The organism is Chryseobacterium sp. II3a (assembly GCF_057815135.1).
In genome coordinates, this window is sequence record NZ_JBYPZJ010000007.1 from 173,015 (window position 1) to 230,685 (window position 57,671).

The window sequence follows — 57,671 nt, forward strand, 5'->3', positions numbered from 1 at the left end:
AGATGTTGATTCCAGATTTGTATATTGCAATGAAAATTTTGCAAAATTAGTGGGGAGTTCTGTCTTTGATATAGTAGGAACCATTGATGATAGAGCACAACACGTAAAGGATGATGAAGCGGTACGAAAGTCTGGTGTGCCTTTATTGAACCATCGTGAGGTAATAGAGTTACCAGACGGATCACAACAGCCTATCCTTACTCAAAAGGGTTTATGGCGATGCTCAACAAACAAATTTGAAATTTTGGGGACTACCGTTAACTTCGCATTGCAGAAAACTAAAGAAGCATGGATTAAAGATTTGAGATTAAAACGGGTAGATCGTGTCGGTTATTTTGGTATTGATCCTACTCACGAAGCAGACAAAGACATTACCTATTCCCTGAATTTTATTCTGATAGATAATAAGCCAAAGTTAAAACTCCATAAGCTTACGATGGACGAGCAATGGTTTTTTCATGATGGCTCGGCATTGGAAATTTATATTTTCGACTTGGAGAAAAAGACCGCAACTGTTAAAGTGATAGGCCGGAATATCCATAAAGGAGAAAATTTACAAGCTATTGTGCCCAAAAATACATGGTTTGGAGCCCAAGTCGTAAATGAAGATTTCAATCTGAGCAGCTGCAGTTTAGCACCAGGTTTTTACGAAGGCTGCAGTACCTCTTTACCCAGTGACGACAAGGAGTGCAAAGCTTTTTTAGATCACTTGAAACAAGTTTTTCCGGCACATACTGCTATAATCGACGAATTATCTTAATTTGATACATCGTGAAAGCTTATATTTTATCGAATACGTTTTTTAATTCTTTAAAAATATGCAGTTTATTGATTTAAAAATCATTGTAAAAAACGCGCCAAATTTATTGGCGCGTTTTTCATCTGTTACAATAAAATATTTTCCAGCTGTCTTAAAAAAGCAATCGTATTCAATCAACCCCTATTTCAAAATCAAAACAGGTAAATTGGTATTTTGATAAAGGCCTTCAGAAATGCTTCGGTTTGCTATATAGTAAAGGAAACTATGTCTGCCTGGTAAAGCAATAATAAGATTAGCATTGTTTGAAGCTGCAAAAGTCAAAATCCCGTTGATCACATTTTCATCATAAGAATAATGAATACTGCTTGGAATCTCTGTTAAATGCTGATGAATATAGTCTTCCAGTTCTTTCTTTTTATCAGGGTTGATATCCGTTTTTTCTTTGGTATTGATATTCAGGAATGATAAGTGTCGATCCTGTTTCTGAATAGTAGATTTGTGCTGAAACAGCCTTTCAAGTTTTTTAACTCCATTGATATCGCAAGGAATCACAATATTTTTAATACTGCTGTATTGATAACTATTGGGAATAATCAAGGTCTTAACCGGACTTGTTCTTGCAATACTGATAATATTATCGGACACAAAGCTTTCATTGGAGGAAGTAAAATCATCACTTCCCAAAATGATCATTTCGATGGACGGCTGGTTTTTCAATACTTCATTGATGCTTCTTGTCAGTGCCCAGTCACTTAAAAGCCTGGAGACTTTTACTTCTGGTGAAATCTCTGCAACAATCTTACTTAGCTGATCAAATCGTAATTCTGTCCTTTCTAAAAGACTATTGACACTTTCTTCATTAACGAATGAATGGCCTTCTGCAATATGCAGATAATCAAATTCAGATTCTCCGGCAATTTTTAAAAGAATAATGTTTTGGTAATCATAATTTTTTGCCCATTCTGCGGCAACTTTTACTGCATTTTCTGTAGTAGATGTAAAGTCAATAGGGACGAGGATTGTTTTCATGTTGTATATTTTAATCCTGATTATTCTAAATTAGCAGTCATTTTTTTTACTAAAAGAAGAGCATTGTTGATTTCGTCTTCATGAAGATTACCTGCAGCTTTTTTATAGAGCTCCAGTGCCCATGGATACACTTTTTCTACAAGCTTTTTTCCTTTTGAAGTAAGAAAGATCTGCTTGTTTCTTCGATCATTTTTATAAGCGACACGTTCTACCAGTTCTCGTTTTACGAGAGCATTGATAAGATAGGTGATGCTTGATTTATCTTTACTTACTTTATTGGCTATTTCCTGTTGATTAATCCCATCATTGCGGGATAGAAGCCCAAGAATTTCAACCAGTTCAACGGAAAGATCCGGATCATACTTATTAACGCACGTCTGAATTTTTTGCCGTAAGCGGCTTTTCATTTCAGTCATTGCCCAACCCAGTTCTAAGGCCAATTCGGACAGGTTATTTTGTTTTTCAGACATAAAACTCTATGTTGATGCTTCCTAACAAATGTACGGAAAATTAGTTTTAATTTCAACTAATTAAATATAAAATATTAGTGAACAAGTTTTTATATCTGAAGAAGAGGGTTTATAAAATTGTTTGTGGGTGGCCAATCAGGTTATTATTGAAAAGAAAGAAAGGAACAGTTATGCCAGCGGTGGTGGCTGTTCAAAAAATGATTGATAGTAAAAGTAAAGAAATAGAGTAAAGGATTCCAAGAAATAAAACCTTGAGATAATCAACAAAGGAGCTCTGAAAAGAGCTCTTTTGTTGGGGTTAATATATCCTTAATGAATTGATTGAAAATTTGGTTGTTATTGAAATATTCTCCGCCATTTGGTCATCGTATTTCTGCTTAGTCCAAAGTGTTCGGCTACCTGAAGATTATTCATTCTATTATTTTTTTGATAATTAAGTATACTCATAATATCGGATTCATTATAGGAACGAAGTTTTTGATTTATCTTTTTCAGATTTTGGTCCCTACTGCCAAAAATCCTGTTATTCAGTTCCATGATATCAATAGCAGAAAGTATCTTTTTTTCTAATAGCCTTTTGCATTCTGCTTTTTTATGGGGATATTTTTGTTCAATGATATCTGAATATATTCGTTTATAATTGGGTTGACTCTTTTTTTTCATTCTGATTTCTGATTTGATGCTGTCATTTATTATGTTTTGCAATCCACTTGCATAAGGTGGTATAAGGAATTCCATACTCATCCGTCACCTGGCGTTTGGTCTTTTTTTGTTGTTCTATCAGTTCTAAAATGAACCCTATCATTTCCCGGGTATAGATGTTTTTTCTGAAACGGGGAAGTTTTGAAGAATGAGATTCCCGAATGGAGGCCGAAGGAGGAGCATAGAGGATCAGGTGCTGGGAATAGATTCTGAAGAAATCATATTCAAGCAGCTTGCTCCATCTCAATAATAGGTTTGTAGGGATGCTTTCTTGTTCATACATCTTATTTATTTCACTCTCGGTACATTTCATGAAGTTGCAAATACGAGGTAAGTCAATCTTACTTTCCTTAACCCGCATATGTATAAGCTCTCCAATATTAATATCTCTAAAATTTGTAATCATTTTTTTTATTATTTAAGAAACAGCCTTGTTGAAAAACTTTAACAAGGCTGTTAATTTTAAAAACCTTCACGAGAAAGGTATTGTTGATAATTTAGTCCGGACAGGTTTGTGTAGAAATGCAATGCCATGCCATGGAGGAGTCTCCCTCTTTAAGGGTATACATCTTCAAACATTTGTTCGTTGCATCATATACCATCATTCCTTCCACAAAATTAGCAGCCGGAATGCCTACCGGATTTCCTGATGTATCAAATGCAACTCTGTTCGGAACAAAACCTTTGGTTTTTGCCTCCAGAGCCAGCCAGCCACCTTTTCTTACCATAGGCCAGTTATCAGCTCCGGTTCCAGCTCTACCCAGTGCCGTGATTCCTACTTTGGTATCCAATGTGATTCCAGTCGTGATACCAGGTTTGTAACAGAATGGAGGGATACAGGTTGAAACGGAAGCGTTTTGTGAACTTCCAATTGCCTGTCCTGCATTGGCAATTGTAGGTATTCCATTAGTATTGACCGTATTGCCAAGGTTTTTGATAACCGGACCTGCTGTTCCGTTGTACCCACTTCCTGTATTACCGCCCGGAAGTGAAGAATCTACAAGATTGGCGATAGTGAAGCCTCCTGTTCCCTCCAGGGCATCAGGGCATCCATCTCCATCAGAATCCAGATCAAGGTGATTAGGAATTCCATCCCCATCGGTATCACATGATTTGTGGGCAAACAGGTTGTAGGCGACTAGATCACCTGCTCCAAAATTATTACTGGTCAGTGTAATAGAAGTAACCAGGCTATTTCCTTCTCCTCTCAAAAGAATCCACTGATCATTTATAGAACCTATTGAAGAAATAGTTCCCGTTACCGGATCATAGTTCATTACGGCAGAAGGAATGCTTGCCATATAGTTGGTTGTCATATCTTTCACCAATAAGCCATTTACATTTCCACCATTGATTTTTAAAGAATAGCTGGCAGCTGAAGAACCGTTTGAAAGACCGTCCAAATCCTCGATATAGAAAGCCAGTTCACTGGCAGGAATACCTGGTGAAAAGCTATATGTTAAACTTACAGAATTATTATTATGAGATTTGAAAATTCTTTTGGTAGCTCCATTGCTGTCTGTATAGAAATGGTTCAGGTTATCATTAAAACCAGAGGCTGTTTGTAAGGCGGTATTTGGCGCTGTCACAGTTAGATTGGAAACTGTATCTCCCTTCCACACACCAGTTTCATTATCTGAGTAATATCCTCCGCAGTTTTCATTGAGGTCAGATATACCGTCATTATCATTGTCTAAATCGCACATGTCTGCAACACCATCTCCGTCAGTATCAGGGCCATAACAAGGGATTTTCGCAAATGTAATGAACTTACCATCAGCGATGTTCTGTTGATAGATCCATTTTGTGGCGTTGCTTGAAGTAGGGTTCACTACTGTAACATTGGTTGTGAAAGCTGCATCATCAGCTACCAGCATGGCGATCATACCAGATCCCGTATTAAATGTACTACTATTATAAGCTGTAAGATCCGCTTCAAAGAACAAAGCGCCTGCATCAGCATTTTTCTCCTGAGCCAACCAGGTTCGTGGGATTCTTTTATAGATAGTACTACCTACTGTAAGGTCTACAGGTGCTAGTGTAACATTAGCATTATCACCTAAAAGAAAATAGGTTTTATCATTCGCAAATCCTGTTCGTGCTGCATTTTGGTTCGGATTAATAAAATCATTAATGGTGGCAACAGTAAGAATCGTTCCTGCATTCACACTTTTGGAGACTTTCTGTTCGAGAATTTCAATATCATCTCTGCTCACTCCAAATACATTATTATTGTATGTTGTATTAGCTGCACCGTTCCACACTATATTTCCGTCTGTATCCAGATAATGATCCGTATCTACTTGCTCTAGTGTAATCCCGTATTTGATGGCAAGATAAGAATCTACTTTTCTACGTTCCGTGGCAGATATTGTTCCGGCACCATAAATAATGGTTTCCCCTATATGGCCTATAAATCCGGCATCGTCACCTCCCGTCAGAGTACCTGAATTACGGCCAAATATGTGCCCTCCAGTTACTGCTCCGATCATACTATGGTTTGAAGATGGACCAAGTAGTGGACTTCCATTAACCCCTCTCTTAAGATTAACATCTGTGAAAGTACTGTAAGAGATACTTGGTATTCCGGTAACATAAGGATTTCCTGGATTCGCCCAATAAATAGGACCACTGCCGGCATTGTTTCTCCTAACTATATTTCCTCCTGGTTCGAAAGCTGGAGAATCCCAGTTATCGCCACCGAAGGTAGTATTATTTCGGCCTATGTTTAAGATTCTTGCCCCGCTCATTCCCTCTTTCGTAAAAGTAAAAATATCATAATTAAGAGAGGTTAGCGTCTGTACAGAGATATTACCTAGTGATTGAGTATTGGCTGTAAAATTAATTCCTGGGTTAAAGTTGAAGTAATTGGTTGTGCCTTCTACATATTTCGGTAAAAGATTGGCTCCCATCTGTCCAACTGTGGTTCCATTCCATACATCCGTCCATTCGGTTACCTCTGTAGCCGATCCCGTATTGGTTGCATTCTTATCAGCCCTGTACCAATAAGAAAGACCGGTTGTTACACCTCCCGGTGCGTTTCCGAAACCTGCAAAGGTGAAAAACTGCCCGTTTCCTAATATTACATTTGCGGTTTTATACACAACACCATTTACAGTAATTTCTGTGACCATTGGAGTAAAGGTATCTGTTCCGTCAAAAACTTCATCTGGTGATTGTACCAAATACAGATTTTTTATGCTTTTTGGCCAAGCGACTGTTACTACTCCTACGCTTCCTGAATTCTGTACTTTCCAGATAGATTCAAAACGGTAATTTGTTTCTCCGTTAGTACCTGCTGTATAATTTAAAGGTATTGTAAGACTTTGTTTCAGACCGTTATCTCCTGTCATTAAGAATTGGAGATCATTAACAAGTCCTGTACTGTTGGCAACATTGTTGTCGGCAAATCCGGTTGTGGAAATCACGAGCTTTTGTCCTGCGTTTACACTACCAGACTGCTTCTGATGTAGTAATGTAATATTATCTCTTGCAATACCGAAAATATTGTTGTTGTAACTTGTATTCATGGCTCTGTCCCATACGATATTACTGTCGGTAGAAAGATAATTTTCGTTTAACGTAGTACCATTCTTTACCGCAAGATAAGAGTTTACTCTTGATTGTTCATTAGTTGTAAGTGCTCTTTTGTACCATATGATTTCCATGATATCCCCAGGAAAAGCACCTGGTGAATCCCAACCAGCATAACCTATTTTTAAGTGCTTTCCAAGAACATTAAAGGTATTTGTTGTACTCCCCAAATTAAAGATTTCGTAAATTCCGTCTAACCCAAGCCTTCTTTCTCCTCTTCCTGAATTAAGTGCTTGATCTTGAATTGCAGAGAATACTGAACTTTTATTCGTCATAAATGTATTAGTAGCACTCATCGTGTTACTATTTGCTTGAGCTCCGCCATTTCCAAAGTATTTGTATATATGAGGTATTCCTGAGTTAATAGAAATACCTGGTTCAGATGCATTCGTATCGTCATCAATTCCTGTAATACGACCTGTTCCATTATTAGATGTCGGTCTTACTACTGAGAAAACAGATACAGAACTTCTCATGGATAAGTCCAAATAATTATTAGTCGTATTTAGTTTACTATTTGTATTATAAAAGAATTTCGAAGCAGAATATCCCGTCGTATAAGGATGGAAGTTGTGTGCTCTGTCTGCGGGAGACAGCGCTATTCCTCCTATATTCGGAATATCATCTGCGTTGATAGAATGGTCTTTCCACGCTGTTACAATAGCTCCCGCATCGTCAGATTTTACCCAAAAATCTGCACCCGCTACACCTCCTGCCACGGCATTTATCACGTTTACTGTCAAGTCACTTGTAGTGGAACAAGAACCTGTTGTCACCGTCCATCTGAACGTATACGTACCGGGAGAATTAAACCCTGTTACATTGGTATTGTATAATGAAGGGGTTACAATTACAGGATCCGTAGCTCCCAATGGTTTAGATAATAACGTCCATACGCCGGTAGCCACTCCTGGATTGTTAGCATTAAAACTTGTTTGAGAGGCACCTATCAATGTTTGGAAAGATCCGGCATTAGCTCCTACCTGTGCCGATACAAATACCGAGAAAGTGCTTTCCAAAGAAGTTCCTGAACAGGAATATTCCTTATTTAAAAACATCCCCACATCTGGATTATATGGATCTGCTTTTATCTTAAATATATACTCTCCCTGCATATTCAGATTGGAAATTGTAGTCGAAGTATTAGTAAAGAGAGTATTATTAAAAGGTTCGAATACAGGATCTGCAGCCCCAGCAGGTTTTGAAACAAGTGTTAATCTGTAACGTCCGTCAAAATCTTGAAAATAACTGGTATTTACAATACCTTTGTACACTGCAGGCAGCGGAATTGTAGCCGTCACGACGCCACTACCTGGGTAACATACCGTAGTAGTAGGTACTGCTACATTCGGACGGTTGCCATCTGAGATATGAATATAATAAGTTTGGGTAGCTGAACAGGCCCCCGCATTACTTCTTGTTATCGTAAATCTATACGTTCCTAACCTCCAACCACCTGCTGGGGGTGTTACGGTAGCTGATCTTATTGCTGTACCTGCACCCCCGTTTGTCACAGTAGGTGCTCCTCCCGGAGGAATAATCCCTGAGGAAGCTGCACTTGTAATGATTGTAGCAGGATTATCAGCAGTATCAATAGTATAATAAAATGTAATGGGTGTAGACTGTCCTGCATAACCACAATGAACTTCTCCCCCCGAACTTCCACTATTATAAATCATCATCTGCTCCGGTCTGGAAGATGTAAGAAAATTTACTGGATTAGGCTGTGTTCCATTAAAGGTATATGTGATTTCCGGTGTGGTGAAAGTGCCACTGCTATTAGTTACAGTTAAAGTAAACTTGTAAACACCAGTAACATTGACACCGGTAAAAAATATATTATCATCATAAATATTCAAATAGGCGATATTCCCCCCAACCGGTTGACTGATGACATTCATGGTAACAGTTGTACCAAAATTTCCCGAAGAACCCGGTGAGCTGGGAAATCCCTTAGAAAATTTAGGAGATATACTCTGAAGTGCAACGTAATGACTTCCACCGCTGGAAACACATTTGGTAGTCGACACTGTAGGCAGTATTTGCGGATTTGGAATAAAACGTACAATAGCCGTGTCTTCGTACCAGCAGCTTGGATTATTGATAGAGGTTATACGTAGGGTAACTACATAAGCCGGATCAATATCATGATTTGCTTTATTGATAAGGCTGAACGTTGTTGTTGCTGATGTTGTAGAGCTAAACTGTGAGTTTTGGTTAGTTTTTATACTACTGCGTTCCCATTTGTAAATATTATAGGCACTCCATGATGCGGTATATCCGGCAGGCACAACACCATTTAATGTAACTGTACCCGTTGTCGCGTTAATATTGGTAATATCAGGTCCTGCTGTAAAAGCTGCTACATTTCCTGATGCAGTAATGGTCACTTGGGAAGTTGAAGTTCCGATATTGCAGGGTTGCGATATCTCAAATACATAATTTCCCGGATAGGTCATTCCTGTGACACTGGTATTGTAACCCGCAGGGTTTGTAATAACCGGATCCGGTGCTCCGGAAGGTTTGGATACCAGAGTCCATAATGGAGTTCCAGATGCGCTTCCTCCGGGGCTTCCCGATAGATTGGCAGAGGTGCCGCAAATGACGGCGTTGGCTCCTGCATTAATGTTGCAGTTCTGTGCCAAAATCAACATATTGCCCATAAGAAGGAATATGAAGAAAAAGAGGGTTTGTTTTTTCATAACTAAATAGTTTTTAGCCGGATTTCCGGCATGTGCGTTTTTTAATGAAATTTTTTATAAATAGGGCTATGGATCTTATGAATTGGCTTGGTGAAAAATCAATAAGAAGTTTTTTTCATGTTGCCAGGGTTCATATCATTATTTAACTCATACTTTTTAAAGGATCAATACTATTTGAAGACTGGGTATTAATATGTACTTGAGTAGAATTGGCCATATTTATAAAGAATAGGACTAATAAAAGTGTATTTCTTTCATGTTCTATTCATTTAAGGTTTCCAGAAAGTCCAGACTTTGCCGTTGTAGATGGCAAGCTGTCGTTTAACCGTATCATAAGCCATCATTCCAGGGGCAGGATCGAGGATGTTGAGGTGTGGGCTGGCTACTTTGGGTAATATCATCGCCTTGTTGGCATCAGATAAAACCAATATCCCCGGAGTGGTGTCTGTGGCAGCAGCAGATCCGATCACTGATTTTGCTGTTGCAGATTCCGTTTTGCCGGTCTGAGGCAAAAGATTGGCTGTTCCGGTGTTGTCAACACTCAAGTCAGTCCAGGTTCCTGTATCTTTCAGGTATTTTACTTTGTAATCGGTAGTATCATAAATGAGGGTACCATTGTTTGTAATGCCTGTTTTCGTTTCTACATAGGGGAGTATCAATCCCCGGTTTTCTGTGTCTGCAAATTCCAGGGAGACCGAAGTATTGGTTATGGTCGGTTTCCCTATGGCAATCTGAGACTTTACAGTGCCCGTTACAGCAAGAAAAATTGCGATGGGCAAGAGTTGTTTTTTCATGATTTTTTAAATAGGTTTTTATAAATGAAATGTTTTCTTTCATAATGTGGTCTCCTTTCCAAAAAGAACCGTTTAGCCTGAAAAAATAAATCATGAAGGATACCTTTAAAGTTTTGCCAGACATCCTTCATGATTTTATGGATTTACATTTAATGTCAATCCGGTACAGCTTTTTCCTCCTGCAATGATGTTCAAAGACATGGCTCCGGAAGTGGCAGGTGTCCCATTAATTGTATACACCAGATTTCCGTTTCCTATACTGAAATTTCCAGCTGTAAGGGTGAACGTCAATCCATTCTGAGTAAAGCTCTGTACAGGATAAGTTCCTCCATTGCCACCTGTGTAGGGAATGGTGAGTGTACCGTTATATGTTGCTCCCTGAGTAGCTGTTGGGGTGAATGATGCGGAACCACAAGTAAATCCTGAAACAACGCCGGATACTGAATCCATACAACCTGACCATTTTGGAGGATTATCCTGATAGGCTTTTATACACTGTTCAGATACATCATAAATCATCATGCCTGGTTGCGGATCGTTAATGGAAGCCGTATTGGCTATTCTGTTCAGATAAAGCGCCTTGTCTGTAGCGCCTAAATCAAGATCGGAGCTTGTATGTGGGGTAGGAGTGCCTATGCCAACTTGAGAGAAAGCAAAATTCCCTATCATAATGAGCATAAGCGTTATATATTTATTCATAATTGTTTTTTGTTTTAAAAGAAGGCTGAAACCATCTGCTTTTACAACAGATGGTTTTATAGAATTGATTACTCCTGAATGCAACGTACAGATTTAGCTTTATCTATCTCAGTATTACCTGTGCCAGGGCCATAAATAACACTATTCATCAAAGTATTTGTGGCATTGTAAGTAGCATTATAACCATCTGCTGCCGAATAGACGGGAACGGTTGGATTAAATAAATTCCCGCCCGTAACCTCCGAGGCATAGGTTAATTTTAATTTTTTTGTCGTTGCATATATTCCGTTACTGCCACTTGCTGTCATCACTGCCTGCCATTCTGCTTTCACAGGTACCTTGAAGCCCTGAGGGCATGGATTGTTAGGAGAAGATGCCAACCATCTGTCACCTTTTGGAGGAGTTGTCAGTGAGGTCCATTCAGCGGGAACCTGATTAGGTGTTGAATATATTGTATAGGGAGTAGTAGGGTTCCAGGTTGCCGCCTGTCCATATATAGCTCCATATTTCAAGGTTCCATTTTGGTAACTATTACCATAAGTATCAGTCCAGATATATCTATCTACAAGCTCATGTCCATCCGCTTTTCTGCCCCATTGCAAGAGAGATCCCATCGCATTGATATCTGTTTGGCTCGTTGCCTGTTGGGTAAGATTAAATGCTGGGTGATCCAGGTTTGCATAATTGGCCCCAAGATTATTGTTCAGCCATATTTTGCCATCCTCTGCCTGTATCGGCAAGTAAAGGAAATTATGCTCATATCTATTAGCATTGTCTATCTGTCCAAACATTCTGTCCGGTATTCCAGGGATATCGCGCAGCTGATAAGTGGTAAGTGTACCTGCTGCGTTGTACGGATATTGGAAAGTTCCTAATAATAATCCTAAATAATCATTTCCTATCCCTGCATTGATGTCCAGTTTCTTGGCAAGCAGATCATTTCCAACGGCTTTTATGGTAGCCACAAGAGAAGTATTGCTGGCCGTGAGAGTCTGTGCTGCCCAGGATAAAGTTACCTGTGTTGCTACACCATTATGCGTGAGATTTGCCGGAATGGTAGTGGTGGCACTCCATGCTGCGACAGTTCCGCCGCTTCCTGTAACGGTAGCTGGGATATAAACTGTGATTCCTGTAGTGGAGATACTTCCCTGTACATCAACCAGAGTATCCGGTGTTCCATCTGCATTGATCACAGCTGTGCTGGCAGGCGCTGTAGGTTTGGTATAAGGCATATAATCGTTATCATATACTGAGGCTACCCAATATCGGCTGTTTTGTGCCAACGTAACGGTTCCAGGCAATACGCCACCAGGATTTCCTGTTGAGGGGTTCACTGTAAAGGATAGAGCATTGGCCCCGGAGCAGCTTTGTCCACCAATGCTGATGTTGACCGAAGTGCTTCCTGCTGTAGTAGGAGTTCCGGTAATAGTATACACTACATTGCCGTCTCCATTAGCAAAAACTCCTAAAGGGAGACTAAACGTAAGTCCGTTCACTGTAGTGGTTTGTGCCGGGTATATTCCGCCATTACCTCCAGTGTAAGGAACAGTAAGGGTTCCGGTATAAGCCTGTCCCACTGTTGCGAAGCTTGGAGTAAAATAAGCACCGGCACAGTTAAGATTGGTAACAGAGCCTGTAAGTCCTCCGTTTCCTGTGATGCATCCTGACCATCCTGCCGGATTGCCTTGATAGGCTTTTACACATTTATCAGTAAGATCATAGATGACCATTCCGGATTGCGGATTATTGATGGCTGTAGTACTGGCCACTCTGTTCAGGTAGAGCGCTTTATCTGTGGAAGCCAGTTCCAGAGAAGCGCTTGGATGGGGATTGGGGGTATTGATGCCTACTTGCCCAAAAAAGGTCGTGCTAATAAGGCAGGTCGTTAATAAGATTGTGTTTTTTTTCATTTTAAAAAGTTTTTTTCATTCAAAGGGTTTATGTAAGAGTTAGCTTGTTAGGCTAATTACTTTTGTTACTCCGTTAGGTTCTATCAGGTTGTTGTATGCTGAGATATTTCTATATAATATCTGATGATCTTAAGGGTGATCATTTCTAAGGATAATTTTGTTTTCCTAATTGCAACTTGTGATTTTGTAGTCAACCTCAGAATGAACCTACGATCAATGGCTCTTTTTCACGAAGTTGATGTTTGCCTTAATGAAAAGGACTCCCTGTTCGCGTTGGTTGAATCCGGCAAATAGGTATAAATCACAATGGATTTTTCATTGAGTAAAGGAGTTGCCTGATAATCTCAATTAAATGAGCATTACAGCAGTAGAGTGAGCCTTAGGGGGAGGTCGGTTGAAGTTTCGGGATAGACTCAGATACGAGAACCTACAGCTTTTATAGGGTTTATTCACATAAATATCCAGCAAATGATATAAAACAGCTGTTTTGCTTTCAGGCTTAAGCAGAAGGAATTTCATCATGTGTTGAGGCCTGATAATTTGCTTTTCATTCTCAGAAGCAATCAGTAATGATCCCTCCGATTGGGAACCCCTGCTGAAAATTAATACGGTTTTACTACTGCTTTTAACAGGTAGAGAAATGTTTTTCTCTTTCTCTTGCTTTCTTTTGCTGGATATGAAAGTATTTTTTCTTTTGGAAGCTTTTTTTGTTTTCTCTTTTTTAGGCTGGCAAATGTGTACTTGTTCCATCCCTGAAATTACAGTGCCTTCTGATATAAATAGGGTAGTTGATGGAGTAGCAGTATCTGGAGATGTAGAATCATCTTGCCTGCAAATAGACTGAGTCATCTGAAAGTTAACCAACAACATGAGTAAGAATAAAAATCTTCCCCCCCCAATAAAATGCAGAGAGAAGAGTTTGTTCATCATGTTATTTTCAGAATCGGTTTTCATTTTGGTGCAATATTATGACTCTCAGAAAGTCTCTACAAGACTGATATAGGAATAATTCGGAAAGTTTCATGTGCTGTTTGATGAGTTTTACAATTTTTCTATTCTGTAAATCAATGTGTTGAAAAATATCAACGTATTTGCTTAGAATTTAAAAAATCCCAAATAGGTATATGATTTTTTAGGATATTTATTTCATTAAATTTGTGCAAATGATAATTATGTAAGGTTTGTGATATGAAAAAATCCTTCTCATTTAATAAAGGATGACTAAACTTTCATTCTCTTTAGTTATTAGGTGTTACATTCACTGATAACAGCATATGATCAATGTTATTAGAAAAAAAACTAATCCTCCGGACTATGATGAAAAAACTCTACTTACTTTCTACTCTTTTTATCCTGTGTATAACATTTGCTCAAAATGCAGATATTTCAAAGAATCCACTTTCTATAACTGAAAAAATTGATGATGAAATTAAAAAATGGAAAGCTTCTGCAGCTTCGGATCCCGTAACAGCTACAAAAAAATTACAGGAGCTAAAGGGACAGAGTGAAAAAAATCAGTATCCAAATGGAGCCATGACCAGTTCTATGGGGCTTGTTTTACTGTATTATAATGATGGTAATTATAAAAAAACCATTGAAGAGACTCGTTTTGTTGAGAAATACGCAAAAGATTTAAAAGCTTTTGATTATGTTTCTGATATCTATAGACTTAGAGCGATTTCTTATGGGGAAATGGGGCTTTTGGATGAAGAGCTTAAAGAGTTGGCAAAATCATTAATTAATATTGAGGATATAAAAGCCCCGAATCGCCGCTTTTATAGGAAATCTCTTATTTATGAATCCTATGCCGGAGCCTATGGAAAAAAGGGAGATGTTAAAAAGCAGATTTTTTACAGACATAAGAGTATTGTAGCGTCAAATCAAATGCCTGAGAATAATAGGGAAACGATTAATGCAAAATATCAAAATCTAGCTTTTCAATTTGCAGGTTTGGGTTTAATTTATAGTAATTTAAAGCTAAAGGATTCTGCTAATTATTATTTTGATAAAGCTTTGGCAATTCATAAGAGTAAAAAATATGATATTTATGTAAATGGGAGAGCAACTTTGCTCAGTGATGCGGCAAAATTTTATGACAACAACAGGGAATATCATAAAGCAATCTTATTTGCCAAAAGAGCAGAAAGCTTTGAAAAACAGGCTCCCATGCCATATATCAGGAAAGATATTTACCATACCTTGTTTAGTTCTTATGTAGAAACAAATAAACGGGATTCTTCAAAATATTATTCAAAGCTATATGCGTATTTAAGTGATAGTTTACTGAAGTCTGAAAAAGAAAGTATGGTAACCCCTGTGAAACAGATTATTTCGGATAAGGATCGTGAAACTCAATCTACCATTAAAAGGATATTGATTATAGCAGCATTGGCCTCATTGGTCGCAGTCTTAATAGGTTGGTCGTATTGGAAAAGAAAGAATAGGAGTATTCAGGAAAAGTATAAGGAATTAATCACTAAGATAAGTTCACAACAAACAGAGCCTGCATTAGAAGTACAGGCAAATCCAAGAAATAATCAAACAAAAACATCCTCAGTTGCCATTACTGATGAAACAATTAAGGTATTGCTTCTTAAACTTGAAAAATTTGAGATTTCGAAGAAGTACCTAAGAAAAGATGTGAGCGTTACCTGGATGGCCAGCAATTTAGCTACTAACCCGAAGTATCTTTCAGAAGTCATAAAAACCTATAAGAACCATAATTTCACCAGTTATATCAACGAACTTCGCATCAATTATATAATTAAAATGCTATATGAAAACCCAGTTTACAGAGAGTATAAGATTACTTATCTAGCAGAGGAATGTGGATATGTTACCCCGCGGGTATTCGTTAATGCTTTCAAAAAAGAAACAGGCTTTACACCTTCTTACTTTGTGGAACAATTGAAAACCTCTGCTTAAAGTCAATCTAATGACAGTTAAAGCCTGTAGTCTTGTAATAGACATTTTGAATATGATGCTATTTTTTGACTTTCAGAATAATAAAAATACTAATTCATTATAAAACATAACCTTATGGCTAAAAAAATACCTTTGCGAAGAGCAGGATTTATCTCGAAAGGCAGGAGTTCGTTTTTTCAAAGATTGTATATGGTTTTTATCTCCCTGTTATTTTTCTTTTCTTTCTCCATAACAAAGGCAGAGACAGTTTTATGTCCCGGAAATAAAGAAATTGATCAATTGATTGATAAGGGAACTTCTCTTGACAACGATGGAAAAAGTAAAGAAGCTCTTGGATTGTTTCAAAAAGCTAATGATCTCGCTAAAGCTGTAGGATGTGAAAAAGGAGAACTGAATGCTACAAAAAGTATTATGATGTTCTATTTCAATGCTTATGACTACAAAAAAACTTTGGAAATGTCAAACAGGGCCATAGAGTTGGCGATGAGGCTAAAAGATTATGAAACCTTATCTTCTTTATGCAGCAGAAGAGGTGCTGCTTATGATGATCTGGGTATGTATAATGAGAGTTTAAAGGAGCACGAAGCTGCTGCAAAATATGTGAAACTTATTGAAGAGCCGGATCGGAGACATTATCAAGCTTCTTTGGTTTATTATAATATGACTCCATACTACCAGGATCGATCAAATGAAAAAGTGGAGTATTATCTGGAAAAAAGTAGGGAAGAGGCTTTACAAATAAATAATAATAGTAAAGACATTCCTTTAGAAAAAAAAATAGACATGTTGGTCTCAATCAATATGAACTTAGGGATACATTATAGAAACAGCAAAAATAAAGATAGGAATGTGAAACTCTCTGAATTTTATTTTATAGAAGCTTTAAAACAGTTTGATTTACTTAAAGGAAATACACTTCCCAATACAAAAATAGATTTATACCAAGCGCTTCAGGAGTTTTATCATATGAAAAAAGAGTACAGGAAGGCCATAGAATACGGAGAGAATATGCTGGCTCTGGAAAAATCCAGCAGTATGCCTTATAATCGAAGAGTGGGATATATGGTATTGGCAAAATCTTATCTGAGTGTCGGAGAAAATGCAACCTCTCAAAAATACCTTGATCTTTTTTCAAAACTGAATGACAGTATTAATTCCGCAGAAAAAGATGCCGTGGAAGCTCCCGTTAAAAAGATAATTTCAGAAACAAAAAGCAATGGTGAGAAAAAAATAAAGAGTATTGCTATTATTTCTTTTACTGTCCTTATTCTCATAACAGGTGGAATGTTGATATACCGAAGACATAGCAACAAGATTATTCATAAAAAATATGACGATCTGATTACTAAAATACAGTTTGAAAATGAAAACAATAAATTGGAGTTCGCGCCCGAAAAGAATAATGAAAATCATAAAGTAAAACCTTCTGTCACCATTACTGATGAAACGGTAAAAGCATTACTTCTGAAGCTTGAAAAATTTGAGGGGTCAAAGAAATATCTGCGAAAAGAGGTTAGCCTTACCTGGATGGCTAGTAGTTTAGCGACTAATCCAAAGTATCTTTCAGAAGTCATAAAAACTTATAAGAACCATAATTTCACAAGCTACATCAACGAACTTCGCATTAATTATATTATTAAAATGCTTTATGAAAACCCAGTTTACAGAGAGTATAAGATCACCTACTTGGCAGAAGAATGCGGATATGTAACACCAAGGGTTTTTGTGAATGCTTTTAAACAGCAAACGGGTTTTACGCCTTCTTATTTTGTAGAGCAATTGAAAGTTGCTGTGTAGTTTTTAAGGTATTTTATCCCATAATGACTTGAAGCTTATAATAATGCGATGTTTTGCAGAACTTCGCATTTTCTATTTATTGAGTTTATAACATTATGATTGATAAAGAAAAACGGTTTGACAACAAAGAACTGTTATATATCTATTCAATAGAAAGATATATACTTGATAATCAGTTTTTATTTTTTGTAAAATATCGATGACTGAATAAATTTTGTTTGGAATAATTCAGATATCATCACATACAACATTTGTTAGAAAGGTATGTTGATGTTAATATTGTCATGTATTAACCTATCATCATATGACTAGAACACAAGAGGAAAAATATCGGTTTTTATAATTATTGCCCCGCTAAATCTTCTCATTTGCTTATCTGGAGCTTACAAATGATAATATTTATAATTTCCACAGGTTTTTAGTCAAGAGAATCTAGGTACAAATAATAACAGCATTAATGGATAGAAAAAGAAAAGTAGAAATGAAGAAATTTCAAAGAAATATTTTGAGTTTTTAGATCGTCATATAGATGATATTATTTCAGAGAGGACAATCGATTTCATGGAGTTGAGTCAGATTGCTTCAGAATTTCAATTTCCCATAAACATCTTATAATATTATTCAACATGATGCAGAATACTTACTCTAGCTAATATAATACACCATGTTGTAAATTCAGAAATGACCATCCCTTTATTATTATCCTTTCTCATCGCATGAATATGAGACCTTGACGAGCGTATCTTCACTTTTATTGATGATTTGATTCTTTTGAACCAGATTAAACAATTAAATAACTTATAGTGAATTACAATGTTGTATATCATTAGTAAATTAATTTTTAAGATTTGAAACAAACTTTGCATTATTGATTCATTGGGCATCAAAAATCTGATATCATAGCAGATAAATATTGAATCATTTTATGTCAACCTATTTTAGGACGACTAACTTTAATAAATTATACTTAAAAAATTTAAGCAACTTAATTATTTTAAATTTCTAAATTTGTTCTATAACTAATAGTAAATGTTCGAAATTTTCCTAAAATACCTTACCGACAAAATAGAACTTTCCAGCCAAGAAATCCAATTAATAGAATCCGTCTGTAAACCAAAAAAACTCCGTAAAAAGCAATTCCTTTCTCAGGAAGGAGAAGTTTGGCATTATAACGCTTTTATTTGCAGAGGTTTGGTGAAAACCTTTTCCATCGCTGAAAACGGAACAGAACACATTATCAATTTTGCCCCGGAAAATTATTGGACAGGTGACCGCGAAAGCTTGATTAATGAAACGCCTTCCCGTTTGAATATCGATGCAATAGAACCAACAGAATTGATTTTAATCGAAAAATCAGATTTTGAAAGGCTTTGTGCTGAAATTCCTCAACTGAATCAAATGGTGAATAAAATCATTCAGAAAAGCTTTATCGTTTCTCAAAGCAGAATTTTAGCCAATATCAGTTTTACGGCGGAAGAAAAATATCAGAATTTCCTTGAAAAATATCCTCACATTGTCAATCGTATTCCGCAACATATGATTGCATCTTACATCGGCATCACTCCCGAAACCCTTACCAGACTGCGTAGAAATATGGTCAAGAAATAAAATGCTTCATTTCCATTGACATTTGTTTGCTTTATTTTCAAGCTTTTGTCAATGGAAGAAAGCCTGCTGTTGATGCATCTTTGCCTTATTAAAATAACAATTAAAAATAGGACAAAATGAATAAAACAGTTTTTATTACAGGAACAAGTACAGGCTTTGGAAAATTAACAGCAACTACTTTAGCAAAAGCAGGACATACAGTCATTGCAGGAATGCGCGGTATTTCAGGAAAAAATGAAACTGTAACCAAAGAATTGGGAGCACTCCCAAATTTAGAAGTCGTTGAAATTGATGTAACCGATGATTCTTCTGTAACCACTGCTTTTGAAAAAGTACTTCAAAAATATGGTAAGATCGATGTATTAGTCAACAATGCCGCTGTTTCAGGTTTCGGATTATTGGAAGCGTATAGTCTGGACAAAATCCGCCAAATGTTTGAAGTAAATTTCTATGGTGTTATCCGAACTTATCAAGCTGTATTGCCTTCTATGAGGGAGAATAAGAGCGGTTTGATTATCAACATTACTTCAGGAGCCAGTGCTCATACTTCGCCTTTTATGGTTCCTTATTTTGCATCGAAATTCGGCGTTGAAAGCATTACAGAAGTTTTGCAGGACGAATTGAAACAATTCAATATCGACAACGTTTCCATCCAGCCCGGAGTTTATCCGACAGAAATGAATACAGGCGAAAAAGCCGGAGTTAATGCCGATAAACCTGAAATTGCGAAACTTTATGACCCAGTTGCAACAGAACAATTCAATGCTATTGGCGCTGCGTTATTTGGCAAAATGAAAGAATTTAATATGAATCCGCAAACCATCGCAGACGGAATTTTAGAATTGATTCAGATGAAAGAAGGTTCTCGTCCGTTACGTTTTCCATTGGATGCTGTTGCGCAGGGAACAGATTTGGAATTCATCAATGCAAGAGCCGAATTGAAAGCAAAATGGTTAGCAAAATACAATGAATAAATAGAATTTTAAATAATAACTGGTAAGGTTGGAATATTTCGTTCCAGCCTTTTTTATTTGGAGCTATTTACCGCTTTCGCTACTCTCTTTTTTTTAGGATTAGGCTCGGCGGCGAAGCCGCCGAGCCTAATCCTGCGGAGCTAGAATGAAAGTTTGGAACTCGAAATCTTCCATTCCATTGACATTTGTTTGCTTTTTTTTCAAGCTTTTGTCAATGGAAGAAGGCTACTGAATGTTGGAAATTTGCTGCATACAATAACAACAAAAAATGATCACAATGAGCAATTTAAAAAAACAGATCAAAGCCAACGCAACAGCAGTAGCAAGTGCACTTTTATTATCAACAGCAGTTTCAAACACTTCAGCGCAGGAAAAAACAGGAATTCTTGGAATCGACCACGTGGGAATCAACGTTCCGGATATGAAGCAAGCCGTGAACTTTTTCACCGATGTTTTAGGATTTTCGGCAGTTACAACTTTAGGTCCGATTCCTTTGGATAATACCTGGAAAAAGAATAACCATATGCAGACTGGAACCGGTCCTGTAACGATCAAAATGGTAAAAACAGGAACAGGAGCTAACATCGAACTATTCGAATATCAGGATAATAAAGGAAGTTTACAACAACCAGGAGGAGACGACATCGGAGCAAGTCACGTTGCTTTTTATACGAATGATATTAGCAAAAGTGTCGCTTATCTTAAAAGCAAAGGCGTACAATTCTTGGGAGAACCATTTCTGATGCCTTCAGGAGATACAGAAGGTGAAACTTGGGTTTATTTCGTAACACCGTGGGGTTCTAAAATGGAATTAGTTTCTTACCCGAATGGAAAAGGTTATGAGAAAAAAAATCCGGCTACGATTTTATGGTCACCGAAAGATGTTGTAAAAAATCAAACCAACAAGTCAGATTCAAAACCGCTTTCTGAAGCAGAAATTAAATCTTTAGTAGAAGGACATTTAGCAATCTGGAACGAGAGAGATCTTAAAAAACGTGAAGCATTAATGTCAAAAATTTATGCAGATGATATTGAAATGGTGGATAGTCATTTTATCGCAGTCGGTCATAAAGAAATCAATGGTTTTGTGGATGGATTACAACAAAAAAGTCCAAATTCTGAATTTTCCCATATCAAAGCAATAGACGTTAATCACAACATTGCAAGATTGTACTGGCAAAATGGAACCCCCGAAAAACCTGATGCTGTAACAGGAATGGATTTATTCGTTTTTGAAAACGGCAAAGCTGTGAAACTATACGTTTTTGTAGACAACAAAAATTAAATTCTCTTAAATTTTTATTTCAATTTTTCAGACTGTCATTTTGAGCGAAACGAAGTGAAGTCGAAAAATCTCAAATATTAAATTATTAAAAGATTCTTCATTCCAATGCTACGCGAAACTCTATCCTGAATGACAAAAAGAACTTTTGATAAATTTAAACGGACTCTTAAATTTCAAATAAACTTTAACAATAAACAAGTAGGTGAATAAGAATTCATCAGTAGGATTCTTATTCTCTTTTCTCAAAATTTTAATCAAAATTCAATCTTTAACATTTAAAATAAATATTATGAAAGCATCAGTAATCAATCAAAATTCAGCCAACGAAACATTAATCCGTGAATTGTACAGAATCGCAGAAGAACAGGATACGCAAGGTTTTGTAGATCTTTTTGCAGAAGACGGCTATTTCTGGGACGTATCTGCAGGAACCAAGTATTATGGGCAAGACATCGGCAAAACAGTAGACGTTTATGCGACAGCTTTTCCGGATATGCACAGGGAATTGTATGATCTTTATGTCTTGGAAAGTGAGAATACAGTGGTAGTGGAATTATCTTTAAACGGAACTCATAAAGGCCCGCTTGAGTTACCTTCCGGAACGATTCCTGCGACAAATAAAACAATGCAGACACCTTGTTGTGATGTCTTCAAAATCGAGAATGGAAAAATAAAATCATTCCATTGTTACACTGCCGCAACGATACTTTTAGGTCAGTTAGGCGTTTTCTAAATACTCTAAACTTCTCAAGGCAAATGATGATTCGTCATTTGCCTTGATTTAAAAATCAGATCAAATGAAAAATATTATAGAACTATTGAACTGGAGATACGCCACAAAAAAAATGACGGGCGAAAAAATCTCTTCAGAAAAAATAAATAACATCTTGGAAGCAGCTCATCTGGCTCCATCGGGAATTGGATTACAACCCTATGAAATCATTGTTATCAGCAATCCTGAAATCAAAAAGAAAATATTACCAATAGCAATGAATCAGCCTCAAATTGTTGAATCTTCGCATCTTTTGGTTTTCGCAGTCTGGGATGAATATTCTAAAGAGAGAATTGATAACGTATTCGATTATCTGACAGAAAAACGCAAGGCTGATTCTGCTAAATATGACAAACAAAGAGAATTTTCAAAGCAATTTTTCGGAAATATGAGTATTGAAGAAAACTTTCATCACGCAGCAAAACAGGCGAATATTGCATTAGGTTTAGCGATTGTTGAAGCCGCTTCCGAAGGAATAGATTCTACGCCAATGGAAGGTTTTGACCCGATAGCGTTAGACGACTTTTTGAAACTTCCATCCAAAGGTTTAAGAAGCTCGATGCTTCTGGCTTTGGGATACAGAGACCAGGAAAATGACTGGAATCTAAAACTGGAAAAAGTACGCAAACCATTTGAGGAATTTGTGACTTTTCTTTAATCATTAATTTTAAATAAAATAATATGAATCATTCAGAAAAAATTGGGACATCCAATAATCACGATAAAACACAAACCACAGGAATTACGGTAAGTGCTTATTACAAAGTACATCCCGAAGACAGGCAAATTTTCATTGATGCTGTAATTCCCGAAATGATTGCGGCAAACGAGCTGGAAGGCTGTATTTATTATGCATTTTCGCAGGATTTGACAGATGAAAATACATTTCATCTTCTGGAAGGCTGGAAAGATGAAGAAGCGTATGAGCGTCACGAAAATTCAGAAACATTTTTGAAGGCTTTGAGTACAGTTGTGAAAAACGTTAGAGTTATTGATCGAGAAGGGGTTCGTTACGATGTTTCAAAAATTCATATCGACGACCCGCGTGGAAAGGTATGATTATAGATTTATAATCAGTTCTAAAATTAATCTAATAAAACATCGATAAACTCATTTGGATTTTACTTGAATGATTTCTACTCATTCCATTTTTCAGACCAGAAAATATTAATGAGGGAAAACCTACGCAAGACCTTGTGAATGTTCCCAACGATGTCAATACAATTCTCAGAAATTTGTATTTTGATTGTCACTCTTCGGAAGCCAATTTGCATTGGTATGATAAAATTACACCGGCTAATTTTCTAGTTGCTTCTCACATCAAGGAAGGCCATGAAGTGCTTGATTTTTCTAAATGGAATTCGTGGCCAAAACCACAGCAGAATTCTACAATTTATTACGCGATTAATAAAGTTTTATTAGGCGAAATGCCGATTCCAAGTTATGTCGCAGTTCATTCTTCTGCAAAATTGAATGAACATCAAATTGAAATTCTTAAAAATTATGCTTTGTCACTCACTCCAAGAAAAGTTTCGGACAGTTCACAAATCAATTCTGTAGAAAAAGAATACAATTCTTGGATTAAAGGCGAGCTTAGCCGGTATAGATTTTCAAAGGTCTTCTAGATTTCAGTTTCATCAACTGGCTTTATATATTCCACTTTTCTTCTTTGTAGCTATTAGGGAAGAGCTAGTCTTCAGAATGTATATGTTATGGCGGTTGAATGATAAAATTGGACGGTAGTAAGTACGGTTTGTATTACTGTAATATTAATTGCAGAGAATATAATTGGTGGTTCAACGTTAAAAAACTCAATATTAGGAGCTGTACTTTTTGGTGTTGCTTCATTAAAGACTGTAAATGTAGCCCTGTCCACAGGATTATTTGTTGAAGTAGTTTCTAAGGAAAATGGTAGACAAGGCGAAATTGTTCCTATACTGCTTACATTGTAGTGATGCTATTGGGAATTCTAACAGTTTCTCAATTAATCAAATCTCAAAAAAGATATAACTCAATATGATACTAAGAGCTTGCAGATGTAAATTTAGTATCTAATTATACAAAATGATCAATATTATCTGTTTTCATTATTTACTGAAGTATTTATTGATTTATTTAGATCGTAAAAAACATAGCAACTGATGCTGCTGACATAAAGAAAAATGTTGCCCATAACAAACTTTTTGACAGCCACCTGCTTTTGAATTCTCCCATAATATGTTCACTTGCAGATATCCGGATAATCAGAAACAAGAGAGGTACGGCAGCTACACCATTGAGAACTGCTGTGTAAACAAGGGCTTTCACTGGATTAATCCCAATAAAATTCATGCACAGGCCAATAAGTGTAGAGATAATAATGACCATATAAAAACCTTTTGCTTTTGTAAATTTAAGATCTAAACTTGCATTCCAGTTAAGAGCTTCCGAAACTGCATAAGATGCTGATCCTGATAGGACTGGAACAGCAAGAAGTCCCAAGCCAATGATACCAATTGCAAATATAATTTTTGATATCAATCCAGAATTTGGAAATGATTGAACTAAAGGTTCTAAAGCCTTTGCTGCATCAGCGGCAGTATTAATATCTGTTATATGAGCGCTGTGTAAAACGGTTCCTCCTACCAAAATAATACACCATGTAGTAAATTCAGAGATAATCATGCCTATATTATTATCTTTTCTCATCGCATGAATATGACGCCACCCGATTCTGGGTTTTCCATCTTGAATCAGACCTCTTTTATTTTCTTCTTCCACTTCTTGAGACGCTTGCCAAAAGAACATATAGGGCGTAATCGTCGTCCCAAATACACCAGTGATTATGAACAGAAAATTGAAAGAAAATTCAAAATGAGGAACTATAGAGGCTTTTAATATTTCTTTCCATGGCTGATCAATCATGAAAGCTGTAAGAGGGTAGGCAAGAAGTGATAATGCCAGCCATTTAAGAACTCTTGAATATATGCGATAGCTGGTGAAGACCTCTAAAGTAAGTATGCTAACAGTAAAAAAGAGCATTAGGATGACAATATCAGCAGGAATGATTAATTGTGCGGCAGCAGCCATGGCTCCGATATCCGCTCCTATATTAATTGTATTTGCAATCACAACCAATCCAACAGAACTATAGAGTATTTTTTTACTATAATGCTCTTTGATAACTCCTGTTAATCCTTTACCGGTAACCATTCCTATTCTTGCACAGGCCTCCTGTACTGCAGTCATAAATGGGAGCATATAGAGTGCGGTCCATAGCTGCCCATAACCGAATTGAGCCCCGGTCTGGGAGTATGTAGCAATTCCCGAAGGGTCATCATCGGCAGCACCTGTTGTTAGACCTGGTCCTAGTAGTCCGAAAAATTTTTTGATTTTTTTTGTTTGATTCTCAACATTATGTTTGACAGACATTGCTCAATTGTTTTTAAATACAATATACTATTAATTCAAATATTTTAGTTGAAAATATCAAGTTCTTAATTTTCTAAGATAGATACTCTTCTCATAAATAAAAAAAACTTCCTATTACAGTAAAGCCATTTTAAATTTGTGTTTATTAACTGCATTAGCTATTTCGTAGATTAGTACTATTTCTACATTGAAACTGATATTTGTCTTGAGGATATTATGGTTTGGGATTGATTATCTGTAGCCTCAAGTGAAGTGATTGATTAACCATTATAAGAAGGGCATGGTAACCTGCGTGACAAAACTATTACCTAAAGCAACATTTTTAGCATTGTTGTTTCCATTGAAATTGTAATCCATTACCATATTTCTGAATGTTTTAAAACCATAATTTTTTACTGATAAGACAATTTCATTGTTATGGCTTGAGATATTTAAACTCATAAAAAAGATATTATAGAAGAAAATAAAAAAATTATTCTTAATAAAATATTTCATAATTTTGGTTAGTGAAAAAGTTGATTTCCATATTGTTGTTATTTTTATATTTGGTTTCCACAACCGAATTATATCAGCTTTTGAAAATACCGGAACTGATCGAGCATTACATCGAGCATAAAGAATTGAATCCCGATATGACGCTTACAGCATTTCTAAGAACACACTATGATCACCCTGTGAAAGACGGAGATTATGGAAAAGATCAGAGACTTCCGTTTATCATTCATTCTGCACCTTTGTCGTTGGTTTTTACAATTAATCCGGGCTTCAGTTTTGAAACAGCAACATATCATTTCAGTCCTTTACAATATCATAAAATTCCTTCAAAAGATGAAGATCTTTGCTATAAAGGTTTCCTGAATTCTGTTTGGGAACCGCCAAAGGCTGCTTATTCATAATTTGGGCAGAAAAATGATTTGTAGTTTCTACAAATCAATATCATCAATTACTTAATTTATATTATTAATTCAGAATAATGAAAACACTATTTTCAGCCATTTTAATGGTTGTATTCGCTGTTGGCATTCATGCGCAAAACCGTTTGGAAAATGCAAAAACACAAGCCTCACAAAATAAAGAGCTTATCCTTTTAAATTTTTCAGGTTCAGACTGGTGTATTCCCTGTATAAAACTCCATAAGAATATTATCGAAACCGATGAATTTAAAAAGCTGGAAACGGAAAATGTGGTCGTTTACATCAATGCAGATTTTCCAAGAAACAAAAAGAATCAGCTTTCCTCAGAACTGAAAAAAGAAAATGCTTCACTTGCTGATCAGTATAATCAAAAAGGATTATTTCCTTACACATTATTACTAAATTCTGAAGGCAAAATCCTGAAAAGCTGGGAAGGTCTTCCTTCGGAAAATGCATTAGCTTTCAGCAAAGAAATAAGAAGCATCAAAGAAAATCAAAAATAAAAGGTATATGTTAAGAGAATTCAAAAGACCTCAGAAATTAATGGGGAACGCTTTTGAAATTACCGTTGTAAGCGATGATGAAAATTCGGCAAATCAGCATATCGATGCAGCTATCGAAGAAATCCGGAGAATTGAAAAACTTCTGACGACCTTCAGTGAAGAAAGCCAGACTAATCTCATCAACAGAAATGCGGGTATCAATCCTGTAAAAGTGGATGGGGAGATTTTTGACCTGATTGAAAGAAGTTTGAGAATCAGCAAAATAACTGACGGATATTTTGATATTTCCTATGGCGGAATCGATAAAGGTTTTTGGAATTTCGACCGTGAAATGAAAGAACTTCCTAGTCCTGAATTAATTAAAGATCATCTGAAACTCGTTAATTATCAGAATATTATTCTTGATCGCAAAAAGCAAACTGTTTTTCTGAAAGAAAAAGGAATGCGGATCGGTTTCGGAGGAATCGGAAAAGGATACGCTGCTGAAATGGCAAAACAAATGCTTCAAAGACGAGGGGTGACTTCGGGAATTGTGAATGCTTCGGGTGATTTAACGACCTGGGGAAATCAGGCGGACGGAAAGCCCTGGACTGTCGGAATTGCCGATCCAGATAATGCCAAACAGCCGTTTTCGTATATGAATATCACCGATATGGCAGTTGCCACTTCAGGAAATTATGAAAAATTCATCGTTATCAATGGTAAAAAATATTCTCATACCATTAATCCCAAAACAGGGATGCCTGTTTCGGGTGTAAAAAGTGTTACGATTTTTTGTCCCAACGCAGAAATTGCCGATGCAATGGCAACTCCCGTAAGCATTATGGGAATTGATGCGGCGCTCAATATGATCAACCAGATCAATCATCTGGAATGCATCATTATTGATGATCAGGACAAAATTTATTCATCTCAAAACATTAATTTAAAATGAAAACCCTTATAAAAATATTAGCTTGCTTACTGATCACAGTTGCTTCAGTACAGTCTTGTACAACCGTAAAAGAGTACGAAAAAAATAAATTAAATGACGCTGAAATGGTTCTCGGAAACAGAACAATTGAAAAAACCGAACTCAGCTTTCAATCCTACAGAGAAGGATCCTCGGGCGCCAATGCCGGAAAAGTTGGCGGTGGTTGCGGCTGCAACTAAAAAGAGTAATCGTAAAATTTAATCGTGATTTAAAAATGAAAAAATTGATCGTAAGTGTTATTGCTCTTTTCGGAATTTTCAACGCAAAAGCACAGGAAAACACAAACAATGAACAGCCTAAAAAACTAACTTTTGATGAAGCTAATTTAGTTTCAAGCTATTATAAACAAGACGGAAACAATTCCGCAGTTACGGGAGGAATCGGGACGGAAAAACTCACCGACATTTCCAATACAATCGATGTAACTATGGTAAAATACGACAAGAAAGACAGGAAAAATAAATTCGATTTCAGTGTTGGGATTGATCATTATACGTCCGCTTCGTCGGATATGATTGATCTGAAAGCCAATTCATCAGCTTCCCACGCAGACAACAGGATTTATCCTGCATTAAGCTGGAGTCGTGAAAATAACGAAAAAGGAACGACTTTAATGGCGGGTGTTTCTACGTCTTTTGAATTTGATTATGCATCTTACGGTGCAAACATTGGGTTTTCACAAAAAACCAAGAACAGAATGGGAGAGTTTACTGCAAAATTTCAGGCTTATCTGGATCAGGTAAAACTGATTGCTCCAATTGAGCTTAGAACAAACGGAAGCACCGGAGGAGAACACGAAAGTTATGGAACCAGCGGAAGAAATACTTTTGCACTTTCTCTTTCCTATTCACAAATCATCAATCAGAACTTTCAGGTTGAATTTTTGGCAGATGGTGTTCAGCAGACAGGATATTTGAGTTTACCTTTCCACAGAGTTTATTTCAATGATAATTCAGTTCATCAGGAAGCTTTGCCGGATAAACGGTTTAAAATTCCTTTGGGAGTAAGAGCGAATTATTTTCTTGGAGACAAAGTTATTCTGAGAGCATATTACCGTTATTATACCGACGATTGGGGATTAAAATCAAATACAATTAGCCTGGAAACGCCCGTGAAAATTTCACCTTTTATTTCGGTAAGTCCGTTTTACAGATATTATTCTCAGACTGCGGCTAAATATTTTGCACCTTATCAAGAGCACACGGCTTTTGATGACTTTTATACCAGTAATTATGATCTTTCAAAATTCAGTAGTAATTTTTACGGAGCAGGCATCAGAATCAGTCCGAAAAACGGTTTATTCGGGGTAGAAAGGTTGAATATGCTTGAAATCAGATACGGACATTACACGAAATCTGTTGGGATGAAGTCTGATATTATTTCCCTGAATTTGAGATTTAAATAGCATCTTTCTTGTTAGGATTTTCAAAATTAAACTTTTATCAATATTTATTAAAAAATAGCGCTACTTGGCTTCAAGTGGCGCTATTTGGCTATGTTTGAATTTGAATGGCTGCTGATCATGAAATGAATAAGATTGAGCAAAATAAATGGAAATGAATAGACATCTGTAAGTATTCAGTTCAAGAAAAATAGTGATCTCTTGAAAAGTTGGAGAAATCCATTTTTAATAAATTTAAATTACCATGCCTAATCTTCCGAGCTTTTATTTCTTCATCTTTTCTACTATAGCTAAATTATTTTTATTTGACATAAATTTCAGGATACTCTCTTTGCTTTTTATCTGTTTTTTCACTCACAATTATATAAACGGACATGCTTATGATCGCCGCGAAAAAACACCAAACAGATAGTATGTAATGATCGTAAAAGATCTCTGAAACTATATAAGAAACCAAAATGGCTATACCAAAAAAGTGCATTCTTTTTAGTTGGGAAAAAAACGGAGGAGCAATTGTTGCCACGCCATATGAGATAATACTATAATTCCTCAATGAAGCAGGATAGTTTTGAATGTAAGTAATATGATGACCAATAATCTTTGCTTCCACATGATATGATAAAAGACAATACGCTAAATAAATACTCACGATGATTCCTACACCTAATAATATCTTCTGTACTTTTTTTCTTGGCTCATTATCTTCAAACATTAAAAGAGAAATAGGTACCCAAACGGGCCACAGAATCTCCGCAAAAAATAGAAATATAAAAGTTGCAGCCCGTTGCATAATGATATGTTCTGGCTGGGGAAGGGCTAACCATAGTATTCCTTCTGTTAGCTGTTGGACTCCAAAAATAAATGGAATACATGCAAAAAGATGCTGTGAAGAATGCCGTGTTTTTTTTATACATGCTATACCAACAGCCGTGAGTGCTATACCTGCTGAAAAACTTGAAATTGCTGAAAAACACATTTGCTTGGGATTTAGAGGTTGTTTTTGTGAATCTTTTACAGAATTGTGTTAAACTTAATGGCTATTCATTATTATTAAAACAAAGTCTGCTGTAATTATACAATTCGCTGCTATACAGCTTGAATAGGAGAGTCAGATCTACGATGATAAACTATTTTTTGAATATTCATAATCTACCAATAGCCTATTATCTACATGTTTTATCCCTGGAGTTTTCCATGCAATACGGCCGGCTTCTTCTTTTTGATGCCATGAATTTACTGTTCCTGTTAAAATCACTGTAGTGCCGGATACTTGAATATGAATATCATTATTATAAAGTGCCCAGGTCATGTTCATTGCGTGCTCAATATCTTTTTGTTTAATATCATCCATTATGTCTGATATGATTTTTATATGATTGATTACCCCTTTTACACCTGAAAGATACCGGATTGCATTTTGAGTAATTTCCCGTTGATAATCCCATTGTAATTCACCCTCCAAAGTCACCTGACCATTTTCCACAATCACTTTGATTTTGTTTTCTGGAATCAATGCATTGGATTTAAAAGTTTTTAAAATCTCTTTAGCAATTTCATCATCAGTTATTGATAAGGAATCTGGAGATTTAACGGTAATGTTTTCTACTAAAACTTTTACTCCAATAACTTTTTTTGCAGCATTCTCGGCTTCTATTTTTTTTGCATAATGATCGACTACTCCAGTAAGGGCAACGATACCGTCTTTTGCAGTCACCCCTATTTCTGCTGCATGCAGTAATGGCTCCCTTTTAATAGCATCCTGAACATTTTTTTGCAATTCTGTATTTGTCTTCATAATAACGTAAATTATTAATCAAAATTCCAGAAACTTTGGAAAAAACACTATGATATACATCACATTGAAACCTGATACTGATCAAGAGTGGAAATTCAATTGGTATACAATAATTGCTTATTTTTAGATAAACTATTAATTTGATATGTCTTACAATATACCCGAAGGCTTGAAAGGTCTTACAGATGATGAAGTGAAAGCTTCCAGACAACGAAATGGATATAATCGGTTAGAGGAAATTCGTAAGAATACATGGTTTGATCTGGTCGTTACTATTTTAAAAGAACCGATGCTCATCTTGCTCATCATTATTTCACTTATTTATATGATTGTGGGGGATTATGGCGAGGCCGCGTTTATGTTTGTGGCTATCGTGGCGGTAACTGCTATTTCTTTTTATCAGGATAATCGCAGTAAAAAAGCTCTGGAAGCACTTGAAAAACTGAATGAACCTCTAAGTGTGGTCATTAGAAATTCACAAATATTAGAAATTCCGACCCATGAAATTGTTGTTGGTGATTTATGTATTACCGAGGAAGGGAAAAATATAAATGCTGATGGAGTGATTGTACATAGTAATGACTTTTCAGTGAATGAATCTTCTCTCACCGGTGAAAGTTTTTCAGTTTTTAAAGATAGCAAATCTGATGATAATCTTGTTTATAGCGGTACAGTTACCGTTTCAGGTTTGGCCATTTTTGAAGTTAAAAAAATAGGTTCAGAAACCCGTGTCGGAAAAATTGGAGAATCAATACTAAATATAAAAGAAGAAATATCACCGTTACATATCCAGATCCGGAAGTTTGTAAAATGGATGGCTGTTATCGGTATCATTATTTTTCTTATAGTTTGCATCTTCAGTTATATTAAAACCAAAGATGTGGTAATGAGCCTTCTTAGTGGATTAACATTGGCAATGTCTGTATTGCCGGAAGAAATTCCTGTAGCATTCACAACATTTATGGCATTGGGAGCATGGAAGCTTATGCGGGAAGGGGTTATTATAAAACGAAGCAGTATTGTAGAAACTTTAGGAAGTACTACTGTTATATGCACTGATAAAACAGGAACCATTACAGAAAATTCAATGCACTTGAAACATTTGTACGATTACCAATCAGGAAGGACTTATGAAGAAAAAGAATTTAATGCTGAAAATTTAAAAGAACTTATTGATTATGCAATGTGGAGTAGTGAACCTGTCCCTTTTGATCCTATGGAAATCACTCTGCATAACACTTATCAGTGGACTCAAAAAAATGATGCAAGGAAAGAATATAAGATGTTTCATGAATATCCGCTTGAAGGCAAGCCACCCATGATGACTCATCTTTTTGAGAATGAATATAAAGATAGAATTATTGCAGCAAAAGGAGCCCCGGAAGCAATTTTGAATGTTTCCCGTCTTTCCGAGACACAAAAAGAAAAAATAAGGGATGTTATAAAAACATTTGGACAGCAAGGTTACCGCGTTTTGGGAGTTGCGAAGTCACATTTTGAAGGAAACAATTTTCCTCAAAGACAACAGGATTTTGTATTTGAATTTCTTGGACTGACTGTATTTTATGACCCTCCCAAACAAGGAATTCATAAAGTATTTCAAGAGATTTATGATGCCGGTATTAAGGTAAAGGTTATAACGGGAGATAATGAAGATACAACCAAAGCAATTGCAATACAGGCAGGAATTATCAACACTACTCCTGCCATCAATGGTAGTGAAATAATGAATAATACTGAAGAAGCATTAATGGAAATCTCAGAAAAGACTACCTTATTCACCAGGATGTTTCCTGATGCGAAACTTGCAATAGTACATGCGCTGAAAAAGAAAAGCGAAGTGGTGGCTATGCTTGGAGATGGTGTTAATGATGGCCCTGCCTTAAAAGCGGCGCATATTGGTGTTGCAATGGGAAGTAAAGGAACCGAAATTGCTAAATCAGCTGCTGCATTGGTTATAACAAATGATGATTTAGAAAAACTGATAGTGGGAATTGCTGCAGGAAGGAGAATTTATAACAATATTAAAAAGGCGGTTCAGTATATTATTTCAATTCATATTCCTATTATACTGACAGTTTCTATGCCCCTGTTTTTAGGATGGATATTTCCACACATATTTACTCCAGTTCACGTTATTTTCCTTGAATTAGTAATGGGGCCGACCTGTTCTATTGTTTATGAGAATGAGCCCATGGAAAAAAACACAATGAAACAGCCGCCACGAGCCATCGGAGATACTTTTTTAAGTTTGAGTGAGTTGGGAATCAGCTTGATTCAGGGGGGCGTAATAACCCTCGGAGTTTTATTTGTATATCAGTTTACAGTTCAAAATGGAGGTGATGAAACCAAGACAAGGGCAATGGTATTCAGTACATTGATCTTTGCCAATATATTACTGAGTTTTGTTAACAGATCATTCTTTTATAGTGTGTTGGAAAGTTTCAGGAACCGTAATCCCTTGCTTATTGGTATTTCCGTCTTAGTTCTGGGATTACTTTTTGCAATATTATACATAAAGCCTGTCTCTCTATTCTTTAAGGTAACAGCACTTAATATAGGTGAATTGGGATTTACTGTTTTCATCGCAGCGTTTTCTGTTTTATGGTTTGAGGTTTATAAATATGTCAAAAGAAAAAAGAAAATATGATATAAAATGTAGGAGCAGGGGTAATAATTACCTTTAAAAAAGCAGAGTATTTAACTTTATCTCTTCATCTTGCAAGGTCATTTTTTTTAGTGACTGATGTCATTTCTTAACATTACTAATTTGATGAATTTTACACAAGCAAATTAATAACCGAGAAGATTCGTGCAACATGTGGTTTGTTGGAAAATTCTGACAAAAGGAGGAGCATTCACTAAGGAGTGCTCTTCTTTCAGTTAAAAAAACAATTTTAAGATCATGATAGGAAATCAACACCCGTGGCATGATGTTTCTCCAGGAGAACATCTGCCTCAAATAGTTACAGCAGTTATTGAGATTCCCACTGGCAGTCGCACTAAATATGAAATAGATAAACACTCAGGATTAATAAGATTGGATAGGATTCTTTTATCTTCCATGTATTATCCTGCCAATTATGGGATCATACCACAGACCTATTACAGTGACGGAGATCCGTTAGATATTCTTGTGTTATGTTCGGAAAGCCTCGTTCCCCTTACTCTGGTTAATGCGAGGGTGATAGGAATAATGGAGATGACAGACGAAGATAAAAAAGATCATAAAATAATAGCGGTGGCTGAAAATGATTCTTCTCTGCTGCATATCCATGATATTGAAGATCTGTCGGCTTATACCATTAATGAGATTCAGAATTTTTTTGAAGAATATAAAAAATTAGAAGAGAAAATGGTACAGGTATTTGGTTTCAAAAATAAGAAAGAAGCTTTCAACTGTATTGAAGAAAGTTTAATGATGTATATCAAAGAAATCAAACCCAAAATAAAAAATATTTAACTGGGTTTCATTTCTGTATATATTATCGTAGGTTGGTATGGTGGTACGAATAAATGAATGATACCTTTTGAATGGATTAGGCAGCAATCATCTTTTTTCTTTTTCGCTTTCTTTTTATTAAAATAACCTCTTAGCAAAAAATTGTTCTTAGTGGCGGCTTCTATTTCTCTCAATTCACCGACACCTTTTTCAATATTAATGATAGTGGAATCTACAGAATTCCCTAGTTTAGGATTGCAATAATTCCAATAAAAAATCCGAAAAAGAATGTCTTAATGATAGCCGGTAAAATGTCTTCATATTCTAGCGATTGAAATACATGGGAGAAATAATGTTCTATATTGCTTTCACTATGCATATTGATGCCGACAAAGCCGCCCATAATCCCAATCAGATCGGCATATAATACTAAAACAGGAATCATTAATGTTGTAGCAAGAGTTCTGGTTACCACCAGATACCGATAAGGATTGATCGCTGAAACCTCCATGGCGTCAATTTGTTCTGTGACTTTCATAGAACCCAGTTCTGCTCCAATTCCTGACGAAACTCTTCCTGCACAAATCAAAGCCGTAATGACCGGTGCAATTTCCCTTATTAATGACAGTGAAACCATACCAGGTATCATAGATTCTGCACCGAACCTTGCCATCGCAGGTCGTGACTGTATGGTAAGGACTAATCCCATAATAAAAGCCGTTATCGTTACTAAAGGCAACGACTGGTAACCAACAACAAAACATTGTCGTATAAACTCTTTAAACTCAAATCCCGGTTTGAAAATTTCTTTAAAAAATCGCCGGGAGAATAAAGCTATGTTGCCTGCGATGCTAAGGTAATTTTTAAAATAAGTTTTCACGATGTTGTATTTAAAATATTCCAGTGCCTTTTGTTTATGATCTATAGGATTATGCCTATCAACAAAACCGATAGCATGCAGTGCGTAAAAAATGGGTATAGGCCTATTATTTATAAATTATACTCATAATCTACCTCTAACTTATTTTTTACATCCTGTATACCAGGGGTTTTCCATGCAATACGACCAGCTTCCTCCTTTTGATGCCAGGTATGTACAGTGCCCGTTAATATGACAGTGGTTCCGGATACTGATACACTGATTTCACTATTATCAATCGAACTTCTGTCAAGTGCCCTCTCAATATCACTCTTTTCAACAGTGTCCCGGATTTCTGGGTTAATGATGATATTATTGTAAATACCTTTGACGCCGGGAAGATACTTGACCGCGTCTTCTGTAATTTCTCTTAAGTACTCCCAAGATACTTCACCATTTAGATCCACCCATCCATCTTCTACTTTCACTGTTATTTTTTCTCGTGGAATAAATGAGTTTGCATTAAATGCAGTTATAATTTCACTGGCGATTTCGACATCGGTTTTTGACCGTGGATCCGGTAATTTTACTTCAATATCTTCTACCAAAACCCTTACCCCTGTAACATTTTTTGCGGCATGTTCAGCCTGCAGCTTTTTTGCATAACTGTCTACATTACCTGTAAGGGAAACAATTCCGTTATTTACAACAACACCAATTTCTGCTGAATACAGCAAAGGTTCCCATTGAATGGCATCCTGAACATCTTTTTGTAATTCTGCATTTGTTTTCATTTGTTATACGATTTTATACTTCAAAGTTCCAGCAACTTCTCAGAATATAAGATGACTAACATCACAATGAATCATGATGTTAATCAGGATAAATGTTTGGTGGTATGTATTTTATTATTGAAATTTGGATAGCTATGTACGCGTATAGCTTAAAGAATAATAAAAATGGACAAAACTATTTTAACAATAACACTGAACCCATCAGTAGACAAAAGCAGCAGTGTTCAAAACGTCGTTCCCGAAAAGAAATTGCGTTGTAATTCTCCTATATATGAACCGGGAGGAGGCGGAATTAATGTATCCAGAGCCTTAAAAAGATTGGGAGTAGTCTCAGATATTTTTTTTACTTCAGGGGGAAGGACCGGCAGACTGCTTGAAAACTTGCTTAAGGGCGAAGAGCTGAATATATTCCCTTTCCATATTACTTCAGAAACGCGGGAAAATTTCATTGTTTTGGATCTCTCTACCAACAAACAGTATCGATTTGGATTTCCCGGAGAAGAGCTGACGCAGGAACAGCAAAAAGATATTCTAAGCATTTTGCCTACCATAAATCCCTGTCCGGATTTTGTCGTAATCAGTGGTAGTCTACCAACAAACACAAATCCGAATTTTCTAAGAAGACTTGTTAATATCTATAAGGCAATGGGAACTAAGGTAATTATCGATACATCAGGAGAAGCTCTGAAAACAGCGGTAGAAGAGGGGGTGTATTTATTAAAACCGAATATTGGGGAACTTGCCTTTTTAGTGGGAAAAGAAAAACTGGAAGAAACTGATATAGATCAAGCTGCCCGGCTTATTATTTCACAGGGTAAAGCTGAGATTGTGGTAGTATCGTTGGGCCCTCAGGGAGCTGTTTTATTTTCAGCAAGCGAAAAAATTAAGATTGAGGCACCATCTGTAGAAGTGAAAAGCACTGTTGGTGCCGGAGACAGCATGGTTGCAGGAATGGTTTCAGTTTTGGTAAAAGGAGGTGATTGTAAAGAAGTCCTTTCCATGGGAATTGCTTGTGGATCTGCCACTACAATGACCCAAGGAACAGGACTTTTTACTAAGGAAAATGCACAACATTTATTTTATGAAATATGGAAATAACTGTTAGTCAAAAAAGATATATCACATTGAGATCCAATTTTTATCGGCTAATTTATTCTATGATATATGAACGTAAAGGCCAAGCCATTTTCTGATGTATTTCTAAGAGACGCGTTATAAAATGACTTGTTACTACGTCGTGTAGGTCATCCTTACAGCTCATGGTATATTCACAAAGTCTAAGAATAAGACTTTCATGATCTTGTAACAATTCTGTAATAAAAGCCTGACTGTTATGTCCCTCCCCATTTTGTTCTGTAAAATGTGTTGAACTTAAATACGATTGTAGAGTTGCCGGAACATACTGACCGAGAGAACGTATTCTTTCTGCAATACTGTTGATAATATCATCCAATTGTTTGGATTGAGTTTCAAAAAAAGTATGTTTGTCATGATAGTCAGCTCCTTCCACATTCCAATGGGCATTTTTAGTTTTTATATACAAAACGTTTTCATCTGCTAATATTTTTATAAGTTGATCAGCGATTGCCTGACGATGATTGTTTGCTATTCCTATCTGTATTTTCATTTTTAATTGATTTTATTGTTTTTATACTGCAGAGAATACATATAACTATTCAGCGGACATTCCGCCGTCAATAATCTGAGTTGTCCCTGTAATGAACTGGCTGTCTTCGCTTGCAAGAAATAAAACCAGTTTTGCAATTTCAATAGGTTCCGCATATCGTCCCAGCGGTATCGCTGCCTCAAATTGTTTTCTGATTTCATCACCGTGTCCAGCAGAAGAGCTCTCTTCTATAGAACGCATCATCCTGTTATTTACAGGAGAAGGATGAATTGTATTTACTCTGATTTTTCGCGAAGATGCTTCAAGGGCCGTAGTTCTCATAATGCCAACTACAGCATGTTTGCTTGTTACATAGGCGCTTAATCCTGCAAACCCCAATATTCCAGCCACAGATGAAGTTATAATGATGCTTCCACCATCGTTCATCTGGGGTAAAACATATTTATTGCCCAGCCATACACCTTTGACATTGACGGATATGATTTTATCAAAAATATCTTCAGGATAATACTCAATTGGCTTTACAATCCCTTCAATCCCCGCATTGTTGAAAAACACATCTATTTTTCCAAATAATTTTATGGTCTCAGCAACATAGTGTTCAACTTCAGCTGTATTTGAGACATCTGCAACACAATATTTTATATGCTCACTGTTGAGTTCTTGAACAGCTTCTTTTAGAGAATTTTCAGAAAGATCTACCAGCATTACTTTTGCTCCCTCTTCTAAAAATAGTTTAGCTGTAATTTTTCCTATGCTTCCAGAATCACCGGTTATGATGGCAACTTTATCTTCTAACTTTTTCATAAGTTCAACGGTATTTAATGAATAGATTTTGGTGTTTTTTTTGGTAATAATGTATATGAACTGATAATTGACCTGCGGAAAAGTCATCTTCCACAGGTCAAAGATTAAATTCAGGATTAATAAAAATCATATTCATAATTAACTTCCAGTTCATTTTTTACATTCCATATACCCGGAGTTTTCCAGGCAATACGGCCGGCTTCTTCTTTCTGATACAATGAATTTGCAGTTCCCGTTAAAGTTACTGTTGTTCCCAAAACGGATACTTTAATATCATTATCATAAATTGAGCTTCTTTTCAGGGCATCTTGAATGTCTTTTTTTTGTATTGCATCATCTAATTCTGATTTAATTGTAATCTTATTGATCAAACCCTTTACACCGGTAAGATATTTTACCACGCTGGCTGCTTCTTCCTTTTGGTAATGCCAAGGTAATTCACCTTCTAAGGTTACCCATCCATCTTCTACTTTTACCATTATTTTATCATCAGGAACAGAATAATTAGATCGTAATGCATCCAGTACTTCCTTGGCTACTTCAGCATCAGCCTTTTTCAATGAGCTTGGAAATTTTACTTCGATATTTTCAACTAAAGCCTTAACACCGGCAACTTTTTTTGCAGCATTTTCGGCCTCCGCTTTTTTTGCATAATTGTCAACTATGCCGGTCAGGGAAATCACACCGTCTTTTGCAATAACTCCAATTTCTGCTGCATGCAGTAATGGTTCCCATTTAATGGCATTTTGAACATCTCTTTGTAATTTTGCATTTGTTTTCATTTCAATTTTTTTTTGGATTAATAAATGTTTAAAGTTTGTTAATTGGAAGAATTTATAATTGTATCAAATTCTTATATTATTTTTTACTTAAAAGATTTTCTATTGTCTTAGCATATGCTTTTCTGCAGATTCATGGTTATGCTTTATGTTAATTCATCCCAAAGGTCACTACCCTGTATGAGAAATAATATGACAGGTATCACTGCGAAAAATGATACTGATCAGTTCAACAATTCAATATTTTAAGCGCATAAAATCTTAAATCGAATTTATCATAATAAGCATTTGGCGAGCTTTGATAAAAAGTAGATTAAAATATAGCGATATCATTTTTTTTAGTGATGGCAGTCATTATTTCACAGTATGATAATTAGGAAATTTGTGGTATAAACTTCAGATTATGAAAACCCTTTTAACAGTCACCATTATTTTTTGCTTTGCAATATTTACGCAAGCTCAGGATGTGAAAACAGCGCAGGAGATTTCTTCTTTACTAAAAGACAATGTTACGCTCTCAAAACTGCATTATCCTCAATCGGTTATTAGGTTTTATGCCGGAATTAATTCTGAATTTGCGTGGATTACCGCAGAAAAATCAGATCAGCCTGAAACCGCAATGTTACTGTTGGAGTATTCCTATCGATTTGGTCTGTCTTTGTCTGATTATCATTGGGATTCCATTTCTCTTCAGAAGTTAAGAAAATTGCGAGATACTCCCGTTGAAGAGAATCAAAGGGAGAAAGCTGAGTTCGATATTCTTATGACGGATGCTCTTATCACTTTCATCAATCATCTGCATTTAGGAAAATACAACCCTTTGTACAAATCATCATATATTGATTCTAATGATATTAATGGATTTAGATCCGACGATATATTACAGAATGCAAGACAGCAGACAGATTTTCTTAAGACAATCCTCGAGGTTCAGCCTAAAATAAAAGAATATACGGACTTCCAGAACTATTTAAATACACTGTATGAAGAAGAAGACTGTATAGCTCCGGAAAGTGAATCTGAAAAAATAATGATCAATATGGAGCGCTTACGATGGATTGACGCGAATGATACTTCCTATATTCTGGTAAATATTCCTTCCTATACATTGAAACTTTACAACAAGGGTAATGTATTTGATTTTAAAGTGATTATAGGAAAGCCAACCACTAGAACACCCGTTTTGAGGAGCAGTATTACTTATTTTACGACAGCGCCTGACTGGAAGGTTCCTCAAAGTATTTTTGTAAAAGAAATGCTGCCTAAAATCTTAAAAAGCCCTCAATATTTAGAGGACCATCATTATTCAGTTTATGATAAAAATGGAAATCAAGTTGAAATAAGTTCATCAAAGCTAAAAGAGATCCGTCAAAACCCTTCCCGATATAGTGTAAGGCAGTCATCCGGTTGTGATAATGCATTGGGAGCGGTGGTTTTTAGATTTGAAAACTCTTATGGAATATACCTCCATGATACTTCTCAGAAACAATTATTCAATAAAGATGATAGAGCTTTGAGTCACGGATGCATTCGTGTTGAAAATGCTCAAGAGCTCGCAGCTCTCCTATTAAAAGACGATGGCTCAGGAAGCAAGATTCCTGTTTTAGAAAGTGCGATGTCAGAGTATAAAAGAAAAGATTTCGTTCTAAAGCAGCCTGTTCCGATTATTATAACCTATCTGACCTGTCTTATAATAGATGGAAAGCCTGTATTATATAAAGATATTTACCATTTAGATGATTCATTAGAAAATATGTTTAACCAAAATAAATAATCAGATTATGAGAACGATTTTAGTCGCTACAGACTACTCAAAGCCAGCGCGAAATGCTGCCTTTTATGCTCTGCATTTAGCCAATGCCCTGAAGGCCAACATCGATTTATGCCATGCCTTTGGGTTACCGATTGAAAGTCCAATGCTTGGGCAGATCGCGTGGTCTGTATACGAATATCCAGATTTATATGAAGAAAATACAAAAGAGCTTAAAAAGTTGGCAAAGGCACTGGAAGACAGAGAAAAAGTTGTATGGGGAGATGAAGCTTTCCCATTTCATCCTTCAATACATTATGGAAGTGAGGGAGGCGATGCAGTTCATGTGATTAACAATATGGCAGCCGATAAAAAGCCGCTTCTTATTGTAATGGGTATGCAGGGAGCAGGAATGCTTACCCGTTTTATTTTCGGAAGCAACAGCATACAGATGATTGAAAACACAAAGTATCCGCTTCTTTTAGTTCCCTTAAACCATAAATATAATGGGCTTAAGAAGATCGCTTTTGCCACAGATCTGAATAAAAAAGACATAAAAACAGCCCAATTATTAATTGAATTTGCCAAATACTTTGATGCTGAACTTTTAATTACCCATATTATTCAGAGCAATAATGATGTGATCCAAGATGTTGATTATGAACATAAAAAAGAGATGTTTCTAAAGAACCTGAATGGTAAAATTTGTTATAACTGTATATATAGTGAAAATATAGATTACGGCTTGGAAATATTAAAATACAAAGACATCGATATGTTAGTGATGGGGCATCATGACAAAAGTTTTTTCAAAAGACTATTTTTGGGAAGTCATGCCGCAAGACAGGCTGTAGAATTGGAAATTCCACTATTAACGATTCCTGAAAATGGTCATGTTCATTTTTGAATATTTGAATTAATTATTATATATAATTGTTTATAATAGAAATAATATTGAATACGAAAACATTTTCATAGATCATATATGTTCATTATGCTAAAATGTATAACTTTATATGGCTGCATAATACGATAACTATGGAAAGTGCCAAACTGTTGCAAGCCATTATTGAAACGGCGATTGACGGTATTATAACCATTGATGACAGGGGGAGAATAGAAAGCCTGAATCCTTCTGCATTAAAAATATTTGGCTACAAAGAACAAGAATTAATCGGGAAAAATATCTCAGTCTTAATGCCGGAACCAGACAGGAGCCGGCATGATGGTTATCTACTCAATTATCAGACTACCGGCGAAAAAAAAATCATTGGAAAAGGAAGAGAAGTAAAAGGTTTAAGAAAAGATGGTACACAATTTCCATTCAGGCTTGCAGTGAGTGAAGTTCAGTTTCAGGAAAGAATTATTTACACAGGATTTATCCATGATCTTTCCAAAGAAAAAGAAGCGGAAGAATTTCTTAAAAAGTATACATTAGAGCTGGAAGAACTAGTCGAAAACCGTACAAAATCGCTAAAAAAAATGCTTCATGAGCTGGAAGAAGCAAAAGAAGAAGCTAATGTATCTTTGGAAAAAGAAAAAGAACTGAACCGTATGAAAAGCCGTTTCGTATCAATGGCATCTCATGAATTTCGTACGCCTTTAAGCTCTATGCAGCTGTCTGTTATTTTGATAGAGAAATACCTTCAGATTTCGGACAGTCTCCAGATTGTAAAGCACCTTCATAAAATAAAGACCGCCATTGGGAGTTTGAATGGTATTCTCAATGATTTTCTTTCATTGGAAAAGCTGGAAGCAGGGATTGTGCATCCTAATCACTGCTTATTTGATGTCATTAGGTTTTCAGAAGAACTAACGGAAGAAATGCAGCTTATCACCAAAGAAGATCAAATTATAATTTACCAGCACACAGGATCAGAAAGTGAAATTAATTTAGATCAAAATTTATTGAAGAATTGTCTGATGAACCTGATGAGTAATGCTATAAAATATTCCGGAGAACATACCCTGATTGAGTTTTCCACAGAAATAAAAGAAAATCAATATGTATTTTCGGTAAAAGACAATGGAATAGGAATACCTGAAGATGATCATTCTGCTCTTTTTCAGCCATTTTTTCGCGCTCATAATACAGGAAATATACCCGGAACCGGCTTAGGTCTTAATATTGTAGACCGCTATGTCAGACTTATGGATGGAAAGATACATTTCAAAAGCACATTCGGTAAAGGAACTGAGTTTACTTTATCATTTCCTAAAAATTGATAATAATATTCCAATTGAGTTGAGATGGAAAAAATACAGATACTGATTATAGAGGATAATGAGGACATTCGTGAAAGTACTTCTGAGATCCTTGAACTTGCCAATTATCAAGTATATCAAGCTTCTAATGGTAAACAGGGCATAGATCTGGCCATAAAACATATTCCGGATGTCATACTGTGTGATATCATGATGCCAGAGCTTGACGGCTATGGTGTACTGCATCTTCTGAATAAAAGAGAAGATACTGCGCTTATTCCTTTTATTTTTATAACAGCAAAAGCAGACAGGATGGAAATAAGGAAAGGGATAGAAATGGGGGCAGATGATTACCTTACAAAACCTTATGATGATATAGAACTTCTGAATGCTATAGAAAGCCGTCTGAAAAAAAGGGAACGACAGAGAAATATTTACAGTTCCAATCTTACTCAAATCACCAATTTATTTCAGGCATCACATGGACTTGAAGAATTACAAAAAGCTTTTAGTGAAAGAAAAATTAAGTCTTTTAAAAAAAAGCAGGTGATATATTATGAAGGAGATGCAGCAAGTACAGTATATTTAATGATATCGGGTTCTGTAAAAACAACAAAAATGACAGAAGATGGAAAGGAATTTATGACCGGAGTATATGGAGCCGAAGATTATTTTGGCATTACCTCATTATTTGCTGGAAAGGAATACAAGGAAACTGCAGAAGTTCTGGAAGAAGCCACTCTATGTTCAGTTCCCAGAGAGGTTATCGACCAATTGTTTTACAAATATCCTGATGTAGCAGAAAAATTTATTAAAATTCTTGCCGGAAATGTTATCAGTCATGAGGAGCAGCTATTGCAGCTTGCCTATTTTTCAGTAAGAAAAAGAATGGCAGAAGTCTTACTTAAACTTTATACAAAACATCCTCAAACTGAAAATTTTGAAATTTCAAGAGAAAATCTTGCTTCTATGGCTGGAATGGCTATTGAGACGGTAAGCAGAATTCTCAGTGATTTTAAAGAAGAAAATTTAATAGACAGAAATGCTGGCAGGATTACGATACTGGACGTTTCACGTCTTCAAAAATTGAAAAACTAATATCTGTCACTTTTTATAATGATTTTATACATTGAATAGTTCTAATGGGTTCAATACATTTGATTATTCAAAAGACATTATGAAAGTGATAGTTTATAATATAAATCAGGAAGAAAAAGAACTTCTTGCGTTGGCTAATCGTAAGACTCACAAGATTACCATCATCACAGATCCTTTGGATGAAAATACAGTTCATTTTGCAGAGGCAAAAGATGCTGTCATTATCATCAATCAGGAAAATCAACTTTCACATAGTTTTATCCTGAAACTTATTTCATTGGGAATTCCATACCTCATTTTAAAATCGAAGGAAGAGTTTTTTATTGATTTACCCATTATTAAAAATTCCGGAATACAATACAAAATTATTAAATGCTCAGATCCGAAAGTGGCCGCTTCCTTAATTATTGAAACTTTAGATAATTGGGAAAATAGTGATCAGGATCATTTGAAACCCTAACTGAAATCATGGTCGGAATGCTTTTCCCATAATACCTTTGGAGTATTAAACTAAAATAATTTTATTATGAAAACTTTAGAAAAAACCACTCAATCTCCAATGGCTCATGTAATAGAAGAGTTTTGGAATAAAGACGGATTTTTAGATGAATCAATGAAAATGGAACCTACCATTAATATCATTGACAGAAATGGTGTCTATAAAGTCAGAGTATCAGCTCCGGGCTTTAAGAAAAAAGATTTTAAGGTAGCAGTGGAAGACGGATCGCTAATTATCAGCGCTGAAAAGAGATTAGAGAAAAAAGAAGAAAAGGAAAATTTTGTAAGAAAAGAGTTTTCTGCTTCCTCATTTTCCCGCAGTTTCCGTCTCCCGGAAAACATCACCTTGGGACATATAAAAGCCAATTATAAAAACGGACTGTTAAATATTACGATCAGTAAAACCAATCTGGATAAAAGAGAAGTAAAAGAGATTAAAATACGTTGATTTTTTCACTATTAATTCATAAAGCCTGTTATTCATTTGAAAATTTACTCCTTTATCGTTTGAACAAAATTATTTTTAGATGAGCAACAGATTTAATAAAAATAAAGAGATGAATACTATGATTATAAAATCCCTTGGAGGAGCGGGGACCGTTACCGGATCTAAGCATTTACTAAAAACCTCGGAGCTGACCATACTAATCGATTGCGGATTATTTCAAGGGATAAAATCACTTCGTGAACAAAACTGGGAAGCTTTAAGCATCGATTTAGCAGAAATCGATCTTGTTATTCTTACCCATGCTCATCTGGATCATTGCGGATATATTCCCCTTCTTGTAAAAAATGGATTTAAAGGTAAAATTTATATGACTGAACCTACGAGGGAACTGACCAAATTAATCTTGCTTGACAGTGCAAAATTACAGGAAGAGGATGCAGAAAAAGCAAACTATCATCACTATACCAAGCATAATCCTGCAAAACCCTTATATACGATAAATGATGCTGAAAAATCTTTTAAACAATTTTTTACTGTGAAGGAAAATACCAGCATACCATTAAGTGATCACATACAATGCAGATTTAAGCCCTGTGGTCATATCATTGGAGCTTGTTCAGTAGAAATTGTATGCTTTGATAAAACCATTATTTTTTCAGGAGATATTGGGCGTAGCCACAGTACTATTCTCGCTCCACCTGATTTTTTTACTAAAGCTGATTTTTTGGTGATGGAATCAACTTACGGAGACAGGCTTCATGATAGTACCGATTTGTATGATAGTTTGACGCATTGGATCAATCATACTGTTAATAACCATGGCAATGTAATTATTCCAAGTTTTGCTGTTGGCAGAGCGCAGGAGCTTATTTATATACTTTATCGCCTCAAGGAACAAAATAGAATACCCCATAACCTTCCAATAATAATGGATAGCCCTATGGCAGCTTCAGCTACTGATATTATGGTTGAATATGCTGAATATACTACTATAGATAAAGAAAAATGGCAGGAAATTATTGAGCATGTCAATATTAATAGAGAATATGCAAATACTGCGGAAATCATTCAGGATAAGCAAAGTAAAATAATTATTGCAGGAAGCGGTATGCTTACAGGAGGACGTGTGCTTGAATATTTAAAGCATGATATAGGAAATAGCCGGAATACCGTATTGATTGTTGGATTTCAGGCAGAAGGTACTCGCGGAAGAGCATTGCTTAATGAATCTCATGAGTTAAAAATTCACGGAAAATACTATCCGGTAAAAGCAAAAATAATAGAATTAACGGGGTTATCAGCCCATGCTGATCAATCTGAACTGATAGAATGGATAAGAAAATATAATATTCCGCCCCTACAAATCATGCTGGTACATGGTGAACCTTCCGCATTGGAGGCATTACGGGTTAAAATTCAGACAGATTTGAAAATACCTGTTAAAATTCTGATAAAAGATATGGAAGTAGTCTGCTAACTTAGGGATGATAATCAGTTAATCAATCTAAAATTTACTCTATGGAAGTTCTTACCAAAAACGCCATACAAATTCTGGAAGACCGATATCTGATGAAAAATGACGGAGGTATGGTAACAGAAACTCCAGATGTGCTTTTCAAACGAGTTGCAGAATATATTTGAGGCTGCGAAAAAAAAGATAGTGCCAAATGGAGCAAAGCTTTCTATAAAGTAATGAGTGAATTAAAATTTCTACCTAATTCACCAACACTTATCAATGCGGGTTGTGATCATGCACAATTAAGCGCTTGTTTTGTATTACCTGTTGAAGATAGTTTAGAAAGTATTTTTACAACCCTTAAAAATGCGGCATTAATTCATCAAAGTGGAGGAGATACCGGGTTTAATTTTTCAGCTGTCCGTCCCAAAGGAGATTTGATAAGCTCTAGCAAAGGGCAATCTTCCGGTCCGGTTTCTTTTATGAAAATTTACGATGCTGCCACTGAATATGTAAAACAGGGCGGTAAAAGAAGAGGAGCCAATAAGGGAATTTTAAATGTTGACCATCCGGATATCGAAGAATTCATCATGTCAAAATCGGATAAGAAATCTATAGAAAATTTTAACCTTTCGGTAGGGATCAGTAATGCTTTTATGAAAGCAGTAGAAGATGATTCGGATTGGCAGCTCATTAATCCATATACCCAAAAGATACCCCAAATCATCTCTGCAAAATCACTCTGGGAATTAATGGTACAAGAAGCTTGGAAAACGGTTGATCCTGGATTGATTTTTATCGACGTCATTAACGATTCCAATACAACACCTGATCTCGGTAGAATACAGGCAACTAATCCTTGCGGAGAAGTTCCCTTATTTGATAATGAGAGCTGTAATCTAGGTTCGGTTAATCTTTCAAGAATAACAATATTTAAAAATGGGAAATATGAAATAGACTGGCATGAGTTATCCCGGATTATTCATGTTGGAATCCGTTTTCTGGATAATGTCATTACACTCAATCATTATCCACTTCCCGAAATTGAGATCACTACTTTACATTCCCGAAGTGTTCTTATCTTTTATCCTTCCTTTCCCTGCAAACCTTTTAGGTTTTGTTTAATGTTTTTCAAAAGAAAAACCGGAAAAAAGAAAGCAGATATGAAGTGTTGACAATGAAAAAAGCCAAAAGGAAACGGAATAATTGGAGGGTACCTTCAGGGAGGAAGCCGTTTATGCCGTAGTCTTTTGGCTGCATAAGCGATGGCTGGAAACAATACCTTAGTTGCCTTTTTACCGGTTATTTTTGGAAATCTTAGAATTCTCAATAAAAATCCAGTTGGATCAATGAATATAAAGTCTTATTATAAAACTAAGGTATTGCAATATAAGATCTAAGGTGGGAGTTATTTGGACATGATTTACAATCACTAAGTATAAGTGATTAGCTATGTAGTTTTTTCAGCACAATCAAATTGTACTGATTTTCCAATATAATCTGAAAGGCTTAGCTTTGTTATATACTTGTTTTATTTAGCTGAGATTATCCAGTTCAAGTTTTAATCGATCTGCTTCGATAAGGTGCTTTAATTCTTTCTCATCGGGGAGGTATGTTCTGTATTTACTTGCGAACAATTTTTCATTTTCAGACATAACAGAATATTTTACCACTGTTTCATCTTTTTCTGTACATAGAATGATGACAATAGTTGGATTGTCATCATCACCTTTTTTAAGATCATTATACATCCTTACATACATATCCATCTGTTCTATAGTTTTGTGGGTTAACTTATGTATTTTTAAATCGACAAGTGCGAAACACTTAAGATAGTAATTATAAAAGACAAGATCTATAAAGAAGTTAGAGGCATCAGTAACAATGTGCTGCTGCCTTGCAACAAATGCAAAACCTTTCCCTGGCTCCATCAGGAATTATTGAAGGTGAGTGATGAGTGCTAATTCTATTTGAATTTCTGTCTGTGCTGAATCATTTGGTAATTCTAAAAATTCAAATATGTAAGGATCAACAGTTGCTTTTACTTTCATAACAACATCTTCTCTAGATTATGTATTCAATTTTATGTTCCAAAACAAAAGTGAGAATATGGAAAAATTACAAACAAGTACAATGACAACTGAAGAAACAATTGAGCTTCTTAAAACTGATGGTGTGTACGTTACTGTGGAGGAAGCGAAAAAGATTTTAGTATTTTTATATTTAATTGCCGGTCTTGTAACTAGTGAAAAATTCAATTTTAAAATAATACTAGTTCATTAACTTCTTTAATAAATCTTGTTTTTACTATTAAGTTGATTACAAACCTTGTAAATACTTTTCGAAGCCCCACCAAGAATCGAACTTGGATCTAAAGTTTAGGAAACTTTTGTTCTATCCATTGAACTATAAGGCCAGGGGAATAAAAATACAAATTATTCTTTTATATATTTTTGAATCGATCTGTTTTATTTAACTAAGGATTACAGAAAGTAAATACTTCCTATAATTTTAGATAAATATCATTATCTTTATCTTATCATTCAATATTAAATTGAGTTGATAAGATTAGCTTTTATCCTCGGAGAGATCTGGGGATTTTTTGTGCCTATTTTTAATACGTAAAATTCTGTTGTAGGCAGTTTAATCCTTTAGAATAAAAAGAATCTGCCCTTTAGGGGCAGATTCAGTAGATAATACATCTCATTTTTTTAATTAGACAACAATAAAAAAGCACAGCCGACAATGCTGTGCTTAAATTTTTATTTCAAATTTAATTGCAATTTCAGGAGTAGTAAGAAAAGCAAATAAAGTTTCCACTTCGATGTTTATTACATAGTAAATGTAGTGATATTTTTAATACGAAATATGAATTTAATGTTAAAATTCACAAGTTATCCACATTTTGTTGTGGATAAGTCTGACTCAGGCCTATAAATTATCATTGAGGAGGAACAAAAAATATTCAATTTCATTGTTCATTAAGGTATTTCAGTACAAAGTCATTCAATATTTTTTTCTCTTCATCACTGCCTTTATTGTCCATATGGCTATGGTTAATGGAAGTGGATTGAATGGTCATGTGGTATTTTTTCTGCTCTTCTTCTGTAGGTAAGACTCCTTCATCAGCAGGATAATCATTGGAACGTAATGAATAAATTTTGGGAATACTTGTTCTAGGAAGGAACATTCTTCGGTTATCCATTGCAATAATTTTATAGACCATATTAGGATGCTGATTTCCAAATAAAGCCACCATGTCACCACCATTAGAATGTCCGATTAAGGTGAGGTGTTTGTAATCCAGATCCGGATTTGTTTTTTTAAGCTCATTCAATACATATAATATATTGTCGGAACCATTTTGCCAGAAAGGTCTTCTTACGATTTGAAGATTTCCTTCTAAGGGCAGGGGAGCATCTGTAGTCTGCTCATGCTGAATACTTACAGTAAAATATCCTTTGGAAGCAAGCTTTTCTGTTAAATAAGAATACACAAAATAATCACCACCTTTATTGAAACCATATCCATGATTAAAAATAATTACCTGTTGATTCGGTATCCTCTTATTGGTTTTAGGAATATAATAAGCAACAGGAATTTTACGGTTTCTATTCTGGTCAAACAAAGTCAGTGTATCCCGCTTTGTTTCAAATCCATTTTCTGAATGTATATTTTTCTTTACTGAACAACTCATCAGAAAGAGAATGCAAGGCAGAGGGTATATTACTTTTTCGAATTTCATGGTGTAATGGGTTCGGCACAAAAATCTGAATTTTTCCTGATATAAAAGAATGGATTTGTTATAAATTATAAAAACATAAAAGAGCAGTAGGAACTGCTCTGTATTTTATCTTACAACTATTTTTTTATGAATATACACATCCACAGCCTGCTTCCCATGGCATACAGTCGCGCTTAGGTTCGTGGCAGTTATCATCAGGATTACCTCCGCCGGAAGATCTGTAACAAATTCCTCCGCTGCAATAATAAGAACCTGAAACAGCAGGGCACTTTCCTTCTATATCACAGTCTGCATAAGGTAGATCTCCACCGTTTATGAATACAAGATGATGTCTTTTTAATTTCTTTAAATTTTTCATAGTGATTGATTTTTAGTTTGTTAAATCTAAATTATGTAAAATATAATACTCGTACAAGTAATTAAATTAATCATTAGCTAAGAGGTAAGTTAATTTTTATAATGCATGACTTAAAATTGAGTATCTTTATTTCATTAAAATCTTATTTTAAATATTGCCCCGATATCAAGCATAATTCTAAAGCTTGAAAGATAACAGGTTCAGAGGTTCTGAATCAAATACTCTATTATTTAAATCCAATCTAATTATAGAAGAACAAACTCTCCATGATTAAAATGGTTTGAATAATAACCATCATATTTTAAATAAGATCATTATGAAAACAAATACAATTGCCGTTATCGGCGGAACAGGAAAATCCGGAAAATATCTGGTACAAAACCTTCTTGAAAAAGGATATCCAATCAAACTTTTATGGAGAAATCCTGAAGATTTCAAAATGCAGGATCCCTTGATTGAAATAGTAAAAGGAGATGTAAGGGATGAAGAAGCTGTACATTCATTAATTAAAGGCTGTGATGTGGTGATAAGTACATTAGGGCAGCCAAAAGGAGAGAAGTCTATCTTCAGTGATGCTGCAGAAAATATCATCCGAACGATGAATTATTATGGAATCAAAAGATATATTGTAACGACTGGATTAAGCGTGAATACTTCGGCGGATCAAAAAAATGACCGTGTAAAAATGGCTACAGAATGGATGTATCAGAATTATCCTGAAACCACTTTGGATAAACAGAAAGAATATCAGCTGCTGTTAGAAAGCAGTCTGGACTGGACTTTGGTACGATTACCACTTATTAATTTAACAGACGAAAGTTTTACCACTGAAACGAGTCTGATTGATTGTAAAGGTGAAAATATCAGTGCTGCAGATCTTGCAGAGTTTTTGGTTTCGCAGATTAAAGATTCTAATTACATTAGGAAAAGCCCATTCCTCTATAATATTTAATTTAAACATATTGGAGTAATAATAAAACAGAGAGCTCAATGGCTCTCTGTTTCTATTTATTTTTCAAGTTTTTCCTTGATGTATTTCGCTGTATATGACTTTTTATTTTTCGTAAGATCTTCAGGAGTTCCGGCGAAAACTACTTCACCACCATGTTTTCCTGCTTCCGGGCCAATATCAATGATATAATCAGCACATTTGATAATATCCGGCTGATGTTCAATAACGATCACCGAATGCCCAAGATCAATCAGGGCCTGCAATGATTTCAACAGCTTTTGAATATCGTGGAAATGAAGTCCGGTAGAAGGTTCATCGAAAATAAATAAGGTTTTGTCTGTAGTAACTCCTTTTACCAGGAATGAAGCCAGTTTTACACGCTGTGCTTCACCTCCGGAAAGGGTAGAAGAACTTTGTCCCAGCTGTAAATAACCTAATCCTACTTCCTGTAAAGGTCTCAGCTTGGTTACAATTTTTTCTTCATTATTATCTTTAAAGAATTCCAATGCTTCATCTACTGTCATGTGAAGAATATCGGAAATGCTTTTCTCATCAAATTTTACTTCAAGAATTTCACTTTTAAATCGGGTTCCTTTACAAACCTCACATTCAAGTTCAATATCAGCCATAAACTGCATCGAAACATTGATTACCCCTTCACCTTTGCATTCATCACATCTTCCGCCATCTACGTTGAAAGAGAAATGTTTTGGTTTGTAGCCCATCATTTTTGCCACTTTCTGCTTAGCAAAAAGATCACGGATGTCATCGTAAGCTTTCAGATAAGTTACAGGGTTGGAACGGGAAGACTTTCCGATAGGATTCTGATCGATCAGTTCAATATTTTTGATAAGCTTTTTCGGGAATTCTACAGAATCATAGTCTCCTTTTTTTCCACCCATTCCCAGCTGAATCTGAATGTCGTTAGTAAGGATTTCCTTCATCAACGTAGATTTTCCACTTCCGGAAACCCCTGAAATAACGGTAAGACTTTCCAAAGGAACATCTACATCAATGTTTTTAAGGTTGTTTTGACGAGCTCCTTTAATATGAATCCACTCTTTTGCTTTTCTGCGTTTCTTCGGTACCTCTATTTCCAGTCTTCCTGTAAGGTATTCTGAGGTAAGTGTATTGGCTTTTTTCAGATCCTTATAATCTCCTGCAAATACCAGTTCACCACCAAGATAACCTGCTTCAGGACCAATATCAATGATATAATCGGCGGCATGCATTACATCTTCGTCATGTTCTACTACGATAACCGTATTTCCTAAATCACGAAGGTTTTTCAATACTTCGATTAGGTTTTCCGTATCTTTAGAGTGAAGTCCGATAGAGGGTTCATCTAAAATATAAATGGAACCTACCAAAGAACTTCCTAAGCTTGTTGCCAGGTTAATTCTTTGACTTTCCCCCCCGGAAAGCGTATTCGAGGTTCTGTTTAAGGTTAAATATCCTAACCCAACCTTTAATAAAAATTCCAGGCGGGTTGTGATTTCGTATAATAACCTCTTGGCAACTTCCTTATCGTGATCAGATAGCTTTAAACTGTTGATTAATGGTGCTAGTTCATCCAACGGAAGTTCAATCATAGATTGAATATTATGTCCGTCTACTTTTACCCAGCTTGTTTCTTCACGAAGTCTCAATCCTTCACAGGTTGGGCAAAGCGTTTTTCCTCTGTAACGGGAGAGCATGACACGGTACTGGATTTTATAAAGGTTTTCTTCAAGCATTTTGAAGAAATTGTTGATACATGGGAAATTGCTTTTGCCATCACCTTTCCAAAGAAAGTTTTTCTGTTCCTTGGTCAATTGATGATAAGGCTTATGAATAGGGAAGTCACCAGCTTTCTTAATGAAATCTTTTTTCCATTCGCTCATGGTTTCTCCTCTCCAGCAGACTACAGCGTCTTCGTAGACAGATAATGTTTTATTAGGAACCACAAGATCTTCATCTATTCCAATTACTTTTCCGTAACCTTCACAAGCGGGACAAGCTCCATATGGATTATTGAAGCTGAAGAAATGGACGTTCGGTTCAAGAAATTCCATTCCATCCAGTTCAAATTTATTGGAGAATTCTTTTACCTTTTCTGTATTTGTATTCTTCAAAGAACAATAACCACGGCCTTCATAAAATGCCATCTGAATAGAATCTGCCAAACGCTGTAAAAAACTTTCATCTTCTTCATAGGAAAAACGATCGATTACCAGGTTGATTTTCATTCCTTTTTCCGGAGCAAATCCGAAACTTTCAAGATCTTCAATCCCTGCCAAATTTCCATTGATCTCAAGTCTTGTAAAACCTGCCAGTTTTAAAACGTTTAACGTTTCCTTAAAATTATCAGCATCATATTCCAATGGGGCTGTTAATAAAAAGGAAGTATCTTTTTTGGAAGCTTTAATAAAGTCTACCACATCAGAAACGGAATCTTTTTTCACTTCTTCCCCCGAAACCGGAGAAAATGTTTTTCCAATCCTTGCAAACAAAAGTTTCATATAATCATAGATCTCTGTAGAAGTTCCTACAGTAGAACGTGGATTGGATGAAATTACTTTCTGCTGGATGGCAATGGAGGGAGCGAGTCCTTTAATATCATCAACTTTAGGTTTTTCTAATTTTCCTAAGAACTGACGGGCATAAGAACTTAAACTTTCCACATATCTTCTCTGACCTTCTGCATAGATTGTATCAAATGCCAGAGATGATTTACCACTTCCTGATACGCCGGTAATAACAATCAGTTTATTTTTCGGAATCAGGACATCTATATGTTTCAGATTGTTAAGATGCGCATTCTTAACGAAAATCTGTTTTTTAATATCTATTTCTGTAGTATCAGCCATATTTTGTTTATACATAAAAACAACTGTACAGTGTTGTAAACTGCCAGTTTAATGGTGTTTTCCGGAATATCCCGGGATGTCATTAATTGAACTTTCAACATATTTCTGAATTCATCTGACTGAGGAAGCGGTTTGTAAAAATGCTGCCAAAAATACAGTTGAAAAAGAATATTTTCGCTGTAAAATTAAGACCCACAAAATTACGAATTTTTAGCGAAAATTATATGCTTCTCCTGTTACTAAAATTGTATATCAAAAAATAAAAACAGGACAGTGGATACCACAATAGGGTACTCAAAAAAGGGTAATTTAGAATGTTTTTTGTGGAATTATTTTCTGTTTGTACTGTGTTTTTATTGAATTTTAAACAGTTTCTGATCTTTTAACATGTTTTTTTATCGGGGTATTGTTTTATGTTTTAAAATTATTTAAAATTGTATTCATAAATATGTAATATAGAAATGAGAAAATTATTCAGAGATCTAGTTACACATTTAATGAGAAAAAGATAGAAACCTCCCTCAAAAAAACATAGACGCAGCATTCAGGCCGCGTCTTTTTTTATGACAAGTATCATTTGCCTGTCTTCATGAACTCCCTTACTTTTGAACCTTGTTAAAAGAAACTACGGAAACGGTTATGATTAAAAAGATAGGAAGTGTTTTTTTTCTGGGATCTCTGCTTTGGGTACAGGCTCAGGAAAAAACTACAGATATTGAAAACATTGAATTTCAAGGGAAATTTATCTCTACACCCTATAAAAGTGCCAACCAGAATATTACGGTTATTACAAAGGAAGAAATTGCCAATACACCTTCCAAAAGTATTGATGAAATTCTTCAGCAGGTTCCGGGTATGGATATCAGAAGGAGAGGGTCTAATGGAGTTCAGAGTGATATCAGTTTCCGAGGAAGTTCCTTTGAACAGGTTTTGCTATTATTAAACGGGGTTAGAATCAATGATTCTCAGACCGGACATAATTCTATGAATATTCCGGTTGATCTGGAGGATGTGGAAAAAATTGAGATCATCAAGGGACCTGCTGCCAGACGTTTTGGTCAAAATGCCTACGCAGGAGTCATTAATGTGATTACCAAACCAGGAATAGGGAAAAAGTTTAAAATCACTGCGGAAGGAGGGGATTATAGTTCTTATAGATTAGGATTTAATGCGCAGATGGGAAATGAAAAGTTTTCCAATACCCTTCAGGCCAATACTTCAGGATCAGAGGGCTATATGTATAATACAGATTACGAAATCAGAAATGTATTCTATCAGGGAAAACTTAATATTAAAAATGGGGATTTGAGACTTCAGGCTGGTTTTTCGGAAAAGAAATTTGGTGCTAATGGGTTTTATGCTTCCAAAGCAGCTATAAACCAGTATGAGGAAATGCAGGCTTCCATTGTAAGTGTTGCACATCAACAGACTTTTGGGAAATTAAAGCTTAACTCTAATGTATACTGGAGAAGAGGGCAGGACATGTACCTTTATACCAGACAAAATCCTAATGGTTATAGAAATATGCATATCGGGAATAATGTTGGAGGAGAAATAAACTCAAGTTATCAATGGGGATTAGGAACTACTGGAGTAGGTGTGGAGCTGAGAAAGGAATTTCTGGTGAGTACCAATCTTGGAACTCCTAACCGTTTTGTTTCTCAGGTTTTCTTTGAGCACCATTTTTCATTATTAGATAAAAAATTAAATATCAGCCCCGGAATTTCATGGGCTAATTATTCTAAAGAAGGAAACTTTTTCTATCCCGGCCTGGATGTGGGATATAATTTCAATCCTAACAATAAGATCTACGGAAACATTGCAAAAGTACACCGTGTTCCTACCTTCACGGAACTTTATTATATAAGCCCTACAGAACGTGGAAACCCTGGCCTGCAACCTGAAAATGCAATTTCATCAGAAATAGGATATCAATACCAGAATAGGAAGATTTTAGCGAAAGTGAGCGGATTCTTAAGAGATTCAAAAAATTCTATTGATTGGCTTAAAAAGGACCCTAAAGATTTAACCTGGTTAGCTGCAAATGTTGGAGATATCAAGGTGAAAGGTGTGGAAGCTGAGATTAGCTATAAGATAACAAACTGGCTGAAACCTACAGCTGGATATACCTATATTGACAGCAAATATCAGGAACCTAATGAATGGACTTCAAGATATATCTTGGATAACCTGAAGCATCAGATCATTGGTAAGCTGGAAACAAAATTCTTGGGTGATTTCACCAATGAGCTGGTTTACAGATATAATGAGAGGATGAATTTAGGAAGCTACCATCTCTTGGATGATAAACTAAGTTTTTATAAAAAAGGCTATTCTGTGTATGTTTTAGTGAATAATATCACCAATACAAAATATACGGAAGCATTTGGGGTGGAAATGCCGCAAAGGTGGTTCCATATTGGTTTTTCATACACAATTAATATGAAGTAAGTGTTAATCCAATATTAATGAAAGTTAATATTAACAAATTGTTAAAAAAATTACATTTGCAAAAATTTTTTATGAAACGTTTTCTAGGTTTAAGTCTACTTCTTAGTCTATCTTTCTTCAAAGCACAGGAACACATTTCCAGCTTCAATGCAGTGACTTTAACCTACAAATTTCATCCTAAGTTTTTCATGTATGGAGAAGGGCAGTTGAGAGGTAACGAAGATTATACTTATCCTGATTATTATGAAATAAAAGGGGGATTAGGGTATAATCTTACCAAGAACCATAAACCATTTGTGGGACTTGGAAGATATGTTAACTATAAGGATAAAAAATTAAGCAGAGAAGAGTTCAGGGTTTGGCTTCAGGATATCATTGATGTTAAAAAAGGGATTGTAAAGTTTGAGAACCGTTTTCGTGTTGAGAAAAGTTGGTTTTATGAACCACAAACAGATCAGACTTCTCAAAGGATGCGTTATCGTTACCGTTTGAACATTAGCGTTCCTTTAAATGCCAAAACCATCAAAAAAGGAA

Annotated in this window: 51 protein-coding genes, 1 tRNA gene and 2 pseudogenes (2 of these 54 running past the window's edge); 31 read left to right on the plus strand and 23 right to left on the minus strand. The window is 35.7% G+C overall.

From position 1 onward, the window contains the following. Nucleotides 1-760, plus strand: partial view of a cupin domain-containing protein gene (locus AC3HD6_RS17165; RefSeq protein ID WP_488897440.1) — the 3' portion only. 26 nt of this gene lie to the left of the window's left edge; 760 of the gene's 786 nt are visible here — the last part of the coding sequence; the start codon falls outside the window, past its left edge; its stop codon occupies nucleotides 758-760. 180 nt (nucleotides 761-940) lie between these two features. Here the strand turns inward: AC3HD6_RS17165 and AC3HD6_RS17170 are convergent, their stop codons facing one another. The 9 genes from AC3HD6_RS17170 to AC3HD6_RS17210 form a co-directional block, all read right to left on the minus strand. Next, nucleotides 941-1,789 (minus strand): universal stress protein, encoded by an 849-nt coding sequence (locus tag AC3HD6_RS17170; protein ID WP_488897441.1) that lies wholly within the window; start codon nucleotides 1,787-1,789, stop codon nucleotides 941-943. 20 nt (nucleotides 1,790-1,809) lie between these two features. Continuing rightward, nucleotides 1,810-2,259 (minus strand): MarR family winged helix-turn-helix transcriptional regulator, encoded by a 450-nt coding sequence (locus tag AC3HD6_RS17175; protein ID WP_488897442.1) that lies wholly within the window; start codon nucleotides 2,257-2,259, stop codon nucleotides 1,810-1,812. Nucleotides 2,260-2,595: 336 nt separating this feature from the next. Next, the gene (locus AC3HD6_RS17180) at nucleotides 2,596-2,922 is read right to left on the minus strand and encodes a helix-turn-helix domain-containing protein (RefSeq protein ID WP_488897443.1); all 327 of its coding nucleotides are present in this window, start codon (nucleotides 2,920-2,922) and stop codon (nucleotides 2,596-2,598) included. Nucleotides 2,923-2,944: 22 nt separating this feature from the next. Further along, nucleotides 2,945-3,367, minus strand: coding sequence for a transposase (locus AC3HD6_RS17185; RefSeq protein ID WP_488897444.1), 423 nt, complete (start codon nucleotides 3,365-3,367; stop codon nucleotides 2,945-2,947). A 91-nt stretch (nucleotides 3,368-3,458) separates the two neighbouring features. Next, entirely contained in the window at nucleotides 3,459-9,257 is a 5,799-nt protein-coding gene (locus tag AC3HD6_RS17190; protein WP_488897445.1) for a DUF8202 domain-containing protein, read from the minus strand. Nucleotides 9,258-9,526: 269 nt separating this feature from the next. Beyond that, complete coding sequence (locus tag AC3HD6_RS17195; RefSeq protein ID WP_488897446.1) at nucleotides 9,527-10,051, minus strand: hypothetical protein; 525 nt, start codon at nucleotides 10,049-10,051, stop codon at nucleotides 9,527-9,529. Between the two features lie 135 nt (nucleotides 10,052-10,186). Next, the gene (locus AC3HD6_RS17200; protein ID WP_488897447.1) at nucleotides 10,187-10,750 is read right to left on the minus strand and encodes a hypothetical protein; all 564 of its coding nucleotides are present in this window, start codon (nucleotides 10,748-10,750) and stop codon (nucleotides 10,187-10,189) included. A gap of 68 nt (nucleotides 10,751-10,818) precedes the next feature. After that, entirely contained in the window at nucleotides 10,819-12,660 is a 1,842-nt protein-coding gene (locus AC3HD6_RS17205; RefSeq protein ID WP_488897448.1) for a hypothetical protein, read from the minus strand. A gap of 348 nt (nucleotides 12,661-13,008) precedes the next feature. After that, on the minus strand, nucleotides 13,009-13,614 hold the full coding sequence (locus AC3HD6_RS17210) for a hypothetical protein (RefSeq protein ID WP_488897449.1): 606 nt from the start codon (nucleotides 13,612-13,614) through the stop codon (nucleotides 13,009-13,011). A 360-nt stretch (nucleotides 13,615-13,974) separates the two neighbouring features. Here AC3HD6_RS17210 and AC3HD6_RS17215 point away from each other — a divergent pair, with 360 nt between their 5' ends. The 9 genes from AC3HD6_RS17215 (at nucleotide 13,975) to AC3HD6_RS17255 (ending at nucleotide 23,646) form a co-directional block, all read left to right on the plus strand. Beyond that, nucleotides 13,975-15,585: a helix-turn-helix domain-containing protein gene (locus AC3HD6_RS17215; RefSeq protein WP_488897450.1), complete on the plus strand. Its 1,611-nt coding sequence runs from the start codon at nucleotides 13,975-13,977 to the stop codon at nucleotides 15,583-15,585. 114 nt (nucleotides 15,586-15,699) lie between these two features. Next, nucleotides 15,700-17,382 carry a helix-turn-helix domain-containing protein gene (locus AC3HD6_RS17220; RefSeq protein WP_488897451.1) on the plus strand — a complete coding sequence of 561 codons (1,683 nt, stop codon included), beginning with the start codon at nucleotides 15,700-15,702 and terminating at the stop codon, nucleotides 17,380-17,382. A 1,029-nt stretch (nucleotides 17,383-18,411) separates the two neighbouring features. Continuing rightward, nucleotides 18,412-18,990 carry a Crp/Fnr family transcriptional regulator gene (locus AC3HD6_RS17225; protein WP_488897452.1) on the plus strand — a complete coding sequence of 193 codons (579 nt, stop codon included), beginning with the start codon at nucleotides 18,412-18,414 and terminating at the stop codon, nucleotides 18,988-18,990. Between the two features lie 116 nt (nucleotides 18,991-19,106). Beyond that, nucleotides 19,107-19,964: an SDR family oxidoreductase gene (locus AC3HD6_RS17230; RefSeq protein WP_488897453.1), complete on the plus strand. Its 858-nt coding sequence runs from the start codon at nucleotides 19,107-19,109 to the stop codon at nucleotides 19,962-19,964. Nucleotides 19,965-20,241: 277 nt separating this feature from the next. Then, complete coding sequence (locus tag AC3HD6_RS17235) at nucleotides 20,242-21,249, plus strand: VOC family protein (RefSeq protein ID WP_488897454.1); 1,008 nt, start codon at nucleotides 20,242-20,244, stop codon at nucleotides 21,247-21,249. A 289-nt stretch (nucleotides 21,250-21,538) separates the two neighbouring features. Beyond that, complete coding sequence (locus AC3HD6_RS17240) at nucleotides 21,539-21,982, plus strand: nuclear transport factor 2 family protein (RefSeq protein WP_488897455.1); 444 nt, start codon at nucleotides 21,539-21,541, stop codon at nucleotides 21,980-21,982. 64 nt (nucleotides 21,983-22,046) lie between these two features. Beyond that, nucleotides 22,047-22,679: a nitroreductase family protein gene (locus tag AC3HD6_RS17245; RefSeq protein ID WP_488897456.1), complete on the plus strand. Its 633-nt coding sequence runs from the start codon at nucleotides 22,047-22,049 to the stop codon at nucleotides 22,677-22,679. 23 nt (nucleotides 22,680-22,702) lie between these two features. After that, entirely contained in the window at nucleotides 22,703-23,080 is a 378-nt protein-coding gene (locus AC3HD6_RS17250; protein ID WP_488897457.1) for a putative quinol monooxygenase, read from the plus strand. An 83-nt stretch (nucleotides 23,081-23,163) separates the two neighbouring features. After that, nucleotides 23,164-23,646: a heme-binding domain-containing protein gene (locus AC3HD6_RS17255; protein ID WP_488897497.1), complete on the plus strand. Its 483-nt coding sequence runs from the start codon at nucleotides 23,164-23,166 to the stop codon at nucleotides 23,644-23,646. 490 nt (nucleotides 23,647-24,136) lie between these two features. Here AC3HD6_RS17255 and AC3HD6_RS17260 read toward each other — a convergent pair whose 3' ends face one another. Continuing rightward, nucleotides 24,137-25,432: an NRAMP family divalent metal transporter gene (locus tag AC3HD6_RS17260; protein ID WP_488897458.1), complete on the minus strand. Its 1,296-nt coding sequence runs from the start codon at nucleotides 25,430-25,432 to the stop codon at nucleotides 24,137-24,139. A 267-nt stretch (nucleotides 25,433-25,699) separates the two neighbouring features. Continuing rightward, nucleotides 25,700-25,873, minus strand: a complete 174-nt coding sequence (locus AC3HD6_RS17265; RefSeq protein ID WP_488897459.1) for a hypothetical protein — start codon at nucleotides 25,871-25,873, stop codon at nucleotides 25,700-25,702. 65 nt (nucleotides 25,874-25,938) lie between these two features. On the opposite strand from AC3HD6_RS17265, the gene AC3HD6_RS17270 reads away from it, so the two are divergent. The 5 genes from AC3HD6_RS17270 to AC3HD6_RS17290 all read left to right on the plus strand — a co-directional run bounded on the left by AC3HD6_RS17270 (nucleotide 25,939) and on the right by AC3HD6_RS17290 (nucleotide 29,227). Continuing rightward, complete coding sequence (locus AC3HD6_RS17270) at nucleotides 25,939-26,328, plus strand: hypothetical protein (protein ID WP_488897460.1); 390 nt, start codon at nucleotides 25,939-25,941, stop codon at nucleotides 26,326-26,328. Between the two features lie 77 nt (nucleotides 26,329-26,405). Then, nucleotides 26,406-26,849 (plus strand): thioredoxin family protein, encoded by a 444-nt coding sequence (locus AC3HD6_RS17275; protein ID WP_488897461.1) that lies wholly within the window; start codon nucleotides 26,406-26,408, stop codon nucleotides 26,847-26,849. A 7-nt stretch (nucleotides 26,850-26,856) separates the two neighbouring features. Then, nucleotides 26,857-27,783: an FAD:protein FMN transferase gene (locus AC3HD6_RS17280; RefSeq protein ID WP_488897462.1), complete on the plus strand. Its 927-nt coding sequence runs from the start codon at nucleotides 26,857-26,859 to the stop codon at nucleotides 27,781-27,783. Beyond that, nucleotides 27,780-28,001: a DUF4266 domain-containing protein gene (locus AC3HD6_RS17285; protein ID WP_488897463.1), complete on the plus strand. Its 222-nt coding sequence runs from the start codon at nucleotides 27,780-27,782 to the stop codon at nucleotides 27,999-28,001. The genes AC3HD6_RS17280 and AC3HD6_RS17285 overlap by 4 nt, the downstream gene beginning before the upstream one ends. Nucleotides 28,002-28,036: 35 nt before the next feature. Continuing rightward, complete coding sequence (locus tag AC3HD6_RS17290; RefSeq protein WP_488897464.1) at nucleotides 28,037-29,227, plus strand: DUF3570 domain-containing protein; 1,191 nt, start codon at nucleotides 28,037-28,039, stop codon at nucleotides 29,225-29,227. Nucleotides 29,228-29,525: 298 nt separating this feature from the next. On the opposite strand, the gene AC3HD6_RS17295 is transcribed toward AC3HD6_RS17290, so the two are convergent. Further along, nucleotides 29,526-30,200 carry a DUF6629 family protein gene (locus AC3HD6_RS17295; RefSeq protein ID WP_488897465.1) on the minus strand — a complete coding sequence of 225 codons (675 nt, stop codon included), beginning with the start codon at nucleotides 30,198-30,200 and terminating at the stop codon, nucleotides 29,526-29,528. A gap of 138 nt (nucleotides 30,201-30,338) precedes the next feature. After that, a complete protein-coding gene (locus tag AC3HD6_RS17300; protein ID WP_488897466.1) occupies nucleotides 30,339-31,019 on the minus strand; it encodes a BON domain-containing protein in 681 nt (226 codons plus the stop codon). Between the two features lie 145 nt (nucleotides 31,020-31,164). Between AC3HD6_RS17300 and AC3HD6_RS17305 the strand changes: the two genes are divergently transcribed. Together AC3HD6_RS17305 and AC3HD6_RS17310 are read left to right on the plus strand one after the other, a co-directional pair. After that, nucleotides 31,165-33,669: a cation-translocating P-type ATPase gene (locus tag AC3HD6_RS17305; RefSeq protein WP_488897467.1), complete on the plus strand. Its 2,505-nt coding sequence runs from the start codon at nucleotides 31,165-31,167 to the stop codon at nucleotides 33,667-33,669. Nucleotides 33,670-33,924: 255 nt separating this feature from the next. Further along, the gene (locus AC3HD6_RS17310; RefSeq protein ID WP_488897468.1) at nucleotides 33,925-34,482 is read left to right on the plus strand and encodes an inorganic diphosphatase; all 558 of its coding nucleotides are present in this window, start codon (nucleotides 33,925-33,927) and stop codon (nucleotides 34,480-34,482) included. A gap of 238 nt (nucleotides 34,483-34,720) precedes the next feature. Here AC3HD6_RS17310 and AC3HD6_RS17315 read toward each other — a convergent pair. Both AC3HD6_RS17315 and AC3HD6_RS17320 read right to left on the minus strand, forming a co-directional pair. Further along, nucleotides 34,721-35,341: pseudogene (locus AC3HD6_RS17315) on the minus strand (MlaE family ABC transporter permease); the annotation flags it as partial. Between the two features lie 110 nt (nucleotides 35,342-35,451). Further along, entirely contained in the window at nucleotides 35,452-36,114 is a 663-nt protein-coding gene (locus AC3HD6_RS17320) for a BON domain-containing protein (RefSeq protein ID WP_488897469.1), read from the minus strand. A 165-nt stretch (nucleotides 36,115-36,279) separates the two neighbouring features. Between AC3HD6_RS17320 and AC3HD6_RS17325 the strand changes: the two genes are divergently transcribed. After that, nucleotides 36,280-37,212: a 1-phosphofructokinase family hexose kinase gene (locus tag AC3HD6_RS17325; protein ID WP_488897470.1), complete on the plus strand. Its 933-nt coding sequence runs from the start codon at nucleotides 36,280-36,282 to the stop codon at nucleotides 37,210-37,212. Between the two features lie 52 nt (nucleotides 37,213-37,264). On the opposite strand, the gene AC3HD6_RS17330 is transcribed toward AC3HD6_RS17325, so the two are convergent. From AC3HD6_RS17330 to AC3HD6_RS17340, 3 genes are all read right to left on the minus strand, one after another. Beyond that, nucleotides 37,265-37,741, minus strand: coding sequence for a Dps family protein (locus AC3HD6_RS17330; RefSeq protein WP_488897471.1), 477 nt, complete (start codon nucleotides 37,739-37,741; stop codon nucleotides 37,265-37,267). 45 nt (nucleotides 37,742-37,786) lie between these two features. After that, nucleotides 37,787-38,548, minus strand: coding sequence for an SDR family NAD(P)-dependent oxidoreductase (locus tag AC3HD6_RS17335; RefSeq protein ID WP_488897472.1), 762 nt, complete (start codon nucleotides 38,546-38,548; stop codon nucleotides 37,787-37,789). 116 nt (nucleotides 38,549-38,664) lie between these two features. Beyond that, a complete protein-coding gene (locus AC3HD6_RS17340; RefSeq protein WP_488897473.1) occupies nucleotides 38,665-39,330 on the minus strand; it encodes a BON domain-containing protein in 666 nt (221 codons plus the stop codon). Nucleotides 39,331-39,730: 400 nt separating this feature from the next. On the opposite strand from AC3HD6_RS17340, the gene AC3HD6_RS17345 reads away from it, so the two are divergent. The 9 genes and pseudogenes from AC3HD6_RS17345 to AC3HD6_RS17385 all read left to right on the plus strand — a co-directional run bounded on the left by AC3HD6_RS17345 (nucleotide 39,731) and on the right by AC3HD6_RS17385 (nucleotide 47,957). Then, on the plus strand, nucleotides 39,731-41,101 hold the full coding sequence (locus tag AC3HD6_RS17345; RefSeq protein WP_488897474.1) for a L,D-transpeptidase family protein: 1,371 nt from the start codon (nucleotides 39,731-39,733) through the stop codon (nucleotides 41,099-41,101). A gap of 7 nt (nucleotides 41,102-41,108) precedes the next feature. Further along, on the plus strand, nucleotides 41,109-41,984 hold the full coding sequence (locus AC3HD6_RS17350; protein WP_488897475.1) for a universal stress protein: 876 nt from the start codon (nucleotides 41,109-41,111) through the stop codon (nucleotides 41,982-41,984). Nucleotides 41,985-42,115: 131 nt separating this feature from the next. Then, a complete protein-coding gene (locus tag AC3HD6_RS17355; protein WP_488897476.1) occupies nucleotides 42,116-43,303 on the plus strand; it encodes a PAS domain-containing sensor histidine kinase in 1,188 nt (395 codons plus the stop codon). 24 nt (nucleotides 43,304-43,327) lie between these two features. Further along, nucleotides 43,328-44,380 (plus strand): response regulator, encoded by a 1,053-nt coding sequence (locus AC3HD6_RS17360; RefSeq protein WP_488897477.1) that lies wholly within the window; start codon nucleotides 43,328-43,330, stop codon nucleotides 44,378-44,380. 79 nt (nucleotides 44,381-44,459) lie between these two features. Beyond that, nucleotides 44,460-44,840 (plus strand): hypothetical protein, encoded by a 381-nt coding sequence (locus tag AC3HD6_RS17365; protein ID WP_488897478.1) that lies wholly within the window; start codon nucleotides 44,460-44,462, stop codon nucleotides 44,838-44,840. 66 nt (nucleotides 44,841-44,906) lie between these two features. After that, a complete protein-coding gene (locus AC3HD6_RS17370) occupies nucleotides 44,907-45,326 on the plus strand; it encodes an Hsp20/alpha crystallin family protein (RefSeq protein ID WP_488897479.1) in 420 nt (139 codons plus the stop codon). A 109-nt stretch (nucleotides 45,327-45,435) separates the two neighbouring features. Next, complete coding sequence (locus AC3HD6_RS17375) at nucleotides 45,436-46,803, plus strand: MBL fold metallo-hydrolase RNA specificity domain-containing protein (RefSeq protein WP_488897498.1); 1,368 nt, start codon at nucleotides 45,436-45,438, stop codon at nucleotides 46,801-46,803. A 41-nt stretch (nucleotides 46,804-46,844) separates the two neighbouring features. Continuing rightward, a pseudogene (locus tag AC3HD6_RS17380) lies at nucleotides 46,845-47,063 on the plus strand (ribonucleotide reductase N-terminal alpha domain-containing protein); the annotation flags it as partial. Then, nucleotides 47,058-47,957 (plus strand): hypothetical protein, encoded by a 900-nt coding sequence (locus AC3HD6_RS17385; RefSeq protein WP_488897499.1) that lies wholly within the window; start codon nucleotides 47,058-47,060, stop codon nucleotides 47,955-47,957. The pseudogene AC3HD6_RS17380 and the gene AC3HD6_RS17385, both read left to right, overlap by 6 nt. A gap of 360 nt (nucleotides 47,958-48,317) precedes the next feature. On the opposite strand, the gene AC3HD6_RS17390 is transcribed toward AC3HD6_RS17385, so the two are convergent. Then, nucleotides 48,318-48,713 carry a PDDEXK nuclease domain-containing protein gene (locus AC3HD6_RS17390; RefSeq protein WP_488897480.1) on the minus strand — a complete coding sequence of 132 codons (396 nt, stop codon included), beginning with the start codon at nucleotides 48,711-48,713 and terminating at the stop codon, nucleotides 48,318-48,320. A gap of 178 nt (nucleotides 48,714-48,891) precedes the next feature. Between AC3HD6_RS17390 and AC3HD6_RS17395 the strand changes: the two genes are divergently transcribed. After that, nucleotides 48,892-49,065 carry a hypothetical protein gene (locus tag AC3HD6_RS17395; RefSeq protein ID WP_488897481.1) on the plus strand — a complete coding sequence of 58 codons (174 nt, stop codon included), beginning with the start codon at nucleotides 48,892-48,894 and terminating at the stop codon, nucleotides 49,063-49,065. Nucleotides 49,066-49,126: 61 nt separating this feature from the next. Here the strand turns inward: AC3HD6_RS17395 and AC3HD6_RS17400 are convergent. The 3 genes from AC3HD6_RS17400 to AC3HD6_RS17410 all read right to left on the minus strand — a co-directional run bounded on the left by AC3HD6_RS17400 (nucleotide 49,127) and on the right by AC3HD6_RS17410 (nucleotide 50,885). Further along, nucleotides 49,127-49,198, minus strand: a tRNA-Arg gene (locus AC3HD6_RS17400). A gap of 555 nt (nucleotides 49,199-49,753) precedes the next feature. After that, nucleotides 49,754-50,479: an alpha/beta hydrolase family protein gene (locus AC3HD6_RS17405; protein WP_488897482.1), complete on the minus strand. Its 726-nt coding sequence runs from the start codon at nucleotides 50,477-50,479 to the stop codon at nucleotides 49,754-49,756. A 172-nt stretch (nucleotides 50,480-50,651) separates the two neighbouring features. Then, the gene (locus tag AC3HD6_RS17410; RefSeq protein ID WP_488897483.1) at nucleotides 50,652-50,885 is read right to left on the minus strand and encodes a hypothetical protein; all 234 of its coding nucleotides are present in this window, start codon (nucleotides 50,883-50,885) and stop codon (nucleotides 50,652-50,654) included. Between the two features lie 316 nt (nucleotides 50,886-51,201). Here AC3HD6_RS17410 and AC3HD6_RS17415 point away from each other — a divergent pair, with 316 nt between their 5' ends. After that, nucleotides 51,202-51,837 carry an NAD(P)-dependent oxidoreductase gene (locus AC3HD6_RS17415; protein WP_488897484.1) on the plus strand — a complete coding sequence of 212 codons (636 nt, stop codon included), beginning with the start codon at nucleotides 51,202-51,204 and terminating at the stop codon, nucleotides 51,835-51,837. Between the two features lie 56 nt (nucleotides 51,838-51,893). Here the strand turns inward: AC3HD6_RS17415 and uvrA are convergent, their stop codons facing one another. After that, nucleotides 51,894-54,686: an excinuclease ABC subunit UvrA gene (gene uvrA / locus AC3HD6_RS17420; RefSeq protein WP_488897485.1), complete on the minus strand. Its 2,793-nt coding sequence runs from the start codon at nucleotides 54,684-54,686 to the stop codon at nucleotides 51,894-51,896. Nucleotides 54,687-55,325: 639 nt separating this feature from the next. On the opposite strand from uvrA, the gene AC3HD6_RS17425 reads away from it, so the two are divergent. Next, nucleotides 55,326-57,137, plus strand: coding sequence for a TonB-dependent receptor plug domain-containing protein (locus AC3HD6_RS17425; RefSeq protein ID WP_488897486.1), 1,812 nt, complete (start codon nucleotides 55,326-55,328; stop codon nucleotides 57,135-57,137). Between the two features lie 71 nt (nucleotides 57,138-57,208). Continuing rightward, nucleotides 57,209-57,671: the 5' portion of a DUF2490 domain-containing protein gene (locus AC3HD6_RS17430; RefSeq protein WP_488897487.1), read on the plus strand. The gene runs 254 nt beyond the window's last position; the window shows 463 of its 717 coding nt (coding positions 1-463); it begins with the start codon at nucleotides 57,209-57,211; its stop codon lies beyond the right edge, outside the window.

Bases quoted from the DNA above. Each gene is read 5' to 3' on its own strand.
- AC3HD6_RS17365 (WP_488897478.1), top strand. From the start codon at position 44,460: ATGAAAGTGATAGTTTATAATATAAATCAGGAAGAAAAAGAACTTCTT.
- AC3HD6_RS17335 (WP_488897472.1), bottom strand. From the start codon at position 38,548: ATGAAAAAGTTAGAAGATAAAGTTGCCATCATAACCGGTGATTCTGGA.
- AC3HD6_RS17290 (WP_488897464.1), top strand. From the start codon at position 28,037: ATGAAAAAATTGATCGTAAGTGTTATTGCTCTTTTCGGAATTTTCAAC.
- AC3HD6_RS17215 (WP_488897450.1), top strand. From the start codon at position 13,975: ATGATGAAAAAACTCTACTTACTTTCTACTCTTTTTATCCTGTGTATA.
- AC3HD6_RS17245 (WP_488897456.1), top strand. From the start codon at position 22,047: ATGAAAAATATTATAGAACTATTGAACTGGAGATACGCCACAAAAAAA.
- AC3HD6_RS17230 (WP_488897453.1), top strand. From the start codon at position 19,107: ATGAATAAAACAGTTTTTATTACAGGAACAAGTACAGGCTTTGGAAAA.
- AC3HD6_RS17340 (WP_488897473.1), bottom strand. From the start codon at position 39,330: ATGAAAACAAATGCAAAATTACAAAGAGATGTTCAAAATGCCATTAAA.
- AC3HD6_RS17240 (WP_488897455.1), top strand. From the start codon at position 21,539: ATGAAAGCATCAGTAATCAATCAAAATTCAGCCAACGAAACATTAATC.
- AC3HD6_RS17170 (WP_488897441.1), bottom strand. From the start codon at position 1,789: ATGAAAACAATCCTCGTCCCTATTGACTTTACATCTACTACAGAAAAT.
- AC3HD6_RS17415 (WP_488897484.1), top strand. From the start codon at position 51,202: ATGAAAACAAATACAATTGCCGTTATCGGCGGAACAGGAAAATCCGGA.
- AC3HD6_RS17225 (WP_488897452.1), top strand. From the start codon at position 18,412: ATGTTCGAAATTTTCCTAAAATACCTTACCGACAAAATAGAACTTTCC.
- AC3HD6_RS17320 (WP_488897469.1), bottom strand. From the start codon at position 36,114: ATGAAAACAAATGCAGAATTACAAAAAGATGTTCAGGATGCCATTCAA.
- AC3HD6_RS17280 (WP_488897462.1), top strand. From the start codon at position 26,857: ATGTTAAGAGAATTCAAAAGACCTCAGAAATTAATGGGGAACGCTTTT.
- AC3HD6_RS17275 (WP_488897461.1), top strand. From the start codon at position 26,406: ATGAAAACACTATTTTCAGCCATTTTAATGGTTGTATTCGCTGTTGGC.
- AC3HD6_RS17195 (WP_488897446.1), bottom strand. From the start codon at position 10,051: ATGAAAAAACAACTCTTGCCCATCGCAATTTTTCTTGCTGTAACGGGC.
- AC3HD6_RS17345 (WP_488897474.1), top strand. From the start codon at position 39,731: ATGAAAACCCTTTTAACAGTCACCATTATTTTTTGCTTTGCAATATTT.
- AC3HD6_RS17220 (WP_488897451.1), top strand. From the start codon at position 15,700: ATGGCTAAAAAAATACCTTTGCGAAGAGCAGGATTTATCTCGAAAGGC.
- AC3HD6_RS17210 (WP_488897449.1), bottom strand. From the start codon at position 13,614: ATGAAAACCGATTCTGAAAATAACATGATGAACAAACTCTTCTCTCTG.
- AC3HD6_RS17360 (WP_488897477.1), top strand. From the start codon at position 43,328: ATGGAAAAAATACAGATACTGATTATAGAGGATAATGAGGACATTCGT.
- AC3HD6_RS17410 (WP_488897483.1), bottom strand. From the start codon at position 50,885: ATGAAAAATTTAAAGAAATTAAAAAGACATCATCTTGTATTCATAAAC.
- AC3HD6_RS17405 (WP_488897482.1), bottom strand. From the start codon at position 50,479: ATGAGTTGTTCAGTAAAGAAAAATATACATTCAGAAAATGGATTTGAA.
- AC3HD6_RS17205 (WP_488897448.1), bottom strand. From the start codon at position 12,660: ATGAAAAAAAACACAATCTTATTAACGACCTGCCTTATTAGCACGACC.
- AC3HD6_RS17375 (WP_488897498.1), top strand. From the start codon at position 45,436: ATGAATACTATGATTATAAAATCCCTTGGAGGAGCGGGGACCGTTACC.
- AC3HD6_RS17200 (WP_488897447.1), bottom strand. From the start codon at position 10,750: ATGAATAAATATATAACGCTTATGCTCATTATGATAGGGAATTTTGCT.
- AC3HD6_RS17305 (WP_488897467.1), top strand. From the start codon at position 31,165: ATGTCTTACAATATACCCGAAGGCTTGAAAGGTCTTACAGATGATGAA.
- AC3HD6_RS17370 (WP_488897479.1), top strand. From the start codon at position 44,907: ATGAAAACTTTAGAAAAAACCACTCAATCTCCAATGGCTCATGTAATA.
- AC3HD6_RS17180 (WP_488897443.1), bottom strand. From the start codon at position 2,922: ATGAAAAAAAAGAGTCAACCCAATTATAAACGAATATATTCAGATATC.
- AC3HD6_RS17330 (WP_488897471.1), bottom strand. From the start codon at position 37,741: ATGAAAATACAGATAGGAATAGCAAACAATCATCGTCAGGCAATCGCT.
- AC3HD6_RS17250 (WP_488897457.1), top strand. From the start codon at position 22,703: ATGAATCATTCAGAAAAAATTGGGACATCCAATAATCACGATAAAACA.
- uvrA (WP_488897485.1), bottom strand. From the start codon at position 54,686: ATGGCTGATACTACAGAAATAGATATTAAAAAACAGATTTTCGTTAAG.
- AC3HD6_RS17185 (WP_488897444.1), bottom strand. From the start codon at position 3,367: ATGATTACAAATTTTAGAGATATTAATATTGGAGAGCTTATACATATG.
- AC3HD6_RS17295 (WP_488897465.1), bottom strand. From the start codon at position 30,200: ATGTGTTTTTCAGCAATTTCAAGTTTTTCAGCAGGTATAGCACTCACG.
- AC3HD6_RS17260 (WP_488897458.1), bottom strand. From the start codon at position 25,432: ATGTCTGTCAAACATAATGTTGAGAATCAAACAAAAAAAATCAAAAAA.
- AC3HD6_RS17390 (WP_488897480.1), bottom strand. From the start codon at position 48,713: ATGGAGCCAGGGAAAGGTTTTGCATTTGTTGCAAGGCAGCAGCACATT.
- AC3HD6_RS17190 (WP_488897445.1), bottom strand. From the start codon at position 9,257: ATGAAAAAACAAACCCTCTTTTTCTTCATATTCCTTCTTATGGGCAAT.
- AC3HD6_RS17355 (WP_488897476.1), top strand. From the start codon at position 42,116: ATGGAAAGTGCCAAACTGTTGCAAGCCATTATTGAAACGGCGATTGAC.
- AC3HD6_RS17300 (WP_488897466.1), bottom strand. From the start codon at position 31,019: ATGAAGACAAATACAGAATTGCAAAAAAATGTTCAGGATGCTATTAAA.
- AC3HD6_RS17310 (WP_488897468.1), top strand. From the start codon at position 33,925: ATGATAGGAAATCAACACCCGTGGCATGATGTTTCTCCAGGAGAACAT.
- AC3HD6_RS17175 (WP_488897442.1), bottom strand. From the start codon at position 2,259: ATGTCTGAAAAACAAAATAACCTGTCCGAATTGGCCTTAGAACTGGGT.
- AC3HD6_RS17425 (WP_488897486.1), top strand. From the start codon at position 55,326: ATGATTAAAAAGATAGGAAGTGTTTTTTTTCTGGGATCTCTGCTTTGG.
- AC3HD6_RS17285 (WP_488897463.1), top strand. From the start codon at position 27,780: ATGAAAACCCTTATAAAAATATTAGCTTGCTTACTGATCACAGTTGCT.
- AC3HD6_RS17325 (WP_488897470.1), top strand. From the start codon at position 36,280: ATGGACAAAACTATTTTAACAATAACACTGAACCCATCAGTAGACAAA.
- AC3HD6_RS17265 (WP_488897459.1), bottom strand. From the start codon at position 25,873: ATGAGTTTAAATATCTCAAGCCATAACAATGAAATTGTCTTATCAGTA.
- AC3HD6_RS17395 (WP_488897481.1), top strand. From the start codon at position 48,892: ATGGAAAAATTACAAACAAGTACAATGACAACTGAAGAAACAATTGAG.
- AC3HD6_RS17350 (WP_488897475.1), top strand. From the start codon at position 41,109: ATGAGAACGATTTTAGTCGCTACAGACTACTCAAAGCCAGCGCGAAAT.
- AC3HD6_RS17235 (WP_488897454.1), top strand. From the start codon at position 20,242: ATGAGCAATTTAAAAAAACAGATCAAAGCCAACGCAACAGCAGTAGCA.